Below are 42,110 nucleotides of genomic sequence, written 5' to 3' on the forward strand. Positions count from 1 at the left end.
ATAGGGGCCTCCTCCGACACGTGTGGATGTGACACCCCCAGCATTCGCCGGGAACCACGAGGAGCGGGAGGCCCCGCCCCTTTCATCGCATCAGGACGCTCCCGTGCTCGGGGCAGGCGAGGAGAATGCCCAACGTCCGGGTGCGCGGCACCCGCACCGGACCAGCCCAGGTCGGGGCCTACCTCCCCGCTGCGAGCGCAGCCACGATGTGTGCAGCGCGCACGCCGACCACCACGCGCACCGCCGGATGTGCGCGAAAACGCGACCCGCCGCTGCGCCGACAGGTGCCGGAAGGTCCTGAGTTCACAAACAAAGACCGGCCGCTACTCGGGTGCCGAATGCTGTACCGGCGAGCGCCATTCAAGGCGCAGAGAAAGTGGCATGGCGCCGACACCACAGCACCCTGGCCTCCCGTGGCAGTCGCGGAGGAGGACAGCCGCACCGCCGATGCGGAGCACGGTGTCGATCAGATCCACGGCGGGGACACCGCTGAAGCTGCGCTGCCCGGGCGGCAGCGTCACGGGCGCGCTTGCACGACTCCGTGTCACGCGGTGCCCATCTGCATGTGCGGTCGGCCCGGCCGTGGACGGTCGACGATCCGCAGACTCATTCCCGCGCCGCCACGGTGAGACAGGCGATCGCTCGAGCTCAGCGCCGCCATCAGAGGCGACCCGACGCCGGTCGCGGGACCGGCCGGCGTCGGGTCGCAGGCGCTCCGGGCGTTCCCACTCAGAAACCGCCCACCGCTCCGACGTTGTCGGCTCCACCGGCATCCGGCCGGCTCCCGGCCGCCTCGAGCCGATAGAGGGCGTTACTTAACGTGGCGTCGAGGTTGTTGAATCCGACCTCCGCGTACAAACCCACGGCGTCGTCGTATAACGTGGTCGCCGGGTACCAGTCCGGTTGGGGGGCAACCCGTCTGGTCGCGCGGCGATACCTCGCCGCCCACCGGTCCGCGACACCGAAGGTGAAGGCGTAGGGGACGGCGGCGAGGAAGCACTCACCGACCGCGGCGGACCCGATCACGGCCGACCGACCCGACAGCACCCGTTCGAAACCGGCAACTCGCGCCCATATTTGCCGTCCCCTCGGCGTGTGCCGAAGACTCGTTCCGGCCGCGAACACACCGAGAGAGCCGATGACGAACACGGCGAAGGGAACACCGAGGATCGTGGGACCGAGCACGCCGAGGAACCCGAGCACGGCGAGTACCGTGCACAGGCACGCCATCGTCCGTCCGATCCACGTTCTGACGGAGATCGCGAGCAGACCGTCCTGCGCCGCCCACGACCGGCAGGCATCGGACATCGCGTGCATGCCCTCTTTCAGAGCGTAACCGGATTTCACCGAGCCGTCGGCGACGAATACCGCTCCCGGCGTCCGGACTCCGAGGGCACCGGCCAGCGTCCGGGATATGGGGTCGATCTGCTTCCACCGCTCCGGGTTGCCGATTCCCTCGATCTGCCAGAGGTCGTCCTCGACAAAGGTCAGCCGGACCACCGACCGCTCGGCCAGGTGGAGCAGTGTCGCCGTCGACGCGCTGTCGCCGATCCGCTTCCTCACCACGTATTCGGTCTGCGCAGGCCCGAGACCGGGGACAGGCCCATACTGCACCGGAACCTCGGGGAGTTCCTCGCGGGCACTTCGCGACCACAGAAGCCCCGCACCCAACGCGACGACCGACAGCCCCACGGCGACCGCAGCAAGCACCGACGACTCGCCGACGACCGCGGCGAGCCCACGCACCTTCGATGCCGGTCCCCACGCCAGGGGCCACAGCAGTCCTATGCATGCCGAGACGCCGAGGAAAACGGCAACAGCAGCGCGCATTTTCGACGCATCCGCCGCAGCCTGGGCCGCGGCGCGTTCCTCTCCGCCAGAATTGGGCTCGCGGTCATCGCCGTTGTCGTACATTTCGCCTACCTCGTTGCCGGGAAGATTTGCCGATACCGCAATCCTCGACACATCCACACCAGGCAACCAGACCACTCAGGAGTACCAACCCCACCTCGAGGTGCCTGGCTCCTCACCCGCTCGGGGGACGACGTTGCCGTGCACGGTGTGTCCCTCGAGGCGGCCGCAGCCCTATCCACCCGCTGCCGCCGATGCTCACTACTCCGTTGGGGTGCCGGTGCGTTCCACGCTTGCAGAGACAAGCTGGCAGACCAGTACTCGCCGCGCCCTCACGAAGGTCCCTCGCGCCCGTGGCCGCGCACTCCGTGGAACGAGATCACCCATCGCACGGTTGAGGTCCGCAACGCCGGGTATCCACCGGTCATGACCACCGAGTACCTGTCGCGCCACTGTTCCCCGCGGGCGGAGGATTACCCCACCGTTCGGATAGTCGCGGCCCGCGAAGCCCAGCTGATGCGGACGCTGGGGCGGGCGGTGAACATCCTCTCGACCGCCGACGTGCCGTTCGCGGTCGGCGGGGACTGCGCCGTGTACGCCCGCGGCGGACCGCCGGCCGAGCACCAGGTGACCATCATCGCCCCGGACAAACAGCTGACCGGTGCAAGGACCGCGTTGGCTGCGGGTGGGATGCGGTCCATCGCGTCCTCCCGGCTCGGATCACGGCAGCTCGTCGGCGGTGATCTCCGGGTCACCCTGCTGTATCCGGCCTGTACCACCGGGACCGGGGAGGGACTCCTCGAGCGGGCCGAGACGATGCGGATCGGGCAGATCTGGGCACCGGTCCTCAGCGGAACCGATCTGATGATCGACAAACTCCGTCATCTCGGTTCTCATCGGTGTGATTTCGTACCGATGCTGCCGGTCGCCCGCGCATTGCGCGATCAGGTCGACTGGACCACCGTGGCGGGGGCCACCGCCGACCTCCCCTGTGCCCGGGCATTTTTGGGGCTGCTCGACGACTTGGCGGTCACACCGTCCGTGGAGGGGCGGACCTGACCCACAGGGGCCGCTGGGGCCCTGCGCTTCATCGAACCGTTCGCCCCGTGCACAGTTCACGTGCCGGCGATGGTTACCGCCCATGGTCCGGTCCGGTTGAGCGGACGCACGCCAGGTATCACTGCAGGTGTGCGGCCGTTGTTCCCGGCAGGGGAGGCCGGTGATGACGATGCGCTCGTCATCACCGGCGACCCACACCGTTGAACTACATTGTCCGGGAATAATTTTGATGCAAGTCCGACCCCAGGACCTAACCGGGGGTTCGATGGTTCCTGCTCAGCGTTGCGCGGCAGCCAGCGTGGTGTTCAAAGTTTTGCTCGGCCGCATCACGGCGACGGCCTTCTCGCCGTCCGGCTTGTAGTAGCCGCCGATGTCAACCTGCGCGCCCTGCACCTCGATAAGCTCCCGCACGATGGTGTCCTCGTTCTTGGTCAACGCCTCGGCAAGCGAAGCGAAGCGTTCCGCCAGTTCCTCGTCCTCGGTCTGCGCGGCGAGTTCCTGCGCCCAATACATCGCGAGGTAGAACTGGCTGCCCCGGTTGTCGAGCTCGCCGGTCTTGCGCGACGGGCTCTTGTTCTCGTCCAGCAGCGTGCCGGTCGCCGCATCGAGCGTCTTGGCCAGGATCTTGGCGCGCTCGTTGTCGGTCTTGATGCCGAGGTCCTCCAGACTGACAGCCAACGCGAGGAACTCCCCGAGCGAATCCCAGCGCAGGTGGTTCTCCTCCACCAACTGCTTGACGTGCTTGGGCGCCGACCCGCCGGCGCCCGTTTCGTACATGCCGCCGCCGGCCATCAGCGGCACGATCGACAGCATCTTGGCGCTCGTGCCGAGTTCCAGGATCGGGAACAGGTCGGTGAGGTAGTCGCGCAGGATGTTGCCGGTCGCCGCGATGGTGTCCATCCCCCGGATCAGCCGCTCCAGCGTGTACCGCATCGAGCGCACCTGCGACATGATATGGATGTCGAGGCCCTCGGTGTCATGATCCTGCAGGTACAGGTCGACCTTCTTGATCAGCTCGTTTTCGTGCGGGCGGTACGGGTCGAGCCAAAACAGGACCGGCATCCCGGAGTTGCGCGCCCGGGTGACCGCGAGCTTGACCCAGTCGCGGATCGGCGCGTCCTTGACGGTGCACATGCGCCAGATGTCGCCCGCCTCGACGTGCTGGGTGAGAAGCACCTCACCGGTTTCGTCATCCACGAAGTTGGCGTCGCCCTCCTCCGGAATCTCGAAGGTCTTGTCGTGCGAGCCGTACTCCTCGGCCTTCTGTGCCATGAGCCCGACGTTGGGGACGGTGCCCATGGTCGTCGGGTCGAACGCGCCGTTGGTCTTACAGAAGTTGATGATCTCCTGGTAGATGCGCGCGAAAGTGGACTCCGGCATCACCGCCTTCGCGTCCTTGGGCCGCCCGTCGGCGCCGTACATTTTACCGCCCAAGCGGATCATCGCGGGCATCGAGGCGTCCACGATAACGTCACTTGGCGAATGGAAGTTCGAGATGCCGCGGGCGGAGTCGACCATGGCCAACTCGGGACGGTGCTCATGGCAGTCGTGCAGGTCCTGAATGATCTCCTCTCGCTGCGTGCTGGGCAGCGTCTCGATCTTGTCGTAGAGGTCAGCGAGGCCGTTATTGACGTTGACGCCCAGTTCGTCGAACAGCTTCTGATGTTTGGCGAACGCGTCCTTGTAGAAGGTCTTCACCGCGTGGCCGAAGACAATGGGGTGTGAGACCTTCATCATCGTCGCCTTGACGTGGAGGGAGAACATCACGCCCGTCTTGCGCGCATCCTCCATCTGCTCCTCGTAGAAATCGAGTAAGGCCTTCTTGCTCATGAACATGCTGTCCATGATGTCGCCCTCGCCCAGGTCCAACCCGGGCTTGAGAACGATCGTCTCGCCGCCTTTGGTCACCAACTCCATCCGGACCTTGCGCTGCCGGTCCAGCGTCATCGACTTCTCGCCGTGGTAGAAGTCGCCGTGCCGCATGTGCGCGACGTGGCTGCGCGAGGCCATCGACCACTCACCCATGCTGTGCGGGTGCTTGCGGACGTACTCCTTCACCGCCCTGGGTGCGCGGCGGTCGGAGTTGCCCTCACGCAGGACCGGGTTGACCGCACTGCCGAGGACCTTGCCGTACCGCTGCCGGATGTCCCGTTCCTCGTCGGTCTTGGGGTCGTCCGGAAAGTCCGGGACCTGGTAGCCCTTGCCCTGCAGTTCCCTGATGGCGGCCAGGAGTTGCGGCACAGACGCACTGATGTTGGGCAGTTTGATGATGTTGGTCTCGGGCAGTTGCGTCAGACGACCCAGCTCGGCAAGGTTGTCCGGGACGCGCTGCTCTTCGGTGAGCCGGTCGGGGAACTCGGCCAGGATCCGCGTCGGTACCGAGATGTCGCTCGACTCGATTTCGATGCCCGCGGCACCGGCAAAGGTGCGCACGATCGGCAGGAAGGCGTAGGTCGCGAGCAACGGCGCCTCGTCGGTCAGCGTGTAGATGATGGTCGGCTGTTTATCGGCGCTCATGGTTGTTCTCCCGCGTCAGTTCGGTCCGCTTTCGAAGGGCTCCGCGTGCGGCTATCCGTATCGCGGCGAGTACCAGGTTACGTGCGACATCACCAGGACCATATTCAAGCGCGGTACTCCGATCTCCGCTTCACTGCGACTCGTTGTTCACCACTCGAACACTCCGGTGGTCAGCCCACATCGATCGCGTTCACCGAGGCGTTGCGTGGCGCGGGAATCTCCGCACCTGCCCCGTCGCCGTCTACCTGCGGTGGACCAGGCTGCGCGCCTCCTACGACCAGTATCCGTGCACCATCGGCGTCGCCGAAGCATTTCGAGTTGTGGACGCGGTGACCACCAGGCCCAGAACGAACGAGAACATCTACGTCGAGGCGCCCGGAGAGCAGCGCGCGATGACAGTCAGGCAACGAAGGCACTATCCAACCTTCGCCGGTGGTGTTCCCGATCGTCGGGACCGCCCACTACACCGGCCATTGCCGTGTGTTCGGCGGTCACCGCCGACCGGCTCACCGAGACCGCCAAACGCGAGTACCTCCGCGCCCTGGGGTGAATCCGGTAGTCAATGAGAGCTGGAGTTGGGTGTTCGTCCGCGTCCACCCGCTCGCCGCGGCACCGATCGTCGCCGGCCTGATGGCAGTCAGCAGCGCGAATCTGGCGCGGCGCAGGGCGGCGGTCGATCGGACGGTGGCCGCGGCGCTGCTCCCTACCCGGTGTGGTGCACCTTCGCCACCATGTTCTCCACCGAGATCTGGCGGCACAACCGCGGATGACCGGACCCGGCGATCCGGTCAATGACCGAGCGGTCGGATCACCAGTCCGCGATTACCGGAACGACGCGCTCGCCCAAGATCTCGAGGGGCGTGATCGACGCGACTTCCGGCACCCATCCGTGAACGTGGGTGATTTCCAGCTTCGACAAGTCCTCGAGCTGACCCAGAAGGCTGTCCACGTTCTGTCCGCCCGCACCCGGGTCGAGCGGGAACATCACGGTCTTCTCGATGGCGTCGTAGTCGGTTCCGAGAGCGTCGCAGTGGCCCTTCAACACCTCCAGCTTGTGCGCGACCTCGGGTCCACCGAACAGATTGCAGGCCTGCGCGTACTGCGCGACCAGCCGAAGCGTCTTCTTCTCACCCCCACCGCCGATCAGAATTGGCGGGTGTGGGTGGCGTAGCGGCTGCGGCACGTTCATCGTGCGGCCGAGCTGGTAGTGCGTTCCCTCGAACGGTCCGTCGTTCTCGCTCCACATCTGCAGGCAGATCTGCAGTGTTTCCTCCAGTCGTTCGAAGCGTTCGGCCGTGGGCGGGAAGTGGAGCCCGAGTCCCACACTCTCGTCCTCGTTCCAGGCGGCGCCGATTCCCAGGTAGGCACGACCCTTGGACAGGACGTCGAGTGTGGTCACGGCCTTGGCAAGAAGGCCTGGCTCGCGGTAGACGGTAGCGGTGACCCAGGCCAGCAAGTCCACCTTCTTCGTGACGGCAGCGAGGTAGCCGAGAGTGGTGTAGGCCTCGAGCATCTCGGTGTCGATCGGTCCCACCGGTTCGATCTGCCAGAGATGATCCATGACGCTGATCTTGGCGAAACCCACGTCCTCGGCGGTGACGGCAATGCGAGACAAGTCGTGCGCGAGGGTCGACGGTCCGTCCGGAAAGGTGAAGTCGGCGATGTGCAGTCCAAGTTCCATAGCTCCACGTTAGGCGTGTTGCCGAGGACTACCCAGGGATCGTCAGTACCACCTTGGCCTCCGACAGCCTGGTAGATGGTCTCGGTGTCGAGCCGAGTAGGTTTCGATTCCTGTGGCTGCGGACGGTCCGAGGTGTGCGACGTGGTCATTCTTGTAGTCTTGCAGCGAGTTGCGCGGATGAGGGCGATCTGGATCTCCTATCCAGTGGCCGCCCGCGTATCAGATCCCGGCCAGCGCGTCCTGCGTGCCGCGCGACGCCGTTGGTCCGTGGCCGCGCCGCGCACCATCCACCTCGTCATCCGCGCGCCGAACATCACCGCACCCAGTCGGTACCGGAACCCGGTCTTCGTCATTCCGAAGTTCACAAGGATCTTCTCCCTCGGTAGCGCCCCCCGGATGGCGGCCACCTGCAGGCGAATTCGATGAAGCCAGACCGCGGGGCGTGCGGATCATCCGTCGTACATCGGACGGCGCAACCCCGTTGGCGAGTGGTTGCGCGGCGGCACTCGTTGCCATCGAGGCTTTTCCCTCCGCGGTGGGTCGCAGATCAATCGCCGTTTATCGCTGTGGTGAGTATTTGGGGTGCAGAGGAAGTGAATCCTGCTGACGTCGAGTTTGCGTGGTCTGTGATTATTTGCGCAATATCGTTGGGTCGCGAAAGGAAGGGTGAGTGGCTGGAGGCGAGGCGTATGGAATGTCCTGCCCGTGCGGACATGGCCTCCTGCGCCGGAACCGGAATCGCATTGTCGTTCTCGCAAATGATGTAAGTGCTTGGGGTCGATTTCCACGCTGCGGCAGTTTGCGATTCTTTGAAGGAGGACAGGCTTTGTGGCGAAAGTTTTGCTGTCGCAGCATCTGCAATGACGTCATTGATATCAGCAAAGAATATCTCTCGCGTGTCTGTTGGCATCGTGACATCGTCTCGTATCTGCAACCATGATGTTGGTTGCCCCCCAAGGGCGCTCCACAGAGATTCGCCGATATCGAGCTGGAACGCTGTCAGATAGATGAGGTGTGCAACATTGGGGGCGCCCGCCGCCCCTTCGCTCAGTGGGAGGCCGCCGTAGGAATGTGCTACCGCGATGACGTTCCCGTCTATCGAATCGAGAGCGGACCGCACAACACGCGCGTCATCGTGAAGTCCTCCTCGTTGTCCCCCTCGAGGGTTGGCGCTGGGGAGGTCGACGGTTTCGACCTCCAATCCGTTTCTGATCAATTCTTCCTTGACGGCCTGCCAACACCATGCGCCATGCCATGCACCGTGCACGAGGAGGACTGTGAGGCGTTCCTGGGAATGAGAGGACATGAAATCTCCTTGTTCATGGTTGGCATGTTCTGTTCCAGCGCACTCCCAATATCGTTCGTATTGAACAGATTTGAGAGGCCAGTTCCCGACTTCGTGCCGACACGGCCTGCAGGCTCGATCGTTCGGCCTCGAGCCGAGGATCCAGTCGACTTGTGCGCGACCGATCCAGGCGAGTTTGCTTGCAGTGCGGGCTGTGCGTACCAGCCCCGGTGCCACCCAAGGCCTGCCTGCTTGTTGTCAAGATTCGTATTGCTGGACGGTGTCTCAGCAGGGGCCCAGATCGCGGCGGTCGGTGCGACAAGCTGCTCGCAACAGTCGGGGACGAGCAGTACAGACCTGGTCGCGAAGTACTCGACGACTTGAGCCTCGGGATCTGCGGTTGACTCGATGGAGAGTCCGAGCGTTGCGGACACCGCGGCAACTCGGAGTGCGAGACGGACTCTCCTACCCCACCGGTGCCGGTCCAAGGTTACCAGGCGCGCGACCGACAGCAGTTGCTTGGCCTCGGTCACCTCCCGGCAACGTCAGACAAAGTTGTCAGCTCGTGCGGCAGGTTGCCGGTCCTGGTCTCGATGGCCGTGGACATCGAGACGTCATCTCATCTCAGGCATTTCGATCAGCTCGCGGTGCGGCGCTGGGATCGCACGCGCCGTTCGAGCGCCAGCACGCAGATGCTGGCGCCGATGAGGATCATCGCTATCGCGAAGAAGACTTCGCGGGGCGCTACACCGGCGCCCAGCGCCGCACCGACGATCACGGGTCCGGCAATACCACCGAGCCTCCCCATCCCGAGCGCCCATCCCACACCAGTCGAGCGCATGCTTGTCGGATAGAGCACTGTCGCCAACGCGATCACGCTCATCTGACCACCGGTCACACACGTTCCGGTCAGGAAAGCCGCTCCTAGGAGTAGCCAAGTGCTGCCTCCCCCGATCACCCATCCGAGTAGGGCTACAAATCCGGCACCAACGAGATAAACCACACCGAGCGTGCGAAACGGACTGGTTCTGTCCATGGCAGGGCCGATGAAGATCGCCGCGACAATGCCACCGACAGTGGTGAGAACCGTGGATGCGATGACCACGCGTGACGATTCGCCCAGGGAGCCAACGATTGTCGGCAGCCAGCTCTGGATGGCATAGAACGCTGCCAGGTTCGCGACGAAGGCAAGCCAGAGTAGGAGGGTATTGAGGAACCAGCGGCCCCGTACGAGGTCGAGCACCACCGACACCTTGCCGTTGGCGGGCGCGGCAGGCTGGGCGGAGTCTGATGCGTCCGCCAGGACGATGGCATCGATGGGCAGGCCCGGGTCGAGGCGGCGCAGGATGGCATGCACGCGATTGTGGGCACCGCGCAGGAGTAGGTACCGGGGAGATTCCGGCAAGTAGCGCAGCAAGAACACCAGCAGCACCAAGGGCACCGAGCCTCCGACGACGAACATCGCGCGCCATCCCCATGTCGGAATCACGATCCCGGAAACGACACCGGCTGCGACGAATCCGAATGCATACCAGCAGTATATGAACATCACGAACGAAGAGCGTCGCCGTGCCGGTGCAAATTCGCTGGTCAGAGCAACGAGACTGGGAATGGCCGCGCCCAACCCCGCTCCGGTGAGGAATCGCAGTGCGATCAGTTGAATCGATGATTCTGCGAGCGCACACAGCAGGGTCAAGATCCCGAACATCGCTGTACAAACAAGCACCGTGCGTCGATGCCCGAATCGTTGGGCGAGGGGCGCAAGGCATAGGTAGCCAACCATCAATCCGACGATGGCCGCGGAGAAGATAGGACCGAGGGCGGAAACGGAAAGTCCCCACTCCCGCCCGATGGCCGGGGCCGCAAAGCTGATTGCCTGAGTGTCGAAGCCATCAAGAAACATGACCGCACCGGCAAGAGCGAGGAGCAGGTAACGGAAGCGGCCCACGGGCCGCCCGTCGATGAGTTCACCGACTCGTACACCGGCTACGGGTACGTGCGAACTCGAAAGTTCAGAGGCCATTGCAATTTCACTTTCGGTCAGGTGCGCGTTGAGTTGATGTCGGTCGTGCGACCGTCGTCGCGCCGCGCCTTCTGGAAGAAGCAGAGGGGCATCGACGTCGGTGATGAAACCGTAGATGCGCTTTCCATTACAGTCAACAGCTGTAATGGAACAGCCGTCGAACCCAACCCTTGAGCCCTTCAATTACGTTACGACGATTGACCGTAATCGAATAGAAACGTAAGCTTCGCTCGCCGGGGTCTCGCAATCGTCGGGCACATTCGCCCGCCCTCGAGCGAGGGGCGCACACGCTCGCCGTCGGATTGGTGGGAGCGACGTCGATCATTGGGCACCGCGAGACCGCGGTCTACCTCACAACATCGTCAAGGAGAAACCATTGAGCACGAAAGATGCGCCACCGGCGACACACGTCAGAAATCGTCTCGGGCCGGCACTGATGGTCGACAGAGATGAGGGCCCCTGCGCCCGGGCCGTCGCCGGGAGGCCACAGCGATGAGCTCGTTCGATTTCGCCGTGCTGCTGTTGCGTGCCTGCCTCGGCGTGACGATGGCCGCCCACGGCTATCACAAGATATTTCTCGGGGCCCGACTTACCGGTAATGCCAAATGGTTTGAGGGCCTCGGCATGCGCCCTGGCTTCCTTCATGCTCGGGTGGCCGCCGGGACCGAGATCGTCGCCGGCATTGCTCTCGCGGTTGGAATCTTCACATCCCTCGCCGCGGCAGCATTCGTGGCACTGATGCTGGTGGCAGCGTGGACGGTGCACCGCACGAAGGGATTCTATGTGATGACCTCGGGTTGGGAGTACACCTTCGTCATTGCCGTAGCGGCGGTGTGCGTTGCCATGCTCGGTGCCGGACGGATCAGCATCGACCAGGTGGTGTTCGGCGGCAACCCGGCCGAGGGGTGGGCCGGCCTCGCCGTTGCGGCCGGGCTGGGAATCCTCGGCGGCGTAGGCCAACTACTCCTGTTCTATCGCCCTGCGAAGATCGAGACGGTGGCTTAAAAGTCCGCCCGGCAAATGGCTTGGGCCCCCACGTATCCCGTGGGGGCCCAAGCCGTATCTGTGGAAGGCCATCCGTTGTCCACCCCGCTGACATATTCAGTTTCACGAGGCGTCAGCGCGGTGGAGCGATCGACAGTGCTACCGGAGTAGGGCACTACACGAACCGGCCCGCCCGCCCGCTCCGGACTCGAATCCGGAGCGGGCGGGCGGGGCGCACGTCGTCACGCCGATGAATGAGTGCCTACCGGGGGTCACCGTAGAAGGTGGCGAAGGAGGCGACGGTTTCGCGGGGGGTGCTGTACCGGCTCAGCCGGTGCTCGCGGTCCGCGTAACCCAATGCGAGTCCACAGACGATCAGCTGATCGTCAGGGATGTCGAGGTGTCGACGCAGAACCGGGTAGAAGTCGATGAAGGATGCCTGAGGGCATGTGTCGAGTCCGGCGCCGCGGGCGGCGAGCATCAGCGCTTGGAGGAACAGGCCGGCGTCCACCAGCGCACCATCGAGCGGGTGCCGGCTGACCGTCAGAATGATGCCGACGGGGGCGCCGAAGAAGTCGTAGTTGCGCCGATGGTGGGCCAGCCGGGCCGCTGAATCGGTCGCTGCGATGCCTAAGGTGTTGCCGTACAGTCCCTCACCGAACTTACGTCGACGAGCACGAAAGGGTTCCACCCATTCATCCGGCTTGGGCTGGTAGTTGTACTCGCGAGTGCCGACCCGCCCCTCGGAGTCGTGGGCAGCGAGAAGTGCCGATGTCAGGCGCGATTTTACCGCGCCGGTCACTACATGGACCTGCCACGGTTGGCTGTTGGAGTTGCTGGCGGACCGGGCCGCCAATTCGAGTAGTCGCTCGACATCGCGGCGCGGTACCGGCGTCGACACGAAGGCGCGCACGCTTCGCCTGCTCAGTAACGCTTGCTCGACGGTCGCGGCGTCCTTCGCACCGGGTACGGCTCGGGACTCCAGCGGGGCGGTGGTGGTCACATCGTTCATGGAGAATGCGCCCCCTTTCCTGAATCAGACGGTCGCGGCGGGAGTGATGTCGTAGGAGATCCGTCCGGCCGGCAGATAGAACAGAGCGATCAGTGCGCCACCTCTCACCTCGGGGTAGTGGTGACTTCCCGGTCCGGGTGCCGTCCAGCCTGCGGCGCACCATCCGCGCGGGCCGGCCAACTCGGCGCCGGGATCCAGGGGAACCACGAGGTTGAGTTCGCCGTACGGATGCTGGTGGTACTGGCCGCGATACCGGGAAACGCTGTTCATGTAGACCGCGGTGATGCTGAAGTAGTTGAGCTGCTCACTTGGTGAGGCGATCCGGCTGCGCCGATATTTCGGTCCGTCGAGCTCGACATTGGCCGCCCAACCGTCGTCGACGCCTTCGGTGACCATTCGAGCCAGATCGTCGTACAGCTCCGTCCCTGGTCCGTACGTGGTGTTGAGCCACCCCTCCAACTCGCCGCCGGCGGTCCGGTTCTTGACCTCGTCGAGAAACGGGATGCTGCGATCGATCAGGGCCTGACTGGGATTCATGACGCACTCCTGGATGAGACTCACACCACTATCTATGGCTACAGCCACACTAAGACGCAGTTGCGTTACAGTCAATATGTGTAACGTAAGTAAATCTACGAACCTTGATCTCGGGAGTCCCTGCATGACGATTGTGTTGAAACTGCCGCCTCGACACGGCGGACTTCGTCGCACCGCCGCCTTCACATTGCTCGCCGTCGACGTTGTCACTTTGATCGGAGCCTCCGCCGCCCCGACCCCGCTCTACGAGCTCTATCAGTCACAATGGGGATTCACGCCCCTGGAGTCGACGCTGGTATTCGGCATCTACGCTGCCAGCTTGCTGCTTGCGTTGCTCACCACAGGTTCATTGTCCGACTACATCGGCCGCCGGCCAGTACTCCTTACCGCACTGGCCTTCGAAGCGGCATCGATGATTGCCTTCGCGTCCGCAGACGGGATCGGACTACTCCTCGTGGCCCGTGTCGTACAAGGCTTCGCAACCGGTGCCGCGATCAGCGTGCTCGGCGCCGCACTGATCGACCTCGAGCGCACCCCCGGCCGTGGCGCGACCGTCAACAGCATCGCCGCACCGATGGGCCTCGCTCTGGGGGCAATCGGATCCAGCCTCATCAGCGAGCACCTACCCCGGCCCACCAGCACGGTCTTCCTCGTGTTCGTCGCCTTGTTCGCTCTCGAGATCGTCGGAGTCTGCGCCATACCGGAAACTGCGGTACGCCGGCCCGGAGCCCTGGCATCAGTTCGCCCCACGCTTGCGGTCCCCGCCGGTGCTCTCCACATGCTGCTACGCGCCGGCCCCTGCCTGATCGCAGTATGGGCGTTGGGTGGCTTCTACCTCTCGCTGGGACCATCGCTCGCCCGCACCACGCTCGGTGTCCACTCCTCATTGACAGGGGCGATCACGGTGGCCACCCTCACCGGCACCGGTGCTGTCGCGGTCTTCCTGCTGCGCGCTGCAGCGCCTCACCAAATCCTCTCGGTCGGCGCGGCCGCGCTCGCCGCCGGCGTAGCAACCACTCTCGCAGGTGCCGAAACTACCTCATCCGTAATGCTTCTCGCAGGAACAGCGGTTGCCGGCGTGGGATTCGGCGCAGGGTTTCAAGGCACCATTCACACTGTCATGCCCCTCGCCCAGCCACACGAACGCGCCGGACTCCTCTCGAGCATCTACATGATCGCGTACCTCGCCAATAGCGTCCCCGCGCTGATCGCCGGGTACTTCGTCGGACGCATCGGACTGATCGATACCGCGAGGATCTACGGTGGGGTGGTGATCGCCCTGGCAGGCATCGGCTTCGGCACCGCGCTGCTGCCCCACGGGCGAGAATCTGCCGAGCCTGGAGCGCGTCGGAAACGGTCGCGAGTGTGAATACGGAAGATCGAGGGATAGCATTTACGGAGCACAAACCCCTATAGGTTACAATCGATCATTGTAACCAAATCAAGGGCGATCGGGGTGGCCATGACCGAGAAGGCAGCCAGAACAGACCCGCACAAGGTTGCAGAAGCCGAAACCGGCGCCCGCGGAGGCCGACCCCGTGACCCAACCCTCGACGACGCCATCATCCAGGCGACTCGTCGACGGCTGGTCGTCGACGGGTACTCCAAGATGACATTGGGTGATATAGCGGCAGATGCAGGCGTCACCCGCCCCACCCTCTACCGGCGGTGGCCAGGAAAGTTCGAACTCGTCGTCGACGCCCTCGACTTCGGCTTCCGCGCACAACGCGCGACTTACCCGAACCTGGAACTCACGAAATTGCGCCCGTTCGAAGCCTTCACCGAGGCGATCCGCCGGGTCGATCCCTGCTACTTCAATCCAGACGCGATGATCCTCATGGGGAACTTCATGGGCGAGACCTTCCGAACCCCGGAGCTGCTCGAGATTGTGCGCGAACACGCAGTGGAGCCACGGGTGAATTTGGTCGAAGGTGTGCTGCACGATCTGCAAAGCCGTGGCGAAGTGCGAGACGACATCGATGCCCATACCGTGGCCACCATGTGCTTCGGCAGCTACTACGCTGCCTTCCTCCGCGGCGACGGCGACCGCGAAGGCCTAGCCGAAAAGGTCTCGGCGACACTGTGGCCCGGTCTCGCCGTCGAGCGGACCTAGCAGCGAACGAACTGCACAAAAGCCGGCCGGCTCCGGCCTCTTCGCTACGGGCCGGTGACATCTTGGTCGTCAACCGAACCCGCGCAGAGGCCTCATCGCCACCACACGCGGGCGGCCGCACGCAGATTCTCGAGCTGTCTGTGACGTGCTGCCGACGTGAGCACGCGTCCGCGGGCCATCGCCGCCGCATCATTATCATCACGTGCCCGGCATCGGCTCGGGCTACGGCGCCACCGGGTAATGGCTGGTGACGGCAACTCGATTCCAGGCGTTCATCACCGTCGCGAGCCAGCTGATCGCGGACACCTGTTCTTCGGTGAGGGAGCCGTCATCCCAGGTCCGCCGTTCCGGAACAGCGAGCGCGGTGACCTGTTCGGCGAGAGCGAGCGCTGCGCGCTCCTGGTCGCTGAAGTACTGCGCTTCCCACCACGCTGCGACGACCGCAAGTCGATCCGTCGTCTCTCCCTTGGCGAGGGCGTCGCGGGTGTGCATGCGGAGACAGAAGGCGCAGCCGTTGAGTTGCGAGACGCGAATCTTCACCAACTCCACGAGAAGCGGGTCCACTCCCGCCGTTTCCAGGGCTGCCTTTACTTCCGCATCCAACTTCATCAGGCTCTGATAGACGGTTGGGTGCTGTTTGCCGAGATTCACGCTGGTCATGGTGCCCTTTCTGAGTGGTGGTCGAGCAGTCGTGAGATTGATTCGCTCTAACGAGATTGCACGAAGATGTGGGGAGTCATCAACCCCGCGACCCCCTGGCCGGCCGGAGCCGTTGTCGATACTCAGTCCCCGCGTCCGTGCACTTTGCAAGCGACGTGATTCTCCTCCACTTCTGCACGACCTGTGGCAGCTCGGATCGCGCCGACGCACTTCCTTTCAACACGCGGCGTGTCGCGGTGTGTCACTTGGGCCAGGCAGACCCCATGATGCGCTCGACCATGCTCATGCTGCGGAAGCCGGGAACGAAGTGCTCCAGTACGTCGGCATTAACGGTGCCGTACGTAGTGTCCGGCCGGTGGCTGAGTCCGTCGACGAAGGCCTGCAGGAACTCGGTCTTGAAGTCGCCTCGCGGATGGGCAGCGGTGATCGCCTCCACCTGATCCGGGTCCAGTCCGTCCAGACCCAGCCCGACTACATCAGTGAGGACACCAAAGTGAGTGGCTGCGACTTCGTCGCCCATCCGGCCCGGAATCCCAGGCGTGGTGTGCAGCGCGATCGCCGTCCAAACCACCTCAGCGGCGGCATCGGAGAAACCGCGATCGAGCAGGAACTTGCGAGCGTGATCGGCCCCATCGAGCTCGAACCGCTGCTCGACATCCGAGTAGGGCCTGAGCAGGCCCGTGTCATGGAAAAGAGCAGAGAGATAGAGCAGCTCAGGGTCTGGCTGCAGGCCGAGCTCGTGAGCCCGGAGCATGCTGAAGATGAAAACGCGCCTCGAGTGATGGAAGATGAGGGGGCTCGTCGTCTTCTGGACCAGGCGCGTGGCTTCGGCTGCCGCTGGCGTCTGGGGGATCACTACTCCTGCGATGATCTCGGTCATGGAACCTGCCCTCTCGGTTGTCGGTGTCGTGGAAACGTACGGGTGGTCCGCCCCTCTATGGTGCCGACCATCCCGCCTCCAGCGCCGCCTTGGTCCGGCCATGAACCACTCAGATCTGGACTTGCGGTGAGTGCGCGTCCGACCCCGCACGCGCATCGGGTCGCGATCCTTGCCTATGACGGGGTCAAGCTGCTCGATGTCGCGGGCCCCGCTGAGGTGTTCGCGGAGGCGAACCGGTTCGGTGCCGACTACAAGATCGTGTTGTTGTCGCCGAACGGTGCCGATGTTGCAACGTCGATCGGGATACGAATCTCCGTTGACGGCAACGCACAATCGGAGCCGGCGCCCGACACCTTCCTGGTGGCTGGTGGCGACATCTACCCGCGAACCGCCGTCACCCGTGATCTGGTCGAGGCAACACAGATCCTCGCGCAACGAGCCGGTCGGATCGGGTCAATCTGCACCGGAGCATTCATCCTCGGAGCTGCCGGCCTCTTGGAGGGCAGACGCGCGACCACACACTGGAAAGTCGCACGCGAACTCGCGGCCCGGCACCCGGGCACCGTCGTCGAGCCCGATGCGATCTATGTTCGCGACGGCACCACGTACACGTCCGCGGGCGTGAGCGCCGGAATCGACCTGGCGCTGGCACTGGTCGAAGACGACCACGGCCCCGATCTGACACGCGACGTCGCCCGACGCCTGGTGGTTTACCTGCAGCGTGCGGGCGGGCAATCGCAGTTCTCTGCCCCACTGCAGGGCCCACCACCACGAGCTCCGGTGCTCCGCAGAATCGTGGATCTGGTGACGGCGGACCCCGCCGGGAACCACTCCCTCACCGAACTCGCCAGGCACCTCAACGTGAGCCCTCGACACCTCACGCGGCTCTTTCGAACCGAGCTGTCCACCACACCGGCCCGGTATGTCGAGCGGATCCGGTTCGACATGGCGAAAGCGCTGCTTGACCAGGGCCACAATGCAACACAGGCAGCATCACTCGCCGGATTCCCCAGCTACGAGAGCCTACGACGTGTGTTCGCGCGGGAGCTGGCGATATCGCCTACGGTCTACCAACGCCGCTTCAGCACCACGCACCGCGCCGACGCGGCCAAGCTCCCTTCCTGACCCACCGGAGGAGTGCGCACCGCTAGCGGCGGTGCGCCCACTTCCGCCGCCACGGTATGCGGCCGTCAATCGGCAACTCCCGCATCCAGCGCCCGAGCGAGCGAGCCGGTCGCGGTGCACGTGGCGGCGGGTGCCGGTCTTGCCACCTGTGGATGGCGTTGGGCGAGAAAGGGATCTGGCCGAAGCCGAATGCGATTCCCCGGGAGGTCGAACCCCGTCAGCTGGCGGGATCGTACTGGAACGCGCGCACCTCCTGCGCGCACCGGCAGGCAACCGCGATCTTCGCAGCCCATTCCAGTGCCGCCTCGCGGGAGGGCAACTCCAGTACCGTGTAGCCGCCTTCGAGCTGCTTCGTCTGCGGATACGTGCCCTCGGTCACCGTGCCGTCCCCATCGACCAGGACAGGCGGAACGCTCTCGTCGATTCCACCGCCGAACACCCAGACGCCGGCGTCCTTCGCCTCCTCCACCACCGCGTGCGACGCATCCGACACTGCCTGCAGATCCTCGTCGGGAAAGACCATGGCACCACTAGGGAACGAGATCAGGTACTTCGTCATCGCGCCGACTCCTTCTCCGCACGTCAGGGACCGGACCCATCCTCGCCGACACGGGCCGGCGCGCACAAGACTCGCTCGCCCACCCCCAACGGGCGGAACAGGCCGTCTCCGTCTCCACCACCGCGCTCACCGCGGCCGCGACTCCGCGGGCATCGAGCACTTGATCAACACACACCCTGGTGAACACTTCCACCAATCCCACCTGCAGTGCGGGACAATGCTGTCGTCGAAGGCTGTGGTGTCACCGGCATTCCACCGGCGACGACCCTCCGCGAGGCGACGAACAGTACGGCGACGCTCGCGACGGAGATCACGAGCATGACCCTCGCCGTCGTGGCACAGCGAACACGAGCAGATCCCGGTGCCCGTGTACGCGAAAGCCCAGAAGCAATTCGTCGCGGGCAACCAAGCCCGACCTCCCTGAAACCGGTCAGGCAGGTCACAGACCTCATGGCAGTCAGCGTGGCACGGTTCGATGGCAAGTTCGCCACGGCGAAGACGAACCCAAACTGGAGCATGTGCATCGGTGCGGGCAAGGCGGTGCCTTTCGGCGCTCATGCGCCCCGGCCCGCTACCCCGAATGAGGACGGACCGGGGCGGCGAGTGCTGCACCGCATCCCTCGCCCACCGAACCGGGTTTCGCCGCCTGGGCCCCGCCACCGTCCAATCCTCCACCACCGCCGGCGCCGGCCGGCGCTTTCTGCGCGTCCGAGGTGTCAGTTGACTTGCCCCTCGGCGGGTCCATACACCCCGTACACCGCCGACACGTGTGATTCAATCTCGTCATGCGCAAGTCACTGCTGGTAGTCGCGTTGATCGCGTCCGGGACAGTTGTCGGGGCCATACCCGCGGGGGCGGCACCGACGCAGCCGTCCTGGGCGGGCGAATACTCGCTGAAGCGCTTCGCCGCGACGAAGGACGGCACGAGTTTGGCCGCGCGGCAGTGGGAGCCCGACTTCGCCGATACGTACCGATTCGAGACGAGTTGCACGGACGACGCCTGCGTGGCAACCGTCACCGATGGGCCCACGCCAGCCAACCCGACTCTGCCGCTACCGCCGCAGTACACCTGGGACGGGACCAGCTGGGTACACACCTACGACTGGGAGTGGGACTGCTATCAAGGCGAGGGCGTGCCGAAGGTGTGGGCACCGGCGCACTCGGTTGCGTACTACACACCGCAACCAGACGGGACTCTGACCGGTTCCTGGCGTACCGATATCGACAGCGGCCCGTGCGAAGGCTCGGTGATCATGGACGTCGCGGCCTATCCCGTCGAGCCGCCTCCCGGACCATTCGGCTCATAGGCGCAGATGCACAACGGCCCAAACTGTATACCGATCATATTAGCCGCACGCGTCATCCTGTTGCCGCGCTGCTTGGTTGTTCGTCCATCACGCTGACTCGCCGTCCATCTCGTTTGGATCGGACCGCACAATCCCCCGGTAAGCGCGGTTGCTTTCTACAAGGACGACGTATCGCCCTCCTCCTTACCGTCCCGCCGAGCTCAGAATCGGATGTCCTCGTTGCCCTCTCGACTACTGAATCCCAATAGAGACAATTGTTGTCACGTCGCAGGCTAGAGTTCCCACTACGCAGCCTGCTCTGCGCTAGGAATCCAACGATCAACCGCCTCCTTTCGCCTGCGAGCATGGGCGATTACGTTGTCAGCCGAGGAGGTAAGCCCGGTCGTTACAGGCGGGCGTAACTCAGGGGACTGCTGATGGATGGCAGCTCGAGCCCCTGTGCGGCCGTCGAACAACGCGTCGAATTCCCTTATAATTGCGCACAAGTCGTCAATTTCAGGATAGAGGATTGCGAGTAACTCTCGATTCGTCTCGGCCAGGCGCGGAACGGTCTCGCCGACCATTTCGTGGATGCTGGGATCAACCAGGGAGGTTCCTGAGTTCCTCCTTGAGCGTCGCGTTCAGGGGGTCCTTTGTGTCCCGCAACGCAGAGCGGTCCATCTGCATGTCGATGAAGGCGACCTTCGTACCTTCATGCATCGGTGATTCCCCCTCATGGCGGCGGCCAGCATCGTGTAATGCACCTTCGTGTTGCGCAGCCTGAACAGGTACCGATAGCCGAAGCAGTCGTCGTAGATTTCGGCGAACACAGCCTTCACCTTGCAGTGCTCCGGCGAATCCCTCCCGAACTTACGCTTGACCTCGATGTAACTCTGATCCTGGTGATGATGGATCGACGAGCAGACAGCCAGGATCGTCGTGCGGAGGCGAGTCCCCCATTCGACCATGCCGTCAGGCTGCTGCGTCGGTGAGATCTTCCCGTCGAGCATGGCTCCCGCCGCCTTTTCGATCGTGTGGAAGAGATCAATCGATGACTGCCTGGCGTAGGTAAACATTCGCGACCATGACGTCGAACATGAACCGGGTGCCGACGCCCTCATCCGGGGCCCGGGTCAGTACGCGGGCCAGCGCAGCAGTTGCCGTCAGAACGGCGGCCACCACCGTGATGACGCACACGAACGTCGCGGGGACGGAAGAGTACCCGAACAGCGCAGGCGGCGCGCACACCCGCGACGGTGGCCGTCGGCGCACCGACCTGGAGCAACACCGCGAGCATCCGCACGGTCGCCGCGCGCCGATCATCACCCGCCGCGGCCAATACCCACCACACACCAACCAGTGCGCACCCCTACGCCAGCACCGTACTGCCGGCGTAGAGCACCAGCACCACAGCACATCCCACCGCGAATGCTCACCGTGGACGTGAACACGGCATACCGCAACACCAGCATCGGCGACACCCAACGGTGATGCCACTGAGGGCCGCAACGACGGTCCGGCAGAGGAGGAAGGTGCGCCGACGGCGCCGTTCGTCCTCGCTCGCCTCGTCCCGCACCACCCGCCACTGCGCATCGCAATGGATGACACCTCGTCGGACCAGGCCACATACCTACTTCCGCACGGCGAGGCCAGCAGAATCGTAGCCTCGGCCGCCTCATTGAATTCAATGCACAGATTCGAAAACGACCCTGTGTTCTCCGCGCTCGATTGCGAACACCGCCTTTACCGGCATGCCCACTTCAACGTTCTCTGTACCGATGATGTTGCTGATGAGTTTCGAGCCTTCATGAAGCTCGACTACGGCAACAACGTACGGCGGCTGCTGAGCGGGTCGGGGGAGGTACGCCTTACGGAAGGTACAAAAAGACCACACCCTTCCGAGACCGGATGCGGCTATCCACTCGCCAGCGTCCCGGGCGGAGCAGTGCGGACACGTCATTCGCGGTGGGAATTGTGTCTCTCGGCATGTTGTGCATCGAGTGGTGCGCAACTCGTTTGTGGCGAGTCCTTCGAAGTACGGCTCGAGCATCACAGATCCTTCCCATAGATCACCGATGAAACGACTGGTGATGCACAGGCGTACTGAATCGTTTCGGCCCCCTCGATCTGCCGGTCGCCGCCATCGCCGCGAAGCTGTCGGACGGCCTCGATGTTCAGACCCCACCCTTGCATGTAACTTTCCGAGAGGTGGCCGCCAGAAGTATTGGTAGGCAGGGCGCCTCCGAGCTCGAGTCGGCCGTTCTGAACGAAATCGCCGGATTCCCCTGGAGCACAGTATCCGAGTCCCTCGAGAGTGAACAGAACATTGCAACTGAAATTGTCGTAGATCATCAACGCGTCCACATCGGAGCGTTCACGCCCGGACTGTGCCAGCGCCGTCTCACTCACCTCGCGGACAGCATTGCGCCAGAAATCCTCGGGCGGGAAGTCCGAATTCACGAGTTCGGCTAGCTGGGCCGTCCCGAGGATGTGGACCGGGGGCTTCGGGTGGTCGTGAGCGCGGTCCACCGCCGACAGGATCATGGCCACACCCCCATCATTTATCAGGCAATAGTCGAACAGTCGCATCGGTTCGACGATGTAGCGCGAGGTCATGTAGTCGTCGATTGAGAGCGGACCTCTCATCACGGCTGCGGGGTTGAGCTGTGCGTGCTTCCGAAAGGTCATGGGAATAGCGGCCAATTGCCGCTCGCTCGTACCGTAGAGGTACTGATGGCGTTGCAGCATCAGCGCGTAATAGGCTCCCGGCGAAGTCATGCCGTAGGGAAGTGTCAACTCAGTAGGGGCGCCGTAGGCCTCCCCGAAGCCGCCGTAGGTGGATTTGGCGGTGGCACCGTTGTTGCCATACACCAGCGCGACTCGGTGGCACTGTCCTGCGGCGATGGCCGTGACGGCTTGCTGTATTGCGGGTCCGGTCATTCTGCCCTCCGCAGGTAGACTCGCCACCCAACGTGGGCGCAGGCCCATCATGGACGCCACCGCCTCATAGCCCACTCGACATGCGATGAGGCCGTCGACGTCGGAAGCCGTGAGGCCAGCGTCTGACAACGCATTGTCCAGTGCCCAGGCTCCGAGCTGTTCAGCCGAATTTCCTGACAGCCTTCCGAATGTCGTCGCGCCGACACCAACAACAGCGGCAGCTCGATTGAGCGAATGCATTGCCCATCCTATTCCATTTCGTAAGCCTGGACTCGAGGCCATTTCGAGACGTGATCCTCGACGAAGCCATTTCGCTACTGTGGCCTCGACTGCAGCGGTCGCCCCGCCACGAAGCTCCAAGTGCCGATCACGTTCGCCCCGAATTCGGGTAGGAACCGCGAAGTCCTTTGCCGTAGAATTCCCTGTTTTCGGGCTGGTGCCGGTTGGTTAGCGCACACTCGAGCACGACGGCTCACCGCTATCTGTCCGCGGTGATGCCGGGTCCTTCACTGCAAAGGTGAGGACGGAAGCGGCCAGACCATAGTGGAATCCGCGTCCCGAATTACATCCGGAGCTCCCGGAGGTGGCCAAATCCCTGCTTCGTACACTTCTCGCCGGACGGCGAGCCGTTCGTTCGGGCTCTTGAACGGCCAGATGTGAAGGAGCCGGTCAGGACCATCGAGGGCATACATCACCACCGTTATTGGATCAACCGGATCGCGAAGCGGAAGTGCCTTACGCCAACCCGCAATGGTGTCGGTGAGCCCACCGGGGATGAGCCTGTAGTCGCGGATCTCGTACGCAGGTCCGAACGTCCCGGTTTCCACGAGAGGCATGAACGGCAAGGGTGCGAACGACTCCACGCTGACGGACTCGATCGCCTCGATGGCGGCGAGAGGGTGGCCGTCGAGGCGGATTCGTTCTCGTGCGGCCAGCATGGCCGCACTGTCGCGGAATCGACGCAGCACCCAGACTCGGCCGAGTCTGCCATTTTCCGACGTCCAGGCGCCGAGGTAGATTCCGCCGTCGTCCCCGTCCTGAGCCCATCGATCAACTGCTGAGGATGCGGCACTTTGGTTCAACAGTTGAAAGCTGATCGTGCTCCATTCGTAACGGACTGCCTGGGCGTCACGATCCTGGTCCTCGCCGGTGATGTGCGTGATGCGCGGACTGGACATTTCGACACTTCCGTTCATTTTGCGCGACTGTCTCGGTCGCGTTGTGGGTCCCCCGAGGGTGGGAAAATTTGCCAAGCGGCGCGGTAGAGCCGAAGTAGTATCGTCGATCCTTCGCGATCGACGAGCACCACCACACTCCTACAACGAGACGGGATCTCCGATGGAGCGACCACCGCAGACGGTCAGGACCTGGCCGGTGACATAGGAGCCCTCGCAGACCAGGTATCTGACGGCGGCAGCGATATCGTCCGGGACGCCTCCACGTCCTACCGGGATCGAGTGCAAGGTCTTTTCGAGTACTTGCGCAGGAAGTGTCGCCGACAGTGGGGTTTCGACGTACCCCGGTGCGATGCAATTCGCGGTGACTCCCAGGGCGCCGACCTCGAGCGCCAACGATCTCGTTGCGCCGATCAATCCGCCCTTGGAGGCGGAGTATGCGCCGGAGCCGAAAATCCCCAGCCACGCCCGTGATGCGATGTTGATCACAACTCCCCCTCCGGCGGCTTCCATCAATGGAAGCGCCTGGCGAACGAGCGAGAGCGCTCCGATGAGGTTGACATCCAGAGTGAGCTCCAGATCACCGTCGGTGATGTTGGTAAGGCGGGCATCTCTACCCAGACCTGCGCAGTTGACCAAGACGTCCAGGCGGCCGTACTCGAATGCCACTGTTTCGATGGCTTCGATGCGGGAACTGCGATCGCCTACGTCCAGGGGAAGTGGATGCACGTTCGCGGGCAGGGTCTGGTGCGAATGCTGCTCGATCACGTGTGGGAGGTCGGTGAGGACTACCGTGTAGCCCTCTCCGGAGAGCCTGGTTGTAATGGCTGCTCCGATTCCGCTGCCGGCGCCGGTGACCAGAGCGATCTTGTTTGTTCGAATGCTCACGGTTTGATCCTTCCGAGATCGGGTCCGTCCGCGGTGTAGATTTCCTGACCGGTAAGCGCGGGGCTGGACCGGAATACGTGGAGAAGTGATGCGATCGCGGCGCACTCGGCGACGGAGAAATCACCGTGTAGGACCGTGTTCAGCGAGACGGAGTCCTTCTTCAGCTCGATGGCCATGGTGCGGCACAGTGAAAGCACCGCGCCCCCAACCAAGCCCGGTAGTACCGACCTCGACTCCCCCAACACTGCTTTGGCAGGTACCAGAACGGCGACGCTGCCGTGGGCAATCCCTTGTTCCCGGAATTTCGTTACTGCGCTCTGAAGGGAATGCACAACGTCTGCGATGAGGGCCTTCGCGTCTTCGAGGTCTTCTTCCGTCGACGCCGCGAACGGCAGGGGTGCAGGCGGGGTGACGACGATGCAGACCTGTTGGGTTGCTCCTTCTGCGGCATACGCTTCGAGGCCGAGTTTGGCGGTGAGAGCCTGTGAATCGGAGCCGATACCGATCAGCGCGGTCGCTGGCAACACCAATGGAGTAGTGGTTGGGTGGTTCATGCTTGCATCACCAACGTCGTGACGGAGGCGCCGTCGGTTCCCGCCACAGTGCCACCCTTGCAGTACGCCAGGCCCGTTTTCGCACCTGCGACTTGACGGCCACCGGCCTGCCCGCGCAGCTGCCACGTCAACTCGCAAGCCTGGGCTACACCGGTGGCTCCGACCGGGTGTCCTCGGGAAAGGAGGCCGCCGCTGGGGTTGACGGGGAGCTTTCCTCCCAACGCGGTCAGGCCCTGTTCGGCCCACCGGCCACCTTCGCCGCGTGGAATCAATCCGAGACCTTCCATCCGGACGATCTCCGCGATGGTGAAGCAGTCGTGCATTTCCACGAAGTCGACGTCACTGGGGTCGATTCCTGCGATGTCCCAGGCAGCTTCGCCGCCGCGGCGGGAGATGTCCTCTTCATTGATCGAGCGGGTGCCGTCGTGCAAGGTCCCGCTGACAAGTCCACATCCAAGGATTCGGGGATGGTTTCGGTCCAAACCGAGTCGTGCGAGGCCGGCTGTATTCGCGACGACCAGCGCGGCGGCACCGTCGCTGATGGGGCTGCAGTCGAGGAGTCCTAGCGGATCGGCGATGGGCCTTGCTTCGAGGACTCGAGCCAAGCTGATCGCGTGCTGATACTGCGCGAATGGATTGTGTACGGAGTGTGCGTGGTTCTTGACTGCGACTGCGGCGATCTGTGCGCGTGTGGCGCCGTGATCGTGCATGTACCTGCGAGCGCTCATTGCGTGGTTGGCGGCCATGATCAAACCGGTTGCCGCGTCAAGGTCGGAGAGGTCGGCGAGGATCCCGCCTGAAATTCGATCGGTCATCTTTTCCGCACCGATGACCAGAACGACATCGTGGAGACCGGTCGATACTGCGACCCAGGCGTCGCGTACTGCGGTTGCACCGCTTGAACAGGCGTTCTCGAGATTTGTGACGGGTTGGCCCGACATCCCCAGTTGCGCGGCGACCCGCTGGCCTGCGACCGATCCCCCGAGAACGGTTCCGAGGTACAGGGCGTCGATGTTCTGGGGGGTTGCCGTCGCCTCGGAGAGGGCGGTGCGAGCGGCACTGACCGCCATCTTCTCGAGTGTGACACTTTTCGGGTACTTGCCGAATCTGACCATGCCGGCCCCGACGGCATGGACCGGTGTCCTTGTCATGAGTGCTCCTTCAGTTCGAAAGCGAAGGTGAGGTGGTCCACGTCGTCAACCCGTAGCCGGGACGGAACGATATGGACCTCGTCGCCGATCTTCGGTTCCCCACCGGCGGCGAGTTGCAGCCGGGACAGCAGAACCACGGGACCGGGAAGCCTCACGAAGGCCAGGTGATAGGGAACTGCCACGCCGGGTGGGGCTTGGTGAACCGTGGTGAACGTCTCCACAGTTCCGGAACGGGGCAGTTCGATCGGTTGAACATCGGTGGAATAGCAGACCGGGCAGAAATCTCTGCTCGGAAACGAGGCATGCCCGGACTGACATCGTGTGCCGACCAATGCGAACGGCTCCGTGGTGAACAAGTCCGACCTCAACGGGGGGAGATCGAGCACGTTAGTCACATGCCCTCCTTAACTGGTTGTTGGGTAGCATCAGCGCTGCGCCATTGCTCGCCGACATCGTGCAGAGCGAGTGGTCGGATGGATGAATCGCTGAGTCTCAGCTCCGTGCGACTCAGTCGAGGCGCAGCGGCGGGAAATTGAATTCCGTTCTGGTCGAACATCATTGCGCGTGCACGCACGTGTGGATCGGATGCGACTTCTTCGACAGCGTTGACGGGTGTCACACAGGCTTCGGCGCCGGCGAAGAGTGTTGTCCATTCAGCCCGACTTTTGGTGGCAAAAACGTCTGCGATGCGGCGCTTGGCCTCCGGCCATCGGGCCCGGTCATTTTGCAGGTCGTGCAGTTCGTCGTGGAGCCCGAGCACCCGCAGGAGGTTCGCGTAGAACTTCGGCTCGGCGCTGCCAACGGCCATGTAGTGGCTGTCGCTGGTTCGGTAGCTGTTGTAGAAGGGGGCACCGGAATCCATGTCGTTGGTCCCCGGGACCGGGGACCAACGCCCCTCGGCTTTGCGCTGCCACAGGCCCGACATCAGCAGTAGTGCCGCATCAGCCATGGCTGCGTCGATCACTTGGCCCCGACCTGAGGTACGGCGCTCGAACAGCGCGAGACCGATTCCGTAAGCGAGCATCAATCCGCCCCCGTAATCGGCGATCATGTTCAGGGGCGGCACCGGGTCCTCGCCCTCTCGGGCGATCGCCCTCGCTGCCCCGGACATGGCGAGGTAATTCAGATCGTGGCCCGGCTCATGGGCGGCGGGCCCGGACTGCCCCCAACCGGTCATTCGCGCATATACCAATCCAGGATGGTCGTGGGAGAGATCGTCGGGACCGAGCCCCAGTCTCTCCATGACTCCCGGCCGGAATCCCTCCACGAGAACATCTGCTCGAGTGGCGATTTCCCGTACTCGTGCGTAATCGTCCGCGTTCTTGAGGTCCGCTTCGATTGTGGTGCGTCCGCGAAAGGTCGGCGACGGTGTCGTAGGCGTTCCGCCGGGACGTTCGATCCGGATCACGTCAGCTCCGGCATCCGCCAGCAGGCTGCACGCAAAGGGGGCAGCACCCAGTCCCGCGAATTCGAGTACGCGGATGCCGTCGTAGGGGCGGTCAGTCATGGCACCCACACCTTTTTGCCGCATCGTCGATCTCGTCGAGACGCGTCACCGGCAACGGCTGTCCTGGGTGAATCGCCGGCAACGCAATGACGGAGCCACCTTTTGCGACGGTGACGACCAGTGTTTCGAGTCGTTCGCCGGCGAAGCAGACACTGGTCACCAATACACCGTGACCGAATGACAGTTCGTTGCGAACCTTCCCGGCTGGGTCGAATGCGACGACGTTGTCGCCCGTGCCGCCGGCAACCCACAGCCAGCCCTGACTGTCGAGGGCGATACCGTCCGGGGTTCCGCCCGGGACTTCGGCTTCCCATCCATCCCACTGACATTGGGCCCCGTCGAACCGGTACCGCCGCACAACTCCGCGCACGGTCTCGGCCACGTAGAGGTGGCCGGGTTCGCGCGCGAAGCACAACCCGTTCGGAAACTGCAGGTCTTCGAGCAGGGTGGACACGTTCGACGTCTCGGGATCAAGCACGCGCAGAGCGCCTGAGGTATTCGCCGCGCCGGTGCCGTGACTTGCCGGATCGGTGAACCACAGTCTGCCGTCAGGGCCGATGACGCAGTCACTCGGGGCGGACACACCGGTGTGGAGCACCGTGGACACCACTCCCCCGTCGATTTTCTGGATGGACGGGGCCTGGGACAGGGCGGATTTGCTCGCCATCGCGGTGGCACCGTTCTGGGTTACCCAGATCTCGCCCTTGGTCCCGATGGCGAGGCAGTTGGGTCCACCCCCGGTCTCGGCGATCTCACGTGCGCCCGCCCCCTGCAGGTCGACCGCATACACCTTTCCGCGGTTGATACTCACTACACCGACTTCGCCGGTATTCAGCGCCGCCGGCCCCTCGGTGAACCCGAGGCCCGCGCCGATGACGCGGGCGTCGTGCGGCAGCGTGAGCGCGCTGGCACTGCTGTTGCTATCTCTCACCAGTCATCTTCTTTCCTTGTCCGAATTTGAGCGCAGATCCGCCGGTTCACTCGTGGACTCGCACCCACGCGGTTCTCCGTCCGGTTCCGTCCTGGACGTAGGCTTCGGCCCCGTTCCAGCAGATGAACATTCGTCTGTTCGCGATGAGGGGAGCGAGATATCGGTAGTCGAGCGCACGGGGGGTCCGTTGACGCCTCGTCCGTAGGCCCTCGGCCATCAGAATTGTTTGAAGCGGGCCCTGCACCACGAGCCCGGGATACCCCTCGACCTCCTGCGCGTACTTCTCGTCCCAATGAATGCGGTGTGATACGCCCGCCGCGGCGGAGAAACGAAACAACAGAACCGGATCGATAGAGACTTCGGTGCGATCCGGGCCGATCATCTCGGTCGGTCGGGCGCCTTGCTCGCCGGCCCCCGCCGACCGCGGCGGGACGTCGACAACGTCCTGCCTCTCACGGATGCAGATCCGGCCGTTCTGAACAAATTCATGAACGATTGTCGTGAATACGAGGCGGCCTGACCTACCCGTCTTCGTCTGCCGGCCGGCCACGACCGAGCGGCGTGTCACCGAGTGGCCGATCCGCAGTGCGGAGACGAGCTCGACGGTGCCGCCAGCGAGTAGTCGTCGGCTGCCGGTGGACGGGGAGGGAACGAGCGATCCGTGTGTGGGCAGACCGTCCTCTCCGACATCGGACCGGTTCGGGCGCTCCGGTAGGTACATCCAATGCCACAGCGGCGGCAGCGCCGCCTCTCCATCGGGCAGCCGGTCCGGAAGGCCCAGAAGCATGGCCAGCTCGAGAGCCGGACCGGGGCAGAGCATCTCGCTGCGTTCGACACGCGGCGAGATCGAGAGGGGGTTCACGGCACCAGAACCGCCCGGCCCAGCACCGCCGAACTCTCGACCGCCCGATGGGCGTCGACGACCTGATCGAGGGGGTACTCGGTGGTAACACCGGTGACCGATCCTGATGCGACGAGATCGATGGCTTCGAGAAACGATTTCGACGAGGTCGAGGCCGAACCCGTGATGACGGCCTCCTTGAAGAACACGAAGGCCGGGTACAGGCTGATCTTCTCGCGCTTCAGTTGGCCGGTGAGGACGTAGCGACCGCGGCGGGCCAAGGATCGAAATCCGGTGTCGAAGACGGCCGGAAGCCCGACATTGTCGAGTACGACGTCGACGCCACGTCCTCGGGTGAGATCCGCGAGATGCGTCACGGGGTCATCGGTGGAAAGGACGACCTCATGGGCACCGTACTTGCGAAGGGACTCGATCTTCGACGACGACGACGTCAAGGCGATCACCCGGGCCCCCCTCGCGGCGGCCACCTGCAGCGCGTGAATGCCGAGGCCGCCGCCGGCGCCGGTGATCAGCACCGTGTCTTCGGGCCTCAGATTTGCGGCACCGTCGAGTGCCTGCACGCAACTACCCACCGCACAGGCCGCGATCGCAGCGGTGGCCATGGATACCTGGTCGGGTAGCACAGCAAGGGTGTCTTCCTCGAGTACGGCGAAATCTGCATATCCGCCATAGACGAAAACGGTTTGCGTACAGTCGAGTTCCCGTCCCGTCCGACATGCGGTGCACCATCCACAGGTGTGGTGTTGCTTGCAGGCCACTCGGTCGCCCACCTTGATGTGGGTTACTGATGCACCAACGTCCACTACGGTGCCCGCGATTTCGTGGCCCAGCACGCACGGTGTCGGTATCCGGGTCAACCCGGCCCGGTCGGCGGTATCGTGCCCGCACACCCCCACGGCGTCGACCTGGACTATCACCTGGGTCGCACGAGGCTGAGGATCGGCGGAATGGACGACTTCGAGCACCTCAGGTCCACCGAATCGCTCCATCGTCACCTGACGCATGTGTTCTCCTCCGCGCTGGCCTGCAGTCCGATGAACTGCTCGCCAATGAGTCGTTTACTGATCTTCCCGGTCGCGGTCATCGGCACCTTGCCTTCCTCGATGACCACGAAGCGGACAGGGACTTTGTACGATGAGATTCGTTCGCGGAGCCAGTGTCCGAGCCATTGGCCGATCTCCGCATCCGTTCTGCTGTCGGAAGAATTCAGCACGACCGCGCAGCACAACTTCTCCTCCGTGTCGTCGACCGCCCAACCGAAAACATATGCGTCCTCGACATTGGGGTGCTCGGTGATGTAGGCCTCGACCTCGGCTGGGGAGATAGTGATTCCGTTGATCTTGACAACCTCCTTCACCCGCCCCGCGAAATGCAGTCGCTGCTCGCCGTCGATCCATCCGAGGTCGCCGGTACGGAACCATCCGTCGGAGGTGAAGGACGCCGCGTTGGCTTCGTCATTGTTCAGGTAGCCGGGTGTCGTGCACCCTCGAAGTTGGATCTCACCGAGCCGGTCTGCCGAACCCTCGGCTATGACATCGCCCGTCCTGCGGTCAACGCATCGAATCTCCTGAGTCGGCAATGCCCGTCCCTGGGTGTAAACAAGTGCTGCTGCATCGTCACCCGGTTCGGTCATCGCCGCCAGCCCGTAACACTCGGTCAGCCCATACACGCTGCGGGCGTTGCCGAGTCCGAGCTTGTCGATCGCTACTCTCTTGTCCTCGGCCGTCACCCCGATCACCCCCTTCGTCAGGCACGACAGGTCTCGGGGGTTGACCGCCTGCTCCTTCGCCAGACCGCGAGCCATCGGTCCGACGCCGTAGAACACCGTGCACTGGTGCTGCTCGATAAATGCGGCGGAACGTGCCGGATCGAACCGTTCCTGCAGGCAGAGCGTCACCCCATGGGTGAGAGCGACAGTCAGAGCGTTGGCGCAGCCGAGTCCGAAGAACAACGGGGCGGCGAACCAGATTCGATCGCCCCCTTCCACCCCGAGTCGCTGTCCCATCGCGTATCCGTTTCGCATGAGATCCCCGTGTCTGAGCACGACAACCTTGGGCTCGGCAGTACTGCCGCTGGTGAAGACGTACATTGCCGTTTCCTCGTGCGATGTGACGACGGAAGCCGGCATCCGGGTCGGCACCGTCGACAGACCGGTCGGCAATTCCCCGTCCCACAGGAACGCACCTCGATAGTGCTCGTCCAGGTCGGGCTCCAGTAAGGAGGACGCTGCCAGCAATGAGACGTAGTCCCGGCCATTTATCTCCGACTGCGAGATCACGGCACGCAACCGAGACTTTCCTCGCGCCGAGCGCAACTCTGCCGACTTGTACCAGGTGTTGAGTGGCACGGCGATGAATCCACCCCGTACCAGCGCCAGGGTCGCTGCGAGCCACCTCCATCCATTGGGGAGCAGGACGCCGACCGCCTCACCCGGCTCCAGCCCAGCCTGCTCCAGGTTGTGCTGGAGCGTCTGCACCAGGTGCAGCATCTGCCGAGCCGTCACAATGCGGTCCTCGTCGACAACCAACGGCTGTTCCGGGCGACGGGCGGCATAGGCGTCGAGTACCGCCGCCACGTCCGGTTCGTTCGCCAGGGCGTATGGGGTATCGGTCAAATCCACGATGGGCACCTCTTTTACTATTTTCTATAGAGTATTTGGACGCGGTGGTTGTGTCAAACGCCAGCCGCCGCTGGGGGCGGGCGCGGGACAGCTGCCCGTCGTGCTATCCGGCCCGGTCGGGAACTGTTCCTGGAACTGCCTCACTATCGGCGCGCGGGCGACTCGCGGGCCCGGACTGCCCGGCGGTGAGCATGTACGAGCAGACTATGCCGAGTGCAGCCATGACGAGGACATAGAGGGAAATCGCCGCATTTGTCCCGGTCGCATTGAGCAGGGCCTGCGCGATGACCGGAGCGGTGCCGCCGACCACCGCGGTGGGGAGGGCATGACTCAGGGCTGTGCCGGTATAGCGGGCGAGCGGAGGGAACTGCTTGCTGTACACGACCGCCTGAGGCGCTTGAATGAGGGCATGCGAGAGCGCGAGGTACAACGCGAGTCCGACGAAAACGCCGACGACTCCGCACTCGAGGAGCCAGAAAAAGGGGAAAGACAAGGCCACACCGAAGACGAACCCCGCCGTCAGCACCACCCGTGCACTCCACCGATCGGCAGACCATCCCGCAAGCGGAATCGCGACGGTGTAGACAATCGCCGCCAGTGTCAGCGCATCGAGAACCGACGATCGGTCATACCCCAACGCTCCTGCCGCATAAGCGATCCCGTACGTCGTGATCGTGAAGTACACCACGACACCGCCGCCAGTGACGAAGAACCCGAGGACGATCGGCTTCCAGAAAGCCCGCACGGTCTGCACCAACCCGAGGGCGTAGCGTTCGTCGGCATTCTGCCTTGCTTCGGTGTACTCCACACTGTCTTCGATGTTCCGGCGCACCCAGAACGTGAACAGAAACAGAACGAATCCGACCAGGAAGGGCAGACGCCAGCCCCACGTCGTGAACGCGTCCCCGGTCAGTTTCGACGTCACAGTAGTGGCAAGACTCGACAACACCAGTCCGAGGGAACCCATTTGGACGGTGCTCGCCATGAAGTTTTCGCGTCCCGGAGCAGAATTCTCGACAAGCACGAGGGAAGCTCCGGCCCACTCCCCACCCAGTGCGAGCCCCTGCAGAAACCGCATGGCCACCAGAATGATCGGGGCTGCTACCCCGATCGTGGCGTAGGTCGGCATGATGCCGATCACCAGTGTCGAGAGTCCCATGAGCGTCAGCGAGATCATCAGTGTGTGCTTGCGACCGATACGGTCGCCGAGCCGACCGAAAACCAGACTGCCGATCGGCCTAGCGATGAAGCCGAACGCGAAGGTCGCGAACGCTGCCAGCGTGCCGGCCGCCTGACTGAAGGACGGAAAGAACAGGTGATTGAAGACAAGCGCCGCCATCGTCCCGTATAGCAGGAAGTCGTAGTACTCGATGGTCGACGTGGAGATGCCAGCGACGATCAGGCGTCGCTGACTGGGCCGTCGCTGGGCTGGAGTAGTCGGCATGGGCGCACCTTTTGCATCAGAGGAATGGAGTTTTCTATAGAAAATATAGAAACGTGGTGGCCGTCTCGTCAACACCGAGTTGTGGCCACACTCGCCCGGCGGTGAGCACGCAGAGGTCGGCATACCCCTCACACGAGTTCGGCCCATGCACGTCAAAGCGGTCATCGACTGCACCTGCCCCAGCCGATTCCTCATTGATTGCGGGCGCGGTACGAAGCGATCGCGCGTACCCCGAGTTCTACAGCCGTGCTGGCAAAGGTGGTGGTCAGCGCTAGCGTCGCAACCACCTGATCCTTCGTAGCGCCGTATCGCAGAGCATTCTGGATGTGAATCGCGGCGCCCGCAGTGAACAGATGGGTGGCGGACATGTCCGCCACCACGAGGGCTAGTTCCCGCCAGCGCGGCTCCAGCTCAGCTTGACACCAAATCACCTCGCCCAAATTTCGGTAGGCGTCGAAGAATCGCGGTAGCTCCGCAGCCATCATCCCGTGCACGCCTGGAAAACGCTCCTCGAACGCGGCCCAGTATGCCCCCCGGGTGGCGTCCGGAACGCCGTACTGGTCACGGTCGAGAACGAGCGGAAGTCCCTCGCTGAGGCCATGTATCGCGATGAACGGCAGGAGGAACAGGACGTCGAGCACTTCGCGCTCCGTCGCTCCGAACTCGAGGGCTCGTCTCACCCGCAGCTCGACTCCGCCAACATCGCGCACCGTGACCGATGCGTCATGCGCTAGGAGGAGCAGTTCGCGAACATGCGCCGGTAGTACGTCCGACTCATATGCCGACGCAAGATACGCAGCGAAAGCTTCGGCAAACGTCGGATCCAGGTCGAGTAAGTTCTCCCACTCAGCAGGAACCGCTCCCCGGATCTGCACCATCCGCCGTCGAGTTTGTTCAGTCATTGGCCGTCCTCGAATCTCTCAAAGTTGCAAACATGCTGCGTGGAGGAGGCCGGCGTGGGCGCTGCCGGTCAGTTTCAGGAAGATGACGCGGCTTGTACCCGCGACCCAACTCGCCGTGCTCCGCTCCGGCGTGTAGGCCGGTCGAATACGGCAATCGAGAGTTCTACCGACCGCTTCGGTCGCCGACCACGAAAGTGGAGCAGACCCGGCAGGATCTCCCCCATCCTGATGGATAGCAGCATCTCGACACCAAAATAGTATTGTCTATAGAGTTTGTAGTAAAGTGATGCCGGAGTCGGAGCTTGAACGGGGAGAGGGCGACCATGCCGAAGACAGCGAAACAGAGTGGACTCATTGGCCGACCCCAACTCTCCACGGAGGTCGAGTCCCACATCCGGGAACAGATTCTGACCGGACAGTATCCAGCAGGCTACCGAGTGCGCGCGGAGATCCTCGCGGAGGAACTCGGCGTTAGCCCGACACCAGTGCGCGAGGCATTGCAGGCACTGCGCGGTCAAGGCTTCCTCAGCCTCGAACCACGGAAGGGCTTTCGAGTCCTCACCCTCAGTCGAACCGATATCGCCGATATCTTTCTGGCTCAGGCCTTCTTGGCCGGAGAACTTGCGGGAAGGGCCGCGCTGAATCTGACTGCCGATCACCTCGCAGCCCTCGAACGAATCGATCAGAAGATCGACGAGTACGCAGCCAAAGGGGACAGCGCGCGTGTGCAAGACCTTCACGACGAGTTCCACAGAATCATCAACAGAAGTTCAGAATCGTCAAAGCTCAAACTCCTGTTGACCACCACCTTGTTGTACGTTCCGAGCAGATTCTTCGTGACCACACATCGCTATCCCCCTGCTGCCGGACGCAAGCGTGTGCTTGACGCCTTACGCACTCGCGACTCCAAGAAGGCCAGCGAAGCGATGATGGACCACATCAAACACACCGGCGAACTCCTGCAACAGTTCCTCGACGAGCAAAGCGCCCAAGTCGCCGGGTAAGCCATTTCGAATTCATCAGAGACAGCACGTTCCTAAGTTGCGGATCCCATGCAGCGATTTTCTGTATATCGGCCAGCCGCTGCCGCTGTTCATCAATGGGAACGACGTCGAATACGGACTCCGCGCCCGCACGGCCGGCTACCCGACCGTCACCATGCCCGGCATCGCGATCTGGCGCATGGCCTGGAGCGACAAAGGCGACGCCATCGACTGGCAGGCCTACTTCCACCTCCGCAACCGCCTCGTCGTCGCCCGGACGCCCGGGTACTGCGCTCGATCACCGAACTCCCCCGAACCAGCGGCGAAGCCGCCACACTCGGAAACACCCACCGCACCCACCTCCAGAAGATGCTCAGGGTCGCCGCGAGCCTGGTCAACAACCTCTCCGCACCGATACCCGACATCATCAGAGACCACAGGCCAACCCCTCCCCTGCCGAGGCCCGCTGGTTCAGCCTCGGCAAGATCGACCTACGAAGCAAATACCAAGCCGTCGCCTCGAGTCTGACGGACATCAGTGCATGGAAACCGGTCTTCGACACCCAGCCCTCGGAGCACGCACCGAACTAGAAGACGCGCAACCCAACTGATCACGACGCGGGAGACACGATGCAACGGAGTCAGTCCGCGGTAAAGTAATCCTCCACCCTGTGCGAAGTTCAAGATCCCCGTCACCAGCGGCGAGTTCCGTCACGACGGGCGGTCAACCCCACAACGGACACCGACCGGAGTGCGAGCAGGTCCGTGAACGACGTCGGTTCCAGTGGCGCAGCTTCCGCAGGCGCCGCCATTCCGGCTCCGGCTGCCGCCGTTACCGCTCCGCGTCAGCAGGAGCTGTCAGCGTGGAGGTGGTGGTGGTCGTCGGTGTGGGACTCTTCGTCCGCGTCGGTAGCTCTGGTGGTGGCGGCAGCATCCAGGTAGTGGTCGGCTCCGACGAGCGTGTCACCGGGAGCACCTCGAACGTCGTCTGCACCACCATCGACGGGGTCGGCGGGCACCGCAGACCAGCCACCTGGAAACCGCGACTGCCGCGGTTCGGCACCGCCGCGCGGAAGTCGGCGACGCTGCCGACCTGACGGGTCTCGCCCAGGACACGATCGCCGAACTCCACCGCCCATGGTCCGCCGCAGGTCGGAAGATTCATCGCGTGGTACTGGATGCGGTCGCCCGGCTGCCCGCGCGGCGGAGTGAGGATGAGGACCGGCCCGGCGGGATCGTGCATGCGCGTCGCTTCCCGGTCGGGTTCGCTCGACGCACCGCCGCCGGTGTGGACTGCGAGCAGCAGAGCAACGGACCCGACGAACGTCGTCGTCGCCAACCATGGTGTCTGTCGCACCGGTCTCACCTCGCACCCTCAATTATGCGGCTTCGCCGCCCGTCCGCACCGAGTTGGCGCGCGTGCGGTGGCGACCGCGCACAGGGCTACTTCATCCCGGGCATGAACATCCGGTTTCCTGCACACTCCCGGCTCGCTCCCGCGGTAATCCACCGACCCAGTTGCACTCGGGGCCGGCTTTGTTGTTCACCCCGCCATGACAACCACCGGTGTGCCGCCGCGGACGGGCACGCTCAGCGCATCGTCACGGTGCCTCCGGGCACGTCCGCCGGCAGAGCCAGCCGGGCACCACCGGGCCGCGAGCGTGTCAGAGCAGCAGCATGCAGCGGCAGCCCGGGGGTCGCCCTCGACCACACCACGTTGCAGGTCGAGCCCGCCAAGGGCGGAGGCCGCAGCAGCGAAGTGCCCTGGTGACCTCCGTCGCACAGCGACTGCACGCGCTCGGACCCTTCCGCACGGGACAATCAGTGCCATGCACGCCCGTCGCCGTCCCGGTCACCTCGTCCACGTCCTCGCAGTCCTACTGCTCGCTCTCGTGGCCGCTGCCTGCTCACCCTCTACCGACCAACCCGCAGGGCCGGCCAAGCCGCCACCGGGACCGGAGATCACCGTGTCCCCAGCCGACGGTGCATCTGCGGTCAATCCCCTCGACCCCGTATCGGTGAGCACCATTGGTGGCACCCTCGAGACGGTCACCATGACCAACGACGAAGGCCGAGTGGTCGAGGGCATCTTCACTCCCGACCGCCTGTCCTGGAAACCGGGAGTACCCCTCGGCTACGGCCGCACCTACACTCTCGCGGTCGCCGCCGTCGGTGACCAGGGTGTCCGGAGCGAGAAGACCAGCACGTTCTCCACGGTCACGCCCGGCAACCAGACCATGCCGTCCTTCGTCACCACCGGCGGCAACTTGCTCGCCGACGGCGGCACCTTCGGCATCGGCGCCGTGATCGTCACGCACTTCGACGAACCGATCGGCGACCGCGCCGCCGCCGAGAAGGCCCTGCACGTAGAGACCACACCCCCGGTCGCCGGCTCCTGGTACTGGGCCGACGACCAGAACGTGCACTGGCGACCGGAGAACTACTGGACACCCGGCACCCAGGTCACCGTCCGCGCCGACGTCTACGGCATCCCGCTCGGCGAAGGCCTCTTCGGCCAAGAGGACGCGCAGACCTCGTTCACCATCGGCGACGCCCACATCTCCGTCGCCGACGACACCACCAAACAGGTCACCGTCAGCGACAACGGCGAAGTGGTCCGCACAATGCCGACGTCGATGGGTCGTGGCGGCACCGAAGTCGTGGATGGTCAGACCCTCTCGTTCTGGACCCAGCCGGGCATCTACACCGTCATCGACAAGGCCAACCCGGTCATCATGGACTCCTCCACCTACGGGTTGCCGGTGAACTCCCGCCTCGGCTACAAAGAATCGATCAACTACGCCACCCGCATCAGCAACGACGGCATCTACCTCCACGAACTCGCCGACACCATCTGGGCGCAGGGCAACACCAACGTCTCGCACGGCTGCCTGAACCTCAGCCCCGACAACGCCCGCTGGTTCTACGACTTCTCCCAGCCTGGCGACATCGTCGAGGTCCGAAATACCGGCGGCGCTCCCCTCGAACTGTGGCAGAACGGCGACTGGTCCGTCCCGTGGGAACAATGGCAGGCCGGCAGCGCCCTTTGACCTGACCACAGGATCGCGGCCATACATAGTACGCGTCTCGAGCAATGCCTCGAGGTATCTCGCAGGTCGGCGGCGAAGTCCCGCCGCAGGCTCGCGAACCACCCGGCCACCGAGGGCGAACAGCCCCTTCTGCTCCATCCGCATACGTCAGCCCAGCCGGGCCCCCTCGACGGTCTCCTCTGTCAGGTAGGACGCATCGAAGCAGATCGGTCCGGACGCACCGGTGAACGTGACCTCCGCGTTCGGCTCGAAGTGGGCGGACTCGTTGACCAGTTCCAGCCCCCGGACCAGAAACCTGCGGACGACAACGTGTTTCGCGCCCACCCCTGGGTGGTCTGTCGGTGACCCGGCGGACCTGTTCAACTCAGCGCAGCCAGCGAGGTGCGCTGATCTGATCAGCAAGTTCCACGGTGGAGATGCCCTGCCTAGCCACCACCTGACCGGTCCACTAATCACCCGCGCGTCCGGAATCTAGTCGTAGATAACGGCAAGTCCCCGGCGCTCGAGGTCCGCCAAACCGTCCCGCATGGCGTGAAGCTGTTCGGGTGAATGCCCCACCCAGTCCGTGATCTCGCCGACTACCATCACCGGCTCCCTTGTGCGGAAAGAGCGGGTCGGATTACCGGGAAACTTCTTGTCCGTCACGTTCGGGTCGTCCTCCAATGCACCTTCCGGTTCCACGATGTAGATGCGACGCCGACCCTCGCCGACAGCCAGCTCAGCTCCCGACACTGCGGCATCCAATGTTTGCGTCACATAGACATGGTTCGAGAGTCTCCCTTCGCCGTAGTTCGACAGGTGCCCCGGCACCAGCACATCACCCACCGTAAGGTCCGCCTTGGTGCCGTGAAGGAACGCACCCGACTCGTGCACTTCAAAAGGTTTCGTCACGACAACCCACCCCATCCGTTGTAGTTGGTCGGAAGATTGTGCAGCAGGTCGGGGGCCTTGCCGCAAGCCCCTCTATCTACCATATGGTGAGAAGGGGAGAACACATAACGGGAGATTCCTGCCGTAGTCGTCGACGAAATCGACTTGCTCGACAATGCACCCACGACGATCAACACTTCAGCGGCGATAGAGACGTCAACGGTACCTGCACGGCGCTCTCGCGAGTCTTTGATTCACCTGAGAATGCTGGCTTTCCGTGCCGCGCGCAGCCAGTCCGGGTACTCACCGAGGAGCAGCTCGTACAGGGCCGCGTCGCTGAGCCTGACGACGTTCTCGACCGCGAGGAACGCGGCATTGTCGACGAGTCGGCCGGTCAGGTTGTCGAGTTTCTCGAGGACCGAAGCTGGTGAGAAAAGCACCAATGTCGGGACCGCGGTGCCTTTGTCGAGGTGCCGATGATCTCTTCCATCATCGGGATCTCGTTGTTGGTTCCACCGATCGCATCGAAATCGATGTTGCTGTGCCGGCCATGAAGGTGGACATATGTGTTCACCCAGGTGTCGGCGTCGGCAACGGTGACGTCCGGCAGCGTCACGAACCGCTCGGCATAGGCGTAGGCCTCGAGGTTTCCGTCGGAATCGAGCTGGGTCGCGACCGACACCATCCGCTCGATGATGTGTTTGACCTCCCCCATGATCAGGACGACGCGGCCGACCGGGTTGGAGACGCCCTTCCTGCAGAAGGACTTTCGCGACCGCACGTTTCTGCAGTTCAGCTTCTCCCGCTTGACCAACGAAAGCGTGGCCTCACCGGGGACGGGCCGCACACCGTTGCCCCACCGAGTCGAGCGGCCGGGCGGACCATTCGGCCATCTCCGCGAGGACCTTGTCGGTAATTTGCCAATCGTCTCATTCGAGACCGTCGCGCCGTAGACGTCGTCGAAGTGGGCGGCGATTTCCCCGGTGGTCAGGCTTTTGCATCGGTGTCACGCGGGACCTGGATGTCGACCGGGGCCGATCTCCGTGAGCACCGTCTTCGTTCGTCGGCCGTTGCGGAAGTTCCCGCTGTTGCGGCCCGCTACCTCAAATTCTTCGTAGCCGAGATGCTCATCCATCCCCGCTTCCGTGAGTTGGTTGAGCAGCCCGTTCGGTCCGACCAGCTCCACACCTTCGGCTTTGGCCTCGCGATCAGTTGCTGCGCCAATTCCGGGTGATCGATCTTCGACTGGTCCATAGGATCGAGTGTTTCCGTCATGGTCTTGCCTTCTCGTCAAGCTAGCTCGGCGTGTCGGCCAGATCCGGATCAACCGTTCTTCTGACGGTCCCGTAACCGGCGGCCCGGTTCTCTCGCTGATCGCCGACCGTTCACGAGATGGTGAGCGCCGGTACTGCCAGAGGATCGGCCGGAGCCGGCGCGCTGCGGTTGGCCGCGACGAGGTCCCACGCGGTCTGCCGTGGCGCCACGCCGTCCAGGATCCATTCCCCGAGCAGCAACGCGACCTTGGCCAGCATCTCGGTACGCAACCGCAGGAACGAGTCCTCCGGGTCGGTACCGACCTGACCGAGTAGGACCCACCAGGCCCAGGCGACTGCTCCGGCATTGGCAACGAAGTCGGGGAGCACCGGAATACCCCGACCGGTGAGCACCGCCTCCGCCCGCGGGGTCGTCGCGGCATTCGCAGCCTCGATCACGACTGTCGCGGCGACCTGGTCGACGTTATCCGCAGTGATCGCATACGAGATCGCGGCCGGGACGAGGATGTCTGCCGCAGTCGCGATCACAGCCGCGCTCGGCAACCGCTGAACATGCGAGGGGACGCGGGAGCGGTCGATCTCGCCGTAGCCGTCCCGCAGGCCGAGCAGCGCGGGAACGTCCAGGCCGTCGGGACAGTACAGCGTGCCGAGGGCGTCGGCGACCGCAATCACGCGCATACCGGCCTCGTACAGATACCAGGCCGCGCCGCCCCCCATAGTGCCGATCCCCTGGATCGCCACCGTCGTGTCGGCCGGAACCCAGCCACATGCGCTCACCGTACCGAGGCAGGCCTGCGCAACCCCGTAACCGCCGATCACATCGCCCAGCAGAAAACCGCTGGGCACCGGGGCGTTCAACGCGGCCCGTACCCGGCGCAGAGTCCTCTGCGGATCTTCCGCCCGGCTGATCGCCGCATGGTAGGACTGCTGAAGGCCGAGCCGCGCGAAGACGTCGTCGAGCAGATGCTGCGGCACCCCCAGATCCTCCGCGGTCACCCAGTGCGCGGCCAGCCACGGGCGCATCGCCTGACAGAACCGCTCCAGAACACCGACGGCACGGGGGTCCTTCCGGTCGAAGTCGATACCGCCCTTCGCGCCGCCGACCGGCAGGTCGAAAACCGCGGTCTTGGCAGCCATGCCTCGGGCCAGATCCTCCACCTCCGACATCGTGCAGCCTGCCCGCATCCGGGTGCCCCCGGTCGCCAGGTCCGACACCAACGTGTGCACGACGAGGTAACCACGAGCACCGGTGACCGGATCGGACCACGTCACACGCAACAGGGGCTCACCGCTGCGCACGGTCGCCACATCGACCCGACGCCGCGTCGCCGTGTGCTCACGGTAGTCATTCTCTCGGTGCTCGGGGGTGCGCCCGAACCCGCATTCCG

Annotated in this window: 42 protein-coding genes and 2 pseudogenes; 11 read left to right on the forward strand and 33 right to left on the reverse strand. The window is 63.9% G+C overall.

All coding sequences use genetic code 11. The features are described from left to right. Nucleotides 1-729 precede the first annotated feature (729 nt). Nucleotides 730-1,914: a DUF2207 family protein gene (locus ACFVJ3_RS41470; RefSeq protein ID WP_378457595.1), complete on the reverse strand. Its 1,185-nt coding sequence runs from the start codon at nucleotides 1,912-1,914 to the stop codon at nucleotides 730-732. A 363-nt stretch (nucleotides 1,915-2,277) separates the two neighbouring features. Here ACFVJ3_RS41470 and ACFVJ3_RS41475 point away from each other — a divergent pair, with 363 nt between their 5' ends. Continuing rightward, nucleotides 2,278-2,910 (forward strand): hypothetical protein, encoded by a 633-nt coding sequence (locus tag ACFVJ3_RS41475; protein ID WP_378457596.1) that lies wholly within the window; start codon nucleotides 2,278-2,280, stop codon nucleotides 2,908-2,910. Between the two features lie 276 nt (nucleotides 2,911-3,186). Here ACFVJ3_RS41475 and ACFVJ3_RS41480 read toward each other — a convergent pair whose 3' ends face one another. Then, on the reverse strand, nucleotides 3,187-5,427 hold the full coding sequence (locus ACFVJ3_RS41480) for an NADP-dependent isocitrate dehydrogenase (RefSeq protein WP_378457597.1): 2,241 nt from the start codon (nucleotides 5,425-5,427) through the stop codon (nucleotides 3,187-3,189). A 417-nt stretch (nucleotides 5,428-5,844) separates the two neighbouring features. On the opposite strand from ACFVJ3_RS41480, the gene ACFVJ3_RS41485 reads away from it, so the two are divergent. Next, nucleotides 5,845-6,222 (forward strand): tryptophan-rich sensory protein, encoded by a 378-nt coding sequence (locus tag ACFVJ3_RS41485; RefSeq protein WP_378457635.1) that lies wholly within the window; start codon nucleotides 5,845-5,847, stop codon nucleotides 6,220-6,222. Between the two features lie 13 nt (nucleotides 6,223-6,235). Here ACFVJ3_RS41485 and ACFVJ3_RS41490 read toward each other — a convergent pair whose 3' ends face one another. Beyond that, nucleotides 6,236-7,108 carry an LLM class F420-dependent oxidoreductase gene (locus tag ACFVJ3_RS41490; RefSeq protein WP_378457598.1) on the reverse strand — a complete coding sequence of 291 codons (873 nt, stop codon included), beginning with the start codon at nucleotides 7,106-7,108 and terminating at the stop codon, nucleotides 6,236-6,238. 141 nt (nucleotides 7,109-7,249) lie between these two features. Between ACFVJ3_RS41490 and ACFVJ3_RS41495 the strand changes: the two genes are divergently transcribed. Next, nucleotides 7,250-7,534: a hypothetical protein gene (locus ACFVJ3_RS41495; RefSeq protein WP_378457599.1), complete on the forward strand. Its 285-nt coding sequence runs from the start codon at nucleotides 7,250-7,252 to the stop codon at nucleotides 7,532-7,534. 121 nt (nucleotides 7,535-7,655) lie between these two features. Here the strand turns inward: ACFVJ3_RS41495 and ACFVJ3_RS41500 are convergent, their stop codons facing one another. Beyond that, complete coding sequence (locus ACFVJ3_RS41500) at nucleotides 7,656-8,414, reverse strand: alpha/beta hydrolase (protein ID WP_378457600.1); 759 nt, start codon at nucleotides 8,412-8,414, stop codon at nucleotides 7,656-7,658. Between the two features lie 616 nt (nucleotides 8,415-9,030). Next, on the reverse strand, nucleotides 9,031-10,599 hold the full coding sequence (locus ACFVJ3_RS41505) for an MFS transporter (RefSeq protein WP_378457601.1): 1,569 nt from the start codon (nucleotides 10,597-10,599) through the stop codon (nucleotides 9,031-9,033). 309 nt (nucleotides 10,600-10,908) lie between these two features. On the opposite strand from ACFVJ3_RS41505, the gene ACFVJ3_RS41510 reads away from it, so the two are divergent. Then, nucleotides 10,909-11,421 carry a DoxX family protein gene (locus tag ACFVJ3_RS41510; protein ID WP_378457602.1) on the forward strand — a complete coding sequence of 171 codons (513 nt, stop codon included), beginning with the start codon at nucleotides 10,909-10,911 and terminating at the stop codon, nucleotides 11,419-11,421. A gap of 241 nt (nucleotides 11,422-11,662) precedes the next feature. On the opposite strand, the gene ACFVJ3_RS41515 is transcribed toward ACFVJ3_RS41510, so the two are convergent. Both ACFVJ3_RS41515 and ACFVJ3_RS41520 read right to left on the reverse strand, forming a co-directional pair. After that, on the reverse strand, nucleotides 11,663-12,412 hold the full coding sequence (locus ACFVJ3_RS41515; RefSeq protein ID WP_378457603.1) for a nitroreductase: 750 nt from the start codon (nucleotides 12,410-12,412) through the stop codon (nucleotides 11,663-11,665). Nucleotides 12,413-12,436: 24 nt separating this feature from the next. Next, nucleotides 12,437-12,949 carry a DUF4863 family protein gene (locus ACFVJ3_RS41520; protein ID WP_378457604.1) on the reverse strand — a complete coding sequence of 171 codons (513 nt, stop codon included), beginning with the start codon at nucleotides 12,947-12,949 and terminating at the stop codon, nucleotides 12,437-12,439. A 124-nt stretch (nucleotides 12,950-13,073) separates the two neighbouring features. Between ACFVJ3_RS41520 and ACFVJ3_RS41525 the strand changes: the two genes are divergently transcribed. Further along, nucleotides 13,074-14,318, forward strand: coding sequence for an MFS transporter (locus tag ACFVJ3_RS41525; protein WP_378457605.1), 1,245 nt, complete (start codon nucleotides 13,074-13,076; stop codon nucleotides 14,316-14,318). Between the two features lie 93 nt (nucleotides 14,319-14,411). Further along, entirely contained in the window at nucleotides 14,412-15,062 is a 651-nt protein-coding gene (locus ACFVJ3_RS41530; RefSeq protein WP_378457606.1) for a TetR/AcrR family transcriptional regulator, read from the forward strand. Between the two features lie 222 nt (nucleotides 15,063-15,284). Here ACFVJ3_RS41530 and ACFVJ3_RS41535 read toward each other — a convergent pair whose 3' ends face one another. Both ACFVJ3_RS41535 and ACFVJ3_RS41540 read right to left on the reverse strand, forming a co-directional pair. After that, nucleotides 15,285-15,722: a carboxymuconolactone decarboxylase family protein gene (locus tag ACFVJ3_RS41535; RefSeq protein WP_378457607.1), complete on the reverse strand. Its 438-nt coding sequence runs from the start codon at nucleotides 15,720-15,722 to the stop codon at nucleotides 15,285-15,287. A 241-nt stretch (nucleotides 15,723-15,963) separates the two neighbouring features. Further along, nucleotides 15,964-16,602, reverse strand: a complete 639-nt coding sequence (locus ACFVJ3_RS41540) for an HD domain-containing protein (RefSeq protein WP_378457608.1) — start codon at nucleotides 16,600-16,602, stop codon at nucleotides 15,964-15,966. Nucleotides 16,603-16,662: 60 nt separating this feature from the next. Here ACFVJ3_RS41540 and ACFVJ3_RS41545 point away from each other — a divergent pair, with 60 nt between their 5' ends. After that, on the forward strand, nucleotides 16,663-17,727 hold the full coding sequence (locus ACFVJ3_RS41545; protein WP_378457636.1) for a GlxA family transcriptional regulator: 1,065 nt from the start codon (nucleotides 16,663-16,665) through the stop codon (nucleotides 17,725-17,727). A gap of 217 nt (nucleotides 17,728-17,944) precedes the next feature. Here the strand turns inward: ACFVJ3_RS41545 and ACFVJ3_RS41550 are convergent, their stop codons facing one another. After that, entirely contained in the window at nucleotides 17,945-18,286 is a 342-nt protein-coding gene (locus ACFVJ3_RS41550; RefSeq protein WP_378457609.1) for a YciI family protein, read from the reverse strand. A gap of 785 nt (nucleotides 18,287-19,071) precedes the next feature. Here ACFVJ3_RS41550 and ACFVJ3_RS41555 point away from each other — a divergent pair. Next, nucleotides 19,072-19,593 (forward strand): hypothetical protein, encoded by a 522-nt coding sequence (locus tag ACFVJ3_RS41555; protein WP_378457610.1) that lies wholly within the window; start codon nucleotides 19,072-19,074, stop codon nucleotides 19,591-19,593. A gap of 620 nt (nucleotides 19,594-20,213) precedes the next feature. On the opposite strand, the gene ACFVJ3_RS41560 is transcribed toward ACFVJ3_RS41555, so the two are convergent. From ACFVJ3_RS41560 to ACFVJ3_RS41635, 16 genes are all read right to left on the reverse strand, one after another. Next, nucleotides 20,214-20,648, reverse strand: coding sequence for a hypothetical protein (locus ACFVJ3_RS41560; RefSeq protein ID WP_378457611.1), 435 nt, complete (start codon nucleotides 20,646-20,648; stop codon nucleotides 20,214-20,216). After that, nucleotides 20,617-20,820: a hypothetical protein gene (locus tag ACFVJ3_RS41565; protein WP_378457612.1), complete on the reverse strand. Its 204-nt coding sequence runs from the start codon at nucleotides 20,818-20,820 to the stop codon at nucleotides 20,617-20,619. The genes ACFVJ3_RS41560 and ACFVJ3_RS41565 overlap by 32 nt, the downstream gene beginning before the upstream one ends. Nucleotides 20,821-21,256: 436 nt before the next feature. Continuing rightward, complete coding sequence (locus ACFVJ3_RS41570) at nucleotides 21,257-21,622, reverse strand: Zn-ribbon domain-containing OB-fold protein (RefSeq protein WP_378457613.1); 366 nt, start codon at nucleotides 21,620-21,622, stop codon at nucleotides 21,257-21,259. Beyond that, the gene (locus ACFVJ3_RS41575; protein WP_378457614.1) at nucleotides 21,622-22,752 is read right to left on the reverse strand and encodes a thiolase family protein; all 1,131 of its coding nucleotides are present in this window, start codon (nucleotides 22,750-22,752) and stop codon (nucleotides 21,622-21,624) included. The genes ACFVJ3_RS41570 and ACFVJ3_RS41575 overlap by 1 nt, the downstream gene beginning before the upstream one ends. 266 nt (nucleotides 22,753-23,018) lie before the next feature. Further along, on the reverse strand, nucleotides 23,019-23,690 hold the full coding sequence (locus ACFVJ3_RS41580; RefSeq protein ID WP_378457615.1) for an NIPSNAP family protein: 672 nt from the start codon (nucleotides 23,688-23,690) through the stop codon (nucleotides 23,019-23,021). 138 nt (nucleotides 23,691-23,828) lie between these two features. Beyond that, on the reverse strand, nucleotides 23,829-24,575 hold the full coding sequence (locus ACFVJ3_RS41585; RefSeq protein WP_378457616.1) for an SDR family NAD(P)-dependent oxidoreductase: 747 nt from the start codon (nucleotides 24,573-24,575) through the stop codon (nucleotides 23,829-23,831). Beyond that, nucleotides 24,572-25,102, reverse strand: coding sequence for a hypothetical protein (locus ACFVJ3_RS41590; protein ID WP_378457617.1), 531 nt, complete (start codon nucleotides 25,100-25,102; stop codon nucleotides 24,572-24,574). Before ACFVJ3_RS41590 ends, ACFVJ3_RS41585 begins: the two co-directional genes overlap by 4 nt. A 23-nt stretch (nucleotides 25,103-25,125) precedes the next feature. Then, nucleotides 25,126-26,280 (reverse strand): thiolase family protein, encoded by a 1,155-nt coding sequence (locus ACFVJ3_RS41595; protein ID WP_378457618.1) that lies wholly within the window; start codon nucleotides 26,278-26,280, stop codon nucleotides 25,126-25,128. Continuing rightward, nucleotides 26,277-26,675 carry a Zn-ribbon domain-containing OB-fold protein gene (locus ACFVJ3_RS41600; RefSeq protein ID WP_378457619.1) on the reverse strand — a complete coding sequence of 133 codons (399 nt, stop codon included), beginning with the start codon at nucleotides 26,673-26,675 and terminating at the stop codon, nucleotides 26,277-26,279. The genes ACFVJ3_RS41595 and ACFVJ3_RS41600 overlap by 4 nt, the downstream gene beginning before the upstream one ends. After that, complete coding sequence (locus ACFVJ3_RS41605) at nucleotides 26,672-27,811, reverse strand: CaiB/BaiF CoA transferase family protein (protein ID WP_378457620.1); 1,140 nt, start codon at nucleotides 27,809-27,811, stop codon at nucleotides 26,672-26,674. The genes ACFVJ3_RS41600 and ACFVJ3_RS41605 overlap by 4 nt, the downstream gene beginning before the upstream one ends. Then, complete coding sequence (locus ACFVJ3_RS41610) at nucleotides 27,780-28,718, reverse strand: SMP-30/gluconolactonase/LRE family protein (RefSeq protein ID WP_378457621.1); 939 nt, start codon at nucleotides 28,716-28,718, stop codon at nucleotides 27,780-27,782. Before ACFVJ3_RS41610 ends, ACFVJ3_RS41605 begins: the two co-directional genes overlap by 32 nt. A gap of 46 nt (nucleotides 28,719-28,764) precedes the next feature. After that, nucleotides 28,765-29,580: a hypothetical protein gene (locus ACFVJ3_RS41615; RefSeq protein WP_378457622.1), complete on the reverse strand. Its 816-nt coding sequence runs from the start codon at nucleotides 29,578-29,580 to the stop codon at nucleotides 28,765-28,767. Then, nucleotides 29,577-30,584 carry an alcohol dehydrogenase catalytic domain-containing protein gene (locus tag ACFVJ3_RS41620; protein WP_378457623.1) on the reverse strand — a complete coding sequence of 336 codons (1,008 nt, stop codon included), beginning with the start codon at nucleotides 30,582-30,584 and terminating at the stop codon, nucleotides 29,577-29,579. Before ACFVJ3_RS41620 ends, ACFVJ3_RS41615 begins: the two co-directional genes overlap by 4 nt. Then, a complete protein-coding gene (locus ACFVJ3_RS41625) occupies nucleotides 30,572-32,200 on the reverse strand; it encodes a class I adenylate-forming enzyme family protein (RefSeq protein ID WP_378457624.1) in 1,629 nt (542 codons plus the stop codon). Before ACFVJ3_RS41625 ends, ACFVJ3_RS41620 begins: the two co-directional genes overlap by 13 nt. 103 nt (nucleotides 32,201-32,303) lie before the next feature. Next, a complete protein-coding gene (locus ACFVJ3_RS41630; protein WP_378457625.1) occupies nucleotides 32,304-33,644 on the reverse strand; it encodes an MFS transporter in 1,341 nt (446 codons plus the stop codon). Between the two features lie 191 nt (nucleotides 33,645-33,835). Beyond that, nucleotides 33,836-34,546 carry a carboxymuconolactone decarboxylase family protein gene (locus ACFVJ3_RS41635; RefSeq protein WP_378457626.1) on the reverse strand — a complete coding sequence of 237 codons (711 nt, stop codon included), beginning with the start codon at nucleotides 34,544-34,546 and terminating at the stop codon, nucleotides 33,836-33,838. A gap of 323 nt (nucleotides 34,547-34,869) precedes the next feature. Here ACFVJ3_RS41635 and ACFVJ3_RS41640 point away from each other — a divergent pair, with 323 nt between their 5' ends. Together ACFVJ3_RS41640 and ACFVJ3_RS41645 are read left to right on the forward strand one after the other, a co-directional pair. Beyond that, a complete protein-coding gene (locus ACFVJ3_RS41640) occupies nucleotides 34,870-35,550 on the forward strand; it encodes a GntR family transcriptional regulator (RefSeq protein WP_378457627.1) in 681 nt (226 codons plus the stop codon). A 67-nt stretch (nucleotides 35,551-35,617) separates the two neighbouring features. Next, nucleotides 35,618-36,020, forward strand: a pseudogene (locus ACFVJ3_RS41645) (hypothetical protein); the annotation flags it as partial. A 340-nt stretch (nucleotides 36,021-36,360) separates the two neighbouring features. Here the strand turns inward: ACFVJ3_RS41645 and ACFVJ3_RS41650 are convergent. After that, the gene (locus ACFVJ3_RS41650; protein WP_378457628.1) at nucleotides 36,361-36,885 is read right to left on the reverse strand and encodes a hypothetical protein; all 525 of its coding nucleotides are present in this window, start codon (nucleotides 36,883-36,885) and stop codon (nucleotides 36,361-36,363) included. 472 nt (nucleotides 36,886-37,357) lie between these two features. Between ACFVJ3_RS41650 and ACFVJ3_RS41655 the strand changes: the two genes are divergently transcribed. After that, entirely contained in the window at nucleotides 37,358-38,578 is a 1,221-nt protein-coding gene (locus tag ACFVJ3_RS41655) for an Ig-like domain-containing protein (RefSeq protein WP_378457629.1), read from the forward strand. Nucleotides 38,579-38,725: 147 nt separating this feature from the next. Here ACFVJ3_RS41655 and ACFVJ3_RS41660 read toward each other — a convergent pair whose 3' ends face one another. The 6 genes and pseudogenes from ACFVJ3_RS41660 to ACFVJ3_RS41685 form a co-directional block, all read right to left on the reverse strand. After that, nucleotides 38,726-38,902, reverse strand: a complete 177-nt coding sequence (locus ACFVJ3_RS41660; RefSeq protein ID WP_378457630.1) for a hypothetical protein — start codon at nucleotides 38,900-38,902, stop codon at nucleotides 38,726-38,728. A gap of 147 nt (nucleotides 38,903-39,049) precedes the next feature. Beyond that, the gene (arr, locus tag ACFVJ3_RS41665) at nucleotides 39,050-39,484 is read right to left on the reverse strand and encodes an NAD(+)--rifampin ADP-ribosyltransferase (protein ID WP_378457631.1); all 435 of its coding nucleotides are present in this window, start codon (nucleotides 39,482-39,484) and stop codon (nucleotides 39,050-39,052) included. 218 nt (nucleotides 39,485-39,702) lie between these two features. After that, the gene (locus tag ACFVJ3_RS41670) at nucleotides 39,703-39,888 is read right to left on the reverse strand and encodes a VWA domain-containing protein (RefSeq protein WP_378457632.1); all 186 of its coding nucleotides are present in this window, start codon (nucleotides 39,886-39,888) and stop codon (nucleotides 39,703-39,705) included. After that, nucleotides 39,843-40,229, reverse strand: a complete 387-nt coding sequence (locus ACFVJ3_RS41675) for a VWA domain-containing protein (protein ID WP_378457633.1) — start codon at nucleotides 40,227-40,229, stop codon at nucleotides 39,843-39,845. The genes ACFVJ3_RS41670 and ACFVJ3_RS41675 overlap by 46 nt, the downstream gene beginning before the upstream one ends. A 76-nt stretch (nucleotides 40,230-40,305) precedes the next feature. After that, a pseudogene (locus ACFVJ3_RS41680) lies at nucleotides 40,306-40,723 on the reverse strand (transposase); the annotation flags it as partial. Between the two features lie 110 nt (nucleotides 40,724-40,833). Next, nucleotides 40,834-42,110 (reverse strand): Glu/Leu/Phe/Val dehydrogenase dimerization domain-containing protein (locus ACFVJ3_RS41685; protein WP_378457634.1); only part of this gene is annotated, 1,277 nt, incomplete at its 5' end.

The sequence above is a fragment of the Rhodococcus sp. NPDC127593 genome (genome assembly GCF_042671975.1).
Classification (GTDB): Bacteria; Actinomycetota; Actinomycetes; order Mycobacteriales; family Mycobacteriaceae; genus Rhodococcus_F.

Excerpts from the sequence above, each read along its gene's own strand:
- ACFVJ3_RS41470 (WP_378457595.1), bottom strand. The coding sequence starts at position 1,914 with ATGTACGACAACGGCGATGACCGCGAGCCCAATTCTGGCGGAGAGGAA.
- ACFVJ3_RS41475 (WP_378457596.1), top strand. The coding sequence starts at position 2,278 with ATGACCACCGAGTACCTGTCGCGCCACTGTTCCCCGCGGGCGGAGGAT.
- ACFVJ3_RS41480 (WP_378457597.1), bottom strand. The coding sequence starts at position 5,427 with ATGAGCGCCGATAAACAGCCGACCATCATCTACACGCTGACCGACGAG.
- ACFVJ3_RS41490 (WP_378457598.1), bottom strand. The coding sequence starts at position 7,108 with ATGGAACTTGGACTGCACATCGCCGACTTCACCTTTCCGGACGGACCG.
- ACFVJ3_RS41500 (WP_378457600.1), bottom strand. The coding sequence starts at position 8,414 with ATGTCCTCTCATTCCCAGGAACGCCTCACAGTCCTCCTCGTGCACGGT.
- ACFVJ3_RS41510 (WP_378457602.1), top strand. The coding sequence starts at position 10,909 with ATGAGCTCGTTCGATTTCGCCGTGCTGCTGTTGCGTGCCTGCCTCGGC.
- ACFVJ3_RS41515 (WP_378457603.1), bottom strand. The coding sequence starts at position 12,412 with ATGAACGATGTGACCACCACCGCCCCGCTGGAGTCCCGAGCCGTACCC.
- ACFVJ3_RS41520 (WP_378457604.1), bottom strand. The coding sequence starts at position 12,949 with ATGAATCCCAGTCAGGCCCTGATCGATCGCAGCATCCCGTTTCTCGAC.
- ACFVJ3_RS41525 (WP_378457605.1), top strand. The coding sequence starts at position 13,074 with ATGACGATTGTGTTGAAACTGCCGCCTCGACACGGCGGACTTCGTCGC.
- ACFVJ3_RS41530 (WP_378457606.1), top strand. The coding sequence starts at position 14,412 with ATGACCGAGAAGGCAGCCAGAACAGACCCGCACAAGGTTGCAGAAGCC.
- ACFVJ3_RS41535 (WP_378457607.1), bottom strand. The coding sequence starts at position 15,722 with ATGACCAGCGTGAATCTCGGCAAACAGCACCCAACCGTCTATCAGAGC.
- ACFVJ3_RS41540 (WP_378457608.1), bottom strand. The coding sequence starts at position 16,602 with ATGACCGAGATCATCGCAGGAGTAGTGATCCCCCAGACGCCAGCGGCA.
- ACFVJ3_RS41550 (WP_378457609.1), bottom strand. The coding sequence starts at position 18,286 with ATGACGAAGTACCTGATCTCGTTCCCTAGTGGTGCCATGGTCTTTCCC.
- ACFVJ3_RS41555 (WP_378457610.1), top strand. The coding sequence starts at position 19,072 with ATGCGCAAGTCACTGCTGGTAGTCGCGTTGATCGCGTCCGGGACAGTT.
- ACFVJ3_RS41560 (WP_378457611.1), bottom strand. The coding sequence starts at position 20,648 with ATGTTTACCTACGCCAGGCAGTCATCGATTGATCTCTTCCACACGATC.
- ACFVJ3_RS41570 (WP_378457613.1), bottom strand. The coding sequence starts at position 21,622 with ATGCTCGAGCCGTACTTCGAAGGACTCGCCACAAACGAGTTGCGCACC.
- ACFVJ3_RS41575 (WP_378457614.1), bottom strand. The coding sequence starts at position 22,752 with ATGCATTCGCTCAATCGAGCTGCCGCTGTTGTTGGTGTCGGCGCGACG.
- ACFVJ3_RS41580 (WP_378457615.1), bottom strand. The coding sequence starts at position 23,690 with ATGTCCAGTCCGCGCATCACGCACATCACCGGCGAGGACCAGGATCGT.
- ACFVJ3_RS41595 (WP_378457618.1), bottom strand. The coding sequence starts at position 26,280 with ATGACAAGGACACCGGTCCATGCCGTCGGGGCCGGCATGGTCAGATTC.
- ACFVJ3_RS41605 (WP_378457620.1), bottom strand. The coding sequence starts at position 27,811 with ATGCGGCAAAAAGGTGTGGGTGCCATGACTGACCGCCCCTACGACGGC.
- ACFVJ3_RS41620 (WP_378457623.1), bottom strand. The coding sequence starts at position 30,584 with ATGCGTCAGGTGACGATGGAGCGATTCGGTGGACCTGAGGTGCTCGAA.
- ACFVJ3_RS41630 (WP_378457625.1), bottom strand. The coding sequence starts at position 33,644 with ATGCCGACTACTCCAGCCCAGCGACGGCCCAGTCAGCGACGCCTGATC.
- ACFVJ3_RS41635 (WP_378457626.1), bottom strand. The coding sequence starts at position 34,546 with ATGACTGAACAAACTCGACGGCGGATGGTGCAGATCCGGGGAGCGGTT.
- ACFVJ3_RS41640 (WP_378457627.1), top strand. The coding sequence starts at position 34,870 with ATGCCGAAGACAGCGAAACAGAGTGGACTCATTGGCCGACCCCAACTC.
- ACFVJ3_RS41655 (WP_378457629.1), top strand. The coding sequence starts at position 37,358 with ATGCACGCCCGTCGCCGTCCCGGTCACCTCGTCCACGTCCTCGCAGTC.
- arr (WP_378457631.1), bottom strand. The coding sequence starts at position 39,484 with ATGGGGTGGGTTGTCGTGACGAAACCTTTTGAAGTGCACGAGTCGGGT.